This window comes from Bacillus thuringiensis (assembly GCF_001182785.1).
Classification (GTDB): domain Bacteria; phylum Bacillota; class Bacilli; order Bacillales; family Bacillaceae_G; genus Bacillus_A; species Bacillus_A thuringiensis_S.
Map to the genome: position 1 here is coordinate 3393193 of NZ_CP012099.1, position 57671 is coordinate 3450863.

Genomic DNA, 57671 nt, shown 5'->3' on the forward strand with positions numbered 1-57671 from the left:
GTATTACTTGTCGTCGTTTCCGTAATAGGCGGTTCTGTTTCACTTACAGCAAATGTAGCTGTAACGTCTACAAAATTAACAATCGTTCCACCTTCTGGTATGCTTGTAACCACTTCCTGATATGTGACAAGTACAAAATCATCGACAGGTATATCTGGAACTGTAAAACCAATGAAAGGATCTAATCCTGGTGCTGGTACCCCGTTTATGCTCACACTTCCTGGTACAAATGCTACACCCGCGGAAGTAGTATCGATAAATTGAACATTCGTCGCTGGCACTGTTCCGAAATTAAAAATCAATACATCATACGTTAATATTTCCCCTACCGTCGCTACTTCTTTATCTACTAGTTTCAATGGAAAAATAAACGCTATATTAATTGTCGTAACGACTAAATTTGTTAATATCGTTTCCGTAATCGGTGGTTCCTGCGGATTTGGTTGTGAAGTAAATGTAACATCTGCATCATTTAATATGACTTCATTATCTGGAATTTCTGTAATCGTCACTTGGAATGTGACCTCAATACTTCCACCAGCGATTAATAATGGAGTAACTGTAAATCCTATTTCTGGATTTAAACCAAGTTGCTGCACTCCACCTATCGTTACACTATTGTCAACAAACATCGTTCCTTCTGGTATGACATCTTGGAAGAACACATCTGTAACAGAGATAATTCCTACGTTTGAAATGAGCACAGTATACGTTAATACATCCCCAACGGCCCCAGTTGCAACATCAACTGTTTTTGTTGCAGTTACTTCACCAGGAGGAGGTAACGGTATTGTAACTACCGTTGTATTACTTGAATTCGTTGTTGTTACAGGTGGCTGTAAAGGATTTAATAAGAAAGTGGCTGTAGCAGATGCTGTATTTAATACTGCTCCACGTGTAGACGGTGCAACTACCGTAACTTGGAACGTTACTGTCAATGATGTTCCAGCTGCAATATTAGGAAGCGGGAAACCAACATTTGGGTCAAATCCAGGTTGTGGCGTTCCATTTATCGTTACACTATTTGCTACAAAAGTTGTTTCTAAAGCAATTGGATCAAGGAAAGAGACATTCGTTGCTGTTACTGTACCGTTATTTCGAATGACAACAGAATACGTGTAAGTTTCTCCAAGTGCTGCTTGTTGTACAGATGAAGATTTTTGTATATTTAACTGTGCTGTGTTTACTTGCGTCACTACAAAATTACTATTTGTAACAGTCGTTATTGGAGGGTTTGCTGGATTTATAAGAAAACTTGCAGTAACGTTCGATTGGTTTCTTATATTTCCACCGCTCGGAACACTCGTCACTGTAACTTGAAACGTAATCGTAGCCGTTTGCCCGACCGGAATATTTGGTACCGGGAAACCTAGCATAGGATCCGCGCCTTGCTGTACGACTCCATTTATCGTCACACTATTTGCTACAAACGCAGTACCAGATGGAATTGGATCTTGAAAAACAATATTCGTTGCAGGAACAGTTCCTGTATTTTGAATAAGAATCGTATACGTTAACGTATCTCCTACACCGGCTTGTGGTGTATTTACACTTTTTATTACATTAATTGATCCTACATTCACTCGTGTCACAACGGTATTACTAATTGTTACAATTGTAATTGGTGGCTGCAACGGGCTTACTTGAAAATCGGCAGTTACATTTGCATTATTCGGAAGCGCCCTATTTGGTGGTACACTCGTGATTGTCACTTGGAAAGTAACTGTTACCATCCCTCCTACTGGAATATTAGCAAGTGGAAATCCAGTTGTTGGGTTTAAACCTGGTTGAGGTGTCCCGTTTATTGTTACACTATTCGCTACAAAAGTGGTTCCGACTGGAATCGGATCAAGGAATGATACATTTGTTGCTGCTACTGTTCCACTATTTTGTATACGAACTGTATACGTTAACGTATCTCCTACACCGGCTTCAGTAGCACTTACACTTTTCATTACATTTAACCCTGAAGAATTCACGACCGTCATAACAGTATTACTTGGTACTGTTACAGTAATCGGTGGCTCTGTTGGATTTACAAGGAAATCTCCAGTTACATTCGCATTATTTACGACATTATTTCCTTGGGGAATTTCATCAATTAATACTTCAAACGTAACAATAACACTTGCGCCAGTAGGCAAATCATTTAATGGGAATCCTAGTCCTGGATCTGCCCCCTCTTGTAAAACTCCATTAACCAATACACTATTTTCAATAAATAATGTCCCTTGCGGAATTGAATCTTGGAAAAACACATTTGTAGCTGGTACACTACCTGCATTTATAACTTCGATTGTATATACTAAAACATCCCCTACTGTTGCAACATCCGTATTCACTGCTTTCACAACTTCAAAGTTTCCTGATTGTATTGTCGTATTCACAACATTACTCGGTACATTGATTGTTACTGGTGGTTCATTCGGATTCACTTGAAAGCTTGCTGTTACATTTGCTTGATTTAAAATATCTTCATTTTCTGGATTCTGTACAATTACTACGTCAAATGTGACTACAACCGTTTGAGCCGCAGGAATATTCGGAAGAGAGAATCCTGTATTCGGATTTAGTCCACTTTGCTGTACTCCATTAATTGTTACAGAATTTGCAACAAATGAAACCGCAGAAGAAATAGGGTCTTGGAAAAATACATTTGTTAACGGAACGTTCCCTGTATTTTGGACGGCAATTGTGTACGTTAAAGTATCCCCTACCGCCGCTTGCGTTGTATTTACTTCTTTTATTAAATTTAAACCGCCTGTATTAACTTGTGTCACAACTGTATTCGTTTGTCTATTAATTGTTATCGGTGGCTGATTCGGAATAACGACGAAATTAGCAGATACATTTCCGCGATTTGCAATCGTACCTCCCGATGGTGTAGATGTTACTCGTACTTGAAATGTAACAGTCCTACTTCCGCCAGGAGATATATTAGCTACTGTAAACCCAGTCGCTGGATTTACCCCAGGTTGTGAAACCCCGTCCACAGTCACACTATTTGCGATAAATGTCGTTCCAATTGGGATTGGATCTTGAAAAATAACGTTCGTTGCAAGTACATTTCCTGTATTTTGAATTGTTACCGTGTACGTAAGAACGTCGTTAACCGTTGCAAAAGCTTTATCCACTGTTTTTCTCGTTGTTATATCAGCTATATTAATTGTCGTAACTACAGTATTACTTGTCGCTTGCCCTGAAACTGGTTGTTGACCAGGCACTGGAGTAAAGTTAAATGTTACACTCGCACGGTTTGGAATTGGATTGACAAGAGGGTTCGATGTTACTCGAACTTGAAAGCGCACTACAGTCGTTTGCGATGCATTAATACTCCCAAGATTAATACTACTTGCCGGATTCGCTCCTGGACGTGCTACTCCATTCACTGTAACGCTATTTGGAACAAATGTTGTTCCAGCAGGTATACTATCAACAAAAATAACATTGTTTGCAGTAACGTTCCCATTATTTGTGACATTAACTGTGTACGTTAATACATCATTAAGCGTTGCCGTCTGTAAATCTACAGATTTTTGCATACTTATAGTTGCTTGATTCACTGTCGTTTGCACTGTGTTTGAAGAAGAAGTACTTGTAATAGGAGGACTACCAACGAAAGGACGGAATTGATATGACACCATTGCACGATTTAAAATAGGATTGGGATTCGGGAATGATGTTATTCGAACTTGAAATGTAACAATTCTTTGCGTGTTATTTGGGATTATACCTAAATTAATTCCATTAGCAGGGTTTGCATTCGGTTGTGTTACTCCACCTACTGTTACACTACCTGCTATAAACGTCGTTCCGTTCGGAATACTATCACGTAATACAACGTTTTCTGCACTTCCTGTCCCTGTATTTGGGACCGTAATCGTATAAGTGAGAGTATCCCCTACCCCTGCGACTGTTCTATTAACCGATTTAACAGGATTAATAATTGGACCTGTTGCATCAATTTGAACACCAAAACCAGCTGCAGCGTATCCATCTCCATTTGTAACAAATCGAACTGTTGCTGACGTTTGATTATTTACTAATGATGCAGAGGCATTTACATTCGTAATATCCCATCCTTGTCTTCGGACAGCTAAAGCTATCCCTAACGGCTGATTCAAATCTCCAAATGTCCCGGTTGTATCTAACTCTCCAATGTCATTACAAATTTGAGACTGGAAGAAATTATTCGCAGGGTTTCTCGGTCCGAATAATGCCACTGTAGCATTTGCATTCGGTCCAAAGCGAAGTTGATCTCCAACAATGTTAGAATCGCCTTCTTGAGCAGTTACGAGCACTCTTCCTGTAACAGCTCCTGTTGCCGGCGTAGCAAATCCTGAAATAGTAGCATCAACTGGTGGTGATGAAGCATCAATAATTTCTTGGCCTGCATATACTGACAAATTTCGAAGTGGTAAACTTGCATTTTGATACACAACCTCAAGCGTCCATCCAGCTGAACGACTGATTGTCGGGTCAGCTGAAGTTCTTGCAGCTGGCACGGCACCTGTTGTATATGTGCCTGCTCCACCTGCACTAACAAGATTCGTTACATTGGCAGAGCGAGCATAATAAAACTGGTTTCCTACTGAACCTTGCTGCGCGGTAGCAGGATCTGGCGTAACAGAAAACGTCCCTGCTGGCGTTGTAAATGTAATGTTATCATTTAAAAATGGTAAAACATCTTCCGTATCAGTCCGGAAAGTACCAGCCCAAACTAATTCTGCATATAACACACTGCTTCCCGCTGGAAGATTTAAAATTGCACTTGAAGAATTCAATTGCCATTCATCTGTTGTCCCTGCTGGGAATCCTGGTACTTGCAACGCTGTATTTACTGTCGTAAACACAGCAAGTGTACCAAAAATATTACCTGGTGCAGGTGATGTAGGGCTAAGCCCCAGCGTATTCCCAGTGAACGTGACGGCACCAGGTACTGTTGTCGTAAAACGATTTATAAAAGGCACACAATCATCTCATTTCATTTATAGTAAAAAGTGCTCTATACTATAAAATGTAGACAACCTATGGGATGTACGTTGTCCAACAAAATTCCGCACATATGAGAGGAGTTTATAAAACTATGCGCTACATTATTATAACAGGAACTTCACAAGGTTTAGGTGAGGCAATCGCTGCGCAATTGTTAGAAGAAAGTACAACTGTCATCTCTATTTCTAGAAGAGAAAATAAAGAGCTTACTAAACTTGCAGAACAATATAACAGCAATTGCATTTTTCATTCCCTCGATCTTCAAGATGTACATAACTTAGAAACTAACTTTAAAGAAATTATTTCATCTATTAAAAAAGACAATGTATCCTCTATTCATTTAATTAATAATGCAGGTACAGTTGCACCTATGAAGCCGATTGAAAAAGCTGAAAGCGAACAATTCATTACGAACGTTCACATTAATTTACTTGCACCTATGATTCTTATATCTACATTTATGAAACATACGAAAGACTGGAAAGTAGATAAACGCGTTATTAACATTTCATCTGGTGCAGGAAAAAATCCTTACTTTGGCTGGGGCGCTTATTGTACAACGAAAGCTGGTGTAAATATGTTTACACAGTGCGTAGCAACTGAAGAAGTAGAAAAAGAATATCCAGTAAAAATCGTCGCTTTTGCACCTGGTGTTGTTGATACAAATATGCAATCACAAATTCGTGAAACAAATAAAGAAGACTTCATAAATTTGGATCGCTTCATTGCATTAAAAGAAGAAGGAAAACTATTATCACCTGAATATGTTGCGAAAGCAATTCGTAACTTACTAGAAACTGAGAATTTTCCGCAAGGTGAAGTAATTCGAATTGATGAATAACAAAAAGGCACGCTTTAATAGCGTGCCTTTTCATTTTATTTCTCTAAAAACATAAGTACAGACTCCATCAACTTCTCATAACCAATCTCTTGATAAATTTTATTTGATGTTGGATTTGCCAAGTCAGTATATAATGTCGTTGTTTTGTAACCTTCGCCTAACATACGTTGACTAAGTGCAGCGACACAACTAGATGCGTACCCTTTTGTCCGTTCTTCTTTCGGCGTATATACGAAATTAACTGTTATATTATTTGTAGTTGGTCTCGTTTTTGCAGCTACAGAAACAAGTTTCCCGTCTACTTCTAGACCAAAAAGACGACGATTAGTAATTAATGTATGAGCGGTTTGTTTCGCTTCTTCTTTCGTAGTAGGAAGCTTCACATCTTCGCAAAATTGATATATCCACTGTTCTATTAATGGTAGCTCCTCACTACTTACTTCTCGAAAGATTCCATCTCCGTTCCACTTTTTCTTTACTTGTTTTAATTCATATACACCTTGCTCCATTGCAACAGTAGTTTTTTTCTGCTCTAACGTCGCAATCTCTTCCGCTAATTTCTGTACAATTTTCTTATTACCGATCAATCCAGGAATATCTGGATATACTTTCGTTAACTCTTTTGCAAGTTCCTCAATAGCTACTCCCGAAATTTCAGAAGTTGCAACAATGATTTGTTTCTTCTCTTCTGTTTGCAGAAATACAACCGCAATGTCTTCTCCTTGTTTCGCTATCCCCATAAATATCGGTTCTTGAACCATTTGTAATACACCTAATATGAGATTATTTTCCTGCTCATTCTTTTCTAGAAATGGTGTAACATCTTCTTTAAAATGAAAAATCTCTTCATATACATGTAATTGAATCATCGACAATCTCTTCTCTCTATTTATATTTTAATTAAGTATTGGCGATTAATTCATTAAATCCCTCTTTTACGATTCAATAATATTCAAAGCTAATGTATTCAAGGCATTTTCAGCTTGTAAAATTCTCTGTTTTTCCTTTTCAAATACATCTTCTTCTTTTCGAAAGGACTCTTTTCGATTTTTAATCATACGCTTCATTTCTTTTTTACTCGGTCCACCGTATACATTTCTTTTTTGAATAAAAGCTTCTGGCGATATAATTTCTTTCCACTCTTTTTCTAATAAATTTATTTTAAAATGTTCTTGCAAATACATATTTACATCTTTGAAGTGTAATTCATGTAGTTCTTTTTTCTGCTCCAATGACATATTTGCAATAGCACTTGCTGCATGATGAGCATGCCGAAATGGAATTTCATAATTTTTCGTTAAAACATCAGCGAAATCCGTTATCGTTATTGCATGTTTATAGGAACGACTTTTTAACGTTTCTTCTTCTACTTTCATCGTTAGGATCACTGCATTCATCATACAAAAAAAACGAATCGCCTTTTCAATCCCTTTATATAAATATGGCTGCAAGTCATCTTCCGTATCGACAATATCACCAAATGGTGTATTATGAATCATTTGAAATACTGTAAATGCTTCTCCTAAAGCACTACTCGTAATTGCACGAGCGTGTTCAATTGAAACCGGATTTCGTTTTTGCGGCATAATACTACTAATTTGTACATATGGCTTTGCAACAGTAATACCGTCATATTCTTTCGTTGCTAACAACAAAAAGTCATGAATCCATCTACTCGTATTCGTCATCATTACCATAAGTAGCGAGCTAACTTCTAATAAATAATCCGCTCCGGCAACAGCATCATATGAGTTCTCAATTACATTTGTAAATCCAAGTAGATGAGCAACTCGTTCTCGTTTAATCGGGAAACTTGTTGTAGAGAGTGCAGCCGCCCCCATTGGAGACTGATTTAAAAGCTGGTACGTTTTTTTCATTCGTTCTAAATCTCTTTGCATCGTATCATAAATTGCTAAAGTATAATGACCAAATGTTGTTGGCTGTGCCGGTTGTGTATGTGTATAAGCTGGCATGATCGTTTCCTTATGATCATCAGCAAGTTGCAGTACACTTTCTTGCAATAGCAAATAATGTTCCATTAATCGTAATATATACCGCCTTAAGCTCATGCGATACATCGTTACACCCATATCATTTCTACTTCTACCAATATGCATATTACTTACAAAATCGCATTTCGCTTCTTGAGAAATTAAATGTTCGATTAAAAAAAAGAGGTCTTCATGCTGCTCTGTATATACCAATTTATCTTTTGGTATTCGCTCTACTTTTCTAAGTGCGTTTAATATAACTTTAGCTTCTTCTATTTTCATTAAACTTTCTTCAGTCAGCATCGTAATATGTGCTTTATGCACTTGAAACATATCTTTCAATAAGTAATTTCGTTGAAAATCAAATACATGTTGTAATACACAATCCACATATGTTTTTCCAGGGAAATCAGCGCCTTCACTCTTTATAAACTCTTCCTTACTCTGTTTCATCACCTTTTCCCCTCTCACCTAAGTATTACTACCCATCATACCCATTGATAGAAAAAAAGTGCTTGTACATAAAGTGAAACTTTAATCAGTGGGGTTTTCTTCATCCCCCACTGATTATTAGTTGAACCAATCGGGCTTTTAAGGGCAGTTGATCCCCCACCTAACTTCTTTGCTTTCGCTGAATTTTGAGGTGGGGGTCTTACTGCCCATTAAAGCAGGATAAAAATAAACTCGGTGCTCTCTGCACCGAGTTTATTTAATAAAAGTCGCATCATACTTATCACTTTGCAACACTTGGAAATGTAAGTTTGCTAAATGTTTCCGTATTTCTGCACTATCGTCTTCATTTAAATTGTTCGCCAAAAACACAATTTCTGTACAGTTTCCACGTTTATCCATAGCGTAAACCGCTTTTGTAACCGTCCATGGTGTGTAACCATTCTTTTGTCCAGCATGTCTAAATGTTTTACGGTATTTCTTGGCACTCATGTCTGTTTCAACGATATTTGCCCACACTTTTTCTTCAGCTTCTGTCAAACCACCTTTATGGTTTGCCTTTTGAAGTAATACCATATAATCATTTGCCGAAGCTGCTGGTAATCTATCTGACCAAATTTTGTCGTAACGTTCCTCTAAATAAAGCGGAATTTCCTTCTGTAATAATGGTCCCTTCTTCTTTAAGCGTTCATGAATAATCATCGCATATTCACGATATTGCTCTTGAGACATTTCTTTTAACTTTTTCTCTATTTTATATTTTGGAACATGTAATTCTTTATGCAAATATCCCGGGATATACAAAGATGAAACGATTGGAAATAGTGGTTGATGTGCAGGAAGTGATAAACTTTGTAAGTTTCGATTAATGTTATCTAATCCTAACAATTCCATTAAGTATTCAGCATTTGCATTCGAACTAAACTTAACCATTCCTTTTGCCACTTCTTCTAAAGAAACCGCTCCTTCAGTTATCTTGCCCGTCTTCTCCAAATACTTTTGCCATCTATCTTGTGCACCACCATCTGTATTTGGCACATAATAGCGATTCACATCATTAATCGACACGAAACTAGACGAATCAATTTTCCCTTCAGTAACTTGTTTCGTATATTCAAGCGCCACAATTAATTTCATCGTACTAGCAACTGGCAATACAACATTTGGGTTTACAGAATAAACAACTTTATCATTTCTCTTTACTAGAAGCGCACTATTTTTTTCATCTTTATGTTCTTCAATAAAAGATGCAATATACTGTGCATCATCATTATTTGAACTCCACACTTTTTTCACTAAAAAGTTACCCGATATTAGCAAAACAAAAATACCCACAATTACTGCGCATACTATAGTTTTTTTCAAGTAAAATTCCTCTCCTATTGTGTAACTCTTCTCTATTTATCATTTAAAAACAAAATAATGGAGATGGTCATTTAAATAACCATCTCCATTATTTTAACTTGTATGCTCCTATTATGTCTACGTCATAAATTTCACAAAATCCTCAAGAAACTTTTTATAATGCAACGACCAACCAATTCGCACCCAATTTTTTAATGCTTTTGCATCAGGTTGAGGCCGAAAATCAGCAATACTCTCTCCTTTTGCAATTCCAGCTGTATCTACATCGACACGACGATATACATAGTCTAAAAGGGATGGATTTGCCGCAACCATCATTGTAACGACGTCATGTACTGGACTTCCTTTTATTTTCGGATTTAACTTTCTATAAGCTTTATAATAATACGTAAATATCGGCTCGATTAACTTATTAAAACTCGTTTTAGAGTGTTTCGTAATATATTTTACCATTTCCGGCGTAATAATTGCTTCCGATGTAACGTTAAGTGGCACTAATGTCACATTTTTGGCATTTTGCATGACTAATTGTGACGCAATGGGATCACCATGAAAATTCGCCTCTGCGACTGGTGTTACATTGCCAGGCATCAAGAAAGCACCGCCCATTATATAATATTCTTTCACATACTTCATCATCGGCTTTTCTAAAATAAATGCTGTCGCTAGTGTTGTTGATCTACCAGCATCGACTATTATTAATTCTCCTTTATATTTTTCAAGAAGATCAAAAAATGCACAAAAAGGTTTTATATTTGGCGAAAAAGTTTTTGGAGGTTTAATTGGTCCTAAACCGTCTGCCCCATGAATTTCTGGATAATACGTTGTAACATCTCCGGATAAAGGAATTTTCGCACCATTAATAACAGGTATATCTTCCCGTCCTGCCATTTGCAATAAATATGCGGCATTACTTGTCGCCTTTTCTTGTGTTACATTTCCATATCCCGTTACTACCCCAACAATATCAATATCAGGATGCAACAATCCATACATAATCGCTAAAGAGTCATCAATTCCTGGGTCTCCTAAAAATAACACTTTTTTCATCGACCTCAACTCCATCTCCTCAGTTGTTATTAACTTATGAATAAACGTGGATATACAGAATAAAAAAGAACAAATTCATACGAAAAAACGCAGTCTTATAAGGACTACGTTCTTCAGCTAACCTATACTGTTTTTTTTACAGCACTCATACTTCCAATAACATAAGCGATAAACGCAAAACAAATTGGGAAGACAACTGTATGTATACCGAACGGATTTGGATAGAAAAGATGAATACACATATATGAACCTACTCCAACGAAAATGGAAGCAAGCGCTCCTGTAGCATTTCCTTTTCTCCAATATAACCCTAATACGATTGGCCAAATGAATGCTGCTTCTAATCCACCGAAAGAAAATAAATTTAGCCATATTAAAAAATCTGGTGGTTTAATCGCCGCTGCATAAACGAGTAGCCCTACAATACCAGTAATCCACAAACTTCCTTTTTTTATCGTACTGTCTGCTGCATCTTTATTTATGTAATTTACGTATATATCTTTAATAATTGACGAGCTTACAAGTAATAATAAAGAGTTTACTGTAGACATAATCGCCGCCATTGGTGCAGCTAAGAAAACTCCAGCTAACCAAGGTGGCAACACTTCCATCGCGAGTAGCGGCATTACTTTATCTGGTACCGTTATACCTGGAAGTACTACTCTTGCAAATACACCTGTTAAATGCATACCGATCATAATTGTACCAACGACAACTGTTCCAATTATTAAAGCTTGGTGCATAGCTTTTGAATTTTTATAAGACATGGCACGCACGCTAATTTGCGGTAAACCTACAACACCAATTCCAATTAAAATCCAAAATGATGTAACATATGATTTCGTTAAACTGCCATCTGCGCCGAATGGTGTAATTAAATTCGGATTAATTTGAACAAGTTCCTGCATAATCTTTTCAATTCCACCACCAGCAATGACAGTAGCAATTAAAATGATTGTCGTTCCAACTAACATAATGATTCCTAATAATGTATCTGATAGCGCGACTGCACGAAAACCACCAATTAATACGTACACAAGTACAGAAAAAGTAAATAAAAATAGTGCTGTTGTATACGATAGACCCGTTAGTGACTCGATTAATCGTCCGCCGCCGACCCACTGGGCTACTGTCGCCGAAAATAAAAAGATAATAATACATAACGCAGAGAGTATAACAACTGCTTTATTATTGTATCTCCCTTTTAAATAATCGATAAGAGTAATTGCTTCCATCTTCCTAGCGATAATTGCAAACTTTTTACCGATAACCGTTAAAACGATATACCCTGTTACAACTTGAATCGCAGATAACAGTACCCATCCAAGCCCCATATTGTAAGCAATACCGGGACCACCAATAAAGCTACTTGCACTACCGTACGTAGCAATCATTGTCATCGCTAATAATAAACCGCCTAGCTCACGCCCACCAAGAAAATATTCTTGTAAAAATTTATTATGAGCAGTTGCTTGCACGCGTCTTGAAGCATATACACCAATTAAAAATACAACGATAAACGAAATTATCATTGGAATGATTACATACCAATTCATCTATTATTCCTCACTTTTTTCTTCCTCATCGAGTGAAATATCTTGAAATACAAAACGAACAACTAAACTAAGTAAAATAACCATAACGATAAATCCAACGATACAGCTATAAAAAAACCATGCGGGAAAACCTAATACATATGTATATTCACTCGGATTTTTACTACCAAGCCCATAAGCGAATCCGTACCATATTATAAAATTAATAATAGCAAGTCCAAGACCAATTAACGCTTCTCTATGAGCTATTCGAAACCGTGGATCATCATGATAATCTTTCATTTTTCCCCCTCCTCTCACGATGTATTATTGTACCATTGTTCTTCTAGTTTTTCCTACTAGAAAGCAAAAACAAGCAGGATTTTTTATAATTATATAGAAGCTTCTCTTACATTACATATTTTTTACAATTGTAACACAAATGAAATTTGAATTTTCAGTATTTCTTAATTATGATTTTAATTAGAGGCTTTCCATCTAGTTTCCACATCCTTGATTTCGGAATAAGCGCCGTCTCGTACTGCGTTTACATTATATTTTCAAGGGGGTTATACAATGAGTCAACTAGCTGTAAATCTTCATGAAAAGGTAGAAAAGTTTCTTCAAGGTACAAAAAAGTTATATGTGAATGGATCTTTCATTGAAAGCGCTTCCGGTAAAACATTTAAAACACCTAATCCAGCAACTGGTGAAACACTTGCCGTCGTTTCTGAAGCTGGTCGCGAAGATATTCATAAAGCTGTAGTCGCAGCTCGCATGGCTTTTGACGAAGGTCCTTGGTCTCGTATGAGCACTGCTGAGCGAAGCCGTCTCATGTACAAGTTAGCTGATTTAATGGAAGAACATAAAGAAGAGCTTGCACAGCTCGAAACATTAGATAACGGAAAGCCAATCCGTGAAACAATGGCAGCAGACATACCACTTGCAATTGAGCATATGCGCTATTACGCTGGCTGGGCTACGAAAATCGTTGGTCAAACAATTCCTGTTTCCGGTGATTACTTTAACTATACACGCCATGAAGCTGTTGGTGTCGTTGGTCAAATTATCCCTTGGAACTTCCCGCTTCTTATGGCAATGTGGAAAATGGGAGCAGCGCTTGCTACAGGATGTACAATCGTTTTAAAACCTGCAGAACAAACTCCACTATCTGCTCTATACTTAGCTGAATTAATTGAAGAAGCTGGATTCCCAAAAGGTGTTATTAATATCGTACCTGGATTCGGTGAATCAGCTGGACAAGCTCTCGTTAATCATCCACTCGTTGATAAGATTGCATTTACCGGTTCTACTCCTGTCGGTAAACAAATTATGCGACAAGCATCCGAATCATTAAAACGCGTTACACTTGAGTTAGGCGGTAAATCACCAAATATCATCTTGCCAGATGCTGATTTATCTCGCGCGATTCCTGGTGCACTTTCTGGTGTTATGTTTAACCAAGGACAAGTATGCTCTGCTGGATCACGCTTATTTGTTCCGAAGAAAATGTATGATAATGTCATGGCTGATCTCGTCCTCTATTCTAAAAAACTAAATCAAGGTGTCGGTCTTAACCCTGAAACAACAATTGGTCCTCTCGTTTCTGAAGAACAACAAAAACGTGTAATGGGCTACATTGAAAAAGGGATTGAAGAAGGCGCTGAAGTACTTTGCGGAGGAAGTAATCCATTCGATCAAGGCTACTTCGTTTCTCCTACAGTATTCGCTGACGTAAATGATGAAATGACGATCGCAAAAGAAGAGATTTTCGGTCCAGTTATTTCTGCAATACCGTTTAACGATATTGATGAAGTAATTGAACGTGCAAATAAATCACAATTCGGCTTAGCGGCTGGTGTGTGGACAGAAAATGTTAAAACAGCACACTATGTTGCAAGTAAAGTACGTGCAGGTACAGTATGGGTAAACTGTTATAACGTCTTTGATGCAGCATCTCCATTTGGAGGATTTAAACAATCTGGTCTTGGCCGTGAAATGGGATCTTACGCATTAAATAACTATACAGAAGTAAAGAGCGTTTGGCTTAACTTAAATTAATGAAAAGAACCTGACCTACCTGGTCAGGTTCTTTTCATTATGTATTCCTTTAAACTTGCAGTCCTCCGCTCACATTTAATACTTCACCTGTAATATAAGATGCGTATTCTGATGCTAAAAAGGCTGCCGCGTTCGCAATATCTTCTGGCGTTCCAATTCTACCAACTGGAATAGCACCAACCATCTTTTCTTTCACTTTATCTGGTATCGTTTTTGTCATATCTGTATCCATAAACCCCGGACAAATCGCATTACAAGTAATACCGAAGCTTCCAACTTCTTTCGCTGCTGTTTTCGTTAAACCGACAACTCCTGCCTTTGTAGCCGCATAATTTGCTTGACCTATGTTTCCTTCTCTACTAATTGAAGATATATTAATAATGCGTCCATACCCTTGTTGTCTCATGTAAAGAAGCGCTGGTTGCATACAATAAAAAACTCCAGTTAAGTTCACTTGTAATACTTGTTCCCAAGCAGACTTCTCCATTTTATGTAACATTGCGTCTCTTGTAATTCCAGCATTATTCACCAAAATATGTAATGTACCAAATTTTTGAACCGCATATTCAATTAACGACTTTGCTTCATTTTGATTACTCACATCACATCGATATGAGCACACTTCATATCCTTCATCTGATAACTCACGTGTCGTTTTTTGTAGATTCTCTTCATTTACATCGCTAATTAATACTTTCGCCCCTAGTTTTGCATAAACCCTTGCAATCTCTTTTCCAATTCCCTGTGCAGCTCCTGTTACAACAGCTGTTTTCCCATTTAAAAACTCCATCCCTATCCCTCATTTCTATTACTTATACTGTATATTTCGGCTCCTTGCTTTCCAATTCCTCTTTGTATAAAAAAGTCTATTTGTGTCAAACTAACTTTGCAACGTCGCATAAAGTGAAACTTTAATCAGTGGGAAGTTTGTTCATCCCCACTGATTATTAGTTGAACCAATCGGGCATTTACGGGCAGTTAATCTCCCACCTAGCTTCTTTGTTCCATCTGAATTTTGAGGTGGGAATTTTACTACCCGTTATGCAGGATAAAGTGTAAGGAGATTGTGTCGAATGAACAAAAAGAATTTCAAACAAAGCAAAGCAACTGATGGCATTGACGTTGAGTTCTCTCGCGAACTCGCTGACCACAATGACTTAGAAGCAAACGCACGTGCAAATGCCGCTGATGCACGTCAAAAACGCCAATCAACCGAAAAATAAGGTACATCACAACCTTATTCTTTTCAAAAGGGACCTACTACCCAACAAAATAAACCGAGAGACATCTCTCGGTTTATTTTCTATATTTTTTTGCATAATGAGCCAAAGTAAGCAACGGATATATATGAGCATAACTATGATAACGAATATAAAATCCACCTGGTAAACCTGTTCCAGTAGGATATTTTTCATTTGCATAAGGGTTGGAGAGCAAATATGAAATACCTTTTCGAATGACTGGTGTTTCTTTATCATAGTAAGAAATGAGGGCATCTAAAGCCCATGCTGTTTGGGATGGTGTACTAAATGGCAAAGTAACGAATCTTTTTTCCACACTACTTTGGCAAGATTCTCCCCAGCCACCATCTTCATGCTGTATATGTTCAAGCCATAAAACTGCTCGTTTCAATGATGAATCGCTAGATGGTATTCCTAGTGACCGTAAACCAGTCAACACTGCCCACGTACCATATATATAACAAATTCCCCATTTCCCATACCATGATCCATTTTCCTCTTGTACATTCATTAACCAATTTATCGCACTTTGTTTTTGTTTCTCGGGCAATTCATTTTGCGTATATGTCCCGAAAAACTCTAACACTCTTCCTGTAATATCTGGTGTAGAAGGATCTGTAATCATATCACTTGCATTTTCGATTGGTAAATTTGCTAATATACGGCTCGTTACTCCTTTTTCAAAAGCCCCCCAACCACCATCATTATTTTGCAATCCTTTAACCCAATTAACCGCTCGCTTCCAAGCATTATCTACATTTTCGTTCCCTCTACTTCGCGCCAATGCTCTTAACACAGCAGTTGTATCATCAATATCTGGAATCGTCGTATTCACATCCGAAAACCCCCAACCACCTGGGGATATATCCGGTGCATGTACACTCCAATCTACTTTCTTCGTTTGCTGTTTTCTTAGTAAATACGCTGATGCATTTTGAATCACTTTACTTGCTTTCGGAACTTGAGCTTCTTGCAAAGCATAACTGAGTAAAGCTGTATCCCATACCGTTGACGGAGAGTTTTGCAAATGGCCCCCTCTCTCCATCTTCCATATATAAGATGTGATTCCCGTTATAGCCTTCTGAATAATTGGTGATTGAATAGAATGTCCTAATGCAAGTAAAGCATAAATCATATAAAACGAGGCAGTTGCGTAACTATATAATGTTCCATTTTCATCAATACGCTCTTTCATAAAACGTTCTACTTCCTCATATCCTTTATGATGCAAAGAAAGTGGATACGTTATAATTTTCTTCACGTCACTTAATAGTGTTTGAAAAACCGGAGATCGGTCCTCCCGAAACCATTCTCCGCCCCCGCCTGCAATGTGATTTAAATTTGGCAATAACTTTTTCCCTACTCGAAATCTTTTATTTAAACACAACATCATCGGAATTAAATGAATACGTGCTGAGCTACTCAATTCAAATATACTGAGAGGGGAATCATTCTGCAGAAACATAATTGGTGTTGGCAAATGAAAGAGAGAAGGATATTCATATTCTCCATGAATCGCTAATAAAAACTTCGTCATAAAATGAGCACGCGCTACCCCCCCACGCTCATTTATAAACATTTCCGCTCGCTTCATATTCGCATCTTCTTTTGTATATTTTTCCGATGCAAGTAAGGCAGCATAAGATTGGATTGTAGCAGATAAATTACCACCCACTTCATCTTCATACAATTTCCATGTTCCTTCATTTGTTTGAAGTGATGCTAATCTTTTTACAAACGGTTCTATCTCTTTATCTCTACCTAATAATTTTAATAAAAAAATCATATGACAATCTGTTAGTGGCGCTCCTTCAAAACAAAACCGCCACGTACCATCTTGCCGTTGCATCGTTTGAAGTACAGTTGTTCTTCTCGCTATTTCTTCATGCACTTTTTCATATAATAACAAGTTACTCACCCACCCTTTCGAAATCCGTATAACGATATTCAAAAAGGTAGCTGAATATGTATAAAAACAAAGAAAAGCAGAACATATAACATGTTCTGCTCATAAACAATATCCTACTCCGACAATAATCCCTAATAAAGCACCAACTACTACTTCATACGGTGTATGCCCAACAAGTTCATTTAACTTCTTATATTCTGTTTCTCTACCGTGAAAAAAGTCATTCAATATTTTTGCTTGTTTACTTACTGCAAGCCTTACTCCTGAAGCATCATACATAACAATAATGGCAAAAATAGCAGCAACCGCAAACATCGAGCTTTCCACACCTTCCACTACTCCAACTCCTGTAGCAAGCGCTGTAACAGTTGAAGCATGAGAACTTGGCATCCCACCTGAAGCAAAAAACTTTGCAAAATCAAATTCACCCATTTTAACTAATTTAAAGACTACTTTCGTTAATTGTGCTAAAAACCATGAAATTACAGCTGCCATAAGCGGATCATTATGTAAAATTGTTTCCATGTTCTCAGCTCCTTACTGACTATAATGGAAATTCTATATAATATAAGTATAAAGAAAAATGCGTAGAAAATACTACGCATTATGATACTTTTGCTGATTTATTTTTTATAAATTTCGGTTGTTTCTGCACTAAAAACTTTGTCTTCGCTACCGAGAATACAAATAAAGCAACCCATATACAGAAAAATGCAATCATATGTGTAGATGTGAAATGTTCACCAAATACAAATACACCTAAAATTAAGCTAATTGTTGGCGCAATATATTGTAAAAATCCCACCATATAAAGCGGAATAAGTTGTGCTCCTTTTGCAAAATAAAATAGTGGTAATGCCGTTACAATACCTGCTCCTATTAAAAGTAACGTTGATAACATTGAAATAGATCCAAATGAGCCGAAACCATGTGCTCCTGTCATAACAAGATAAATGATCGCAAACGGCGTCACTAACATCGTTTCCATCGTAAGTCCAATTGTAGCATCATAATTTAACAGTTTTTTCGTTAATCCGTACAATCCAAATGAAAAGGCAAGTGAAAGAGAAACCCACGGAATAGATCCGAAACGTACTGTTAAAATGACAACCCCTACTCCTGCTAAACCAACTGCAACATATTGCCAAAAGTTTAACTTTTCCTTTAAAACGACTGTACCAAGTAAAATACTAATAAGCGGATTAATATAATAGCCAAGACTCGCTTCAATAACATGATTATGATTAACGGCCCATATGTAAACAAACCAGTTTCCGCTAATCAAGACTGAAGCTATTGTTAATGACATTAATAATTTAGGTCGTTTAAAAAGATTCACAAATTCCCCAATAAACTGGCGAAACCTCTTCGTAACACCTAATACAAGTAACATAAAAACAAATGCCCAAACGATGCGGTGTGCTAATATTTCATCTGCTGGAACTTCCTCAACCCATTTCCAATAGATCGGTAGGATTCCCCACATCGTATAAGCACCAGCCGCATATAGTATCCCTTTTTTTTGCTCTGCTGATTGACTCCCCATCTTCCTTTTTCTCCTCTTCTCATTTTTTTCTCCATTATACGGTCTCACATGCTCACTTTACCAATAATCAATCTGCATTTCTTTCGACATTTCTCATACAACGAATAATAAACATACCGTTATTACAATAAGTAACGGTATGCCGAAAACAAATTTCTTTTTATGAGTTTTATGATGAAACATATACATACCGATCCAAGCTCCAACTGCTCCCCCAGCTGCCGCTGATAAAAACAACGTACTTTCTGGCGTTCTCCACTGTTTCTTCTTTGCTTTTCGTTTATCAAGCCCCATAAGGCTAAAAGCTATAACGTTAATAATAAGAAAATAAATCCATTTCATCGCTTTCTCTCCTCATGAAAAATTCGCTTAATGGTAACACGAAAAAACGACGGAAACAACTGAAGAACTCTTTTTATCAAACTAGTTTCATTCCTTTTTCTTAATTAGTTACTTTCATATTTACATAACCAACTAAAATCGCAGTTAAAGCATTTAAATAGAAAAATGTTATGAGCAGAATCTTATATTTCATTACATTCACCCACTACCATATTATCAAAAAAACTGCTCTCAATCACTTTCTCATCAAAATGAAGAACTACAATTAGCCCTACATATAAAGAAACAAAATTTAGAAACCATTCCCCATTATCATCTTTCTTAGCTAAGCATTTAAATATCTCTTGAAATTGCATACGATCGTCTGCAGCAACAATCGGACGCACACCAAAATATTTCAATACGAGATTCAGCTTCAACTGCACGGATAATGATAAAATATATTTTAATAGCTTCGTATACTCTGTACTATCTTTTTGACTATACAACTTCACAAGCTTTGGATGTAAATTCGAAATCGATAATTCCTCGTCAGTCACTCTAGTTACTTCTAGCGTTTCAATCATCTTTTTCATATCCATCACATTCACCCCTTCTGAAAAAATTCTAAAGCCAAAGAGTACTTAATTCAAAATGTGCAATAATTGTGCGTTTCTCGTCTCTCGTTCTTCCTCACTGACTAAATCATACTTTTTTAGAAGGTGAAAAATATCATTTAATAATTTCTGCGAATGATTACCTTGTAAAAAACTCTTTAACTCTTTAAAGATCCCTTCAGGTAAAGAATTCTTTTGACTTTCGAGCTTATTCATCACATCTTCAATAGAATGATCAATGTTACACGCCATACTAAACTTCCCCCTCTATCCTCTATAAATAATATCCTCAGCTAACGATGTAAACACTTCTCCAACAAGAGAATCTTCATCATATACAGATGAACCGCTATTTTCTTCACGTTTTGCAAAAGGTATCTTGGCAATTACTTCTGTTTGCAATTGTTCTGCAAGCATTTCGCCGCCGCCTTTTCCGAACAGATAATTTTTCGATCCATCTTGTTCTTCATAATAAGCCATATTTTCTACAATACCTAAAATCTCATGCTTCGTATGTTTTGCCATTACACCGACTCTTGAAGCAACGAATGAAGCTACATTGTGCGGAGTTGTAACAATTATTTCTTTCGCTTGCGGAATCATCGCTGCAACATCAATCGCAACATCTCCTGTACCTGGTGGTAAATCAAGTAATAAATAATCTAATTCTCCCCAGTGCGTATTCGCAAGGAAATTTTGAATCCATTTATTTAGCATCGGTCCGCGCCACATAACTGGGTTATTTCCTTCTGTAAAAAATCCCATCGACATGATTTTAACACCGTGACTAATGACTGGAATTGCCGTTTGATCAATCATCGTTGGTTTCTTATTCGTTTCCATCATAGCTGGAATACTAAAACCATATATATCTGCATCTAATATCCCCACTTTTTTGCCCATACGAGCTAGTGCAGTTGCAAGATTAATTGTCACCGTTGATTTTCCAACTCCGCCTTTTCCGCTCGTTACAGTAATAAACCGTACTCCCGAATCAAGGCGAAGCATGCTCGGCATACCAGTTTCTGTTCTAGTATTTTTCTTTAAATTCTCTGTTAAAGCTGCACGTTCTTCTTGCGTCATAGAACCAAATGTTATATCCACTTTAGAGGCACCAATTGCGTGAAGTGATTCTTCAATATCTTGTTGAATTTTTGCTTTTAACGGACAACCTTGGATTGTTAGTACTACTTCAAGTTTAACCTCTGTTCCGTTCATTTGTACATTTCTAACCATATTTAATTCTACAACACTTTTGTGTAACTCTGGATCCTCTACATGTTTTAATGCATTTATTATTTGTTCTTGAGTAAGCATAGAACTCATCCCTTCTCTTATTCTAATTTATATACAACATCTTCTTGGCGCTTCATCTGGTGAAAAAGCTTATTACCCTCCGCTAACGGGCGGGATTAATGCGGCTATATCTCCAGCTTTTATCATCTCTTCATTCGTTACAAACTCTTCATTAATTGCAACCATTACTGTATCCAAGGATTGCAAATGATAACTATCTTTCAACCATTCTTTTAATTGCCCAACAGTCATTTCTTGTTTTTCTGAAATTATTAATTGATCCAATCCAACTTCCTCACGCAAATTTGCAAACAATAAAATTGTAATCATTTTCTCATTCTTCCTTCTTTGGTTTTCCTTCTGGATATGGTGTATTTTCAAGTTGATCTCCAATCCACATCGTTCCATCTTCCCAAAATTCTTTTTTCCAAATTGGAACAATTCGTTTTATACGTTCAATCGCGTACTCATTCGCTTCATAAGCTACTTTACGATGCGGTGATGAAACTGCAATGACTACCGCAATATCCTTTATTTCTAGCCGCCCTACACGGTGCGTAATTGCTACTTTTGCATCCGGCCATCTTTCACTAATCTCTTCACCAATTCTCATAAGTTGTTTTACTGCCATCGGTTTATATGCTTCATACTCTAAATGTAGCGTTCGTTTTCCTTTTGTTAATTCTCTCACTGTACCAATAAATGTTGTAATCGCACCTGCTTCCCTTCTTGCGACTTTATTCGTTACTTCTTCAACTAAAATCGGATTATCTACAATCTCAAATAGCACTTGTCCCATTAAAACCACCTCTCACTTTATGAAATGTCCAAGGCCATTCACTACCTTCGTTATCTTCTAATAAAAGAACATCAATAAACATATCTTTTTTATATCCTCTTGTCCCGCCCGGCAATACGATAAACGCGTTTGATTCTGCCAATGAAGAAACTGAGCTAGATTTATCAAACCCTGATGGATAAGCGATTAATTTCCCCTCATCATATTGCAATTTTGCTCGTACAAATCTTGTAAATGGATTCGGTTTTAGAAAATCTTCTCCTAATAACGCTTTTTCTCTTTTTAAATGTACTTTTTCACTAAACATATACGTCCGAATACACGGTCTTACGAATAATTCAAATCCTACGTAACAAGCTGATGGATTTCCTGATAAACCAAATAATAACTTGCCATTTAATTGTGCTACAGTCGTAACACTTCCTGGTCGCATTGCAACTTTATTAAAGAGAACAGATGCACCTAACTTTTCGTAAATAGCTGGTAAATAATCATAATCTCCTACTGATACACCGCCCGTTGTAATTAACATATCTACTTGCCCAAGCGTTTCTTTGACAACTGTAAAACACGTATTAAAATCATCACTAAACTTTCCAAAATATTTTACTCTTCCGCCCGCTCTTCGAATTTGAGACAATATCATATACGTATTACTGTTTCGAATTTTCCCTGGCTGTAATGAATCATCGACATCAAGCAATTCACTCCCAGTCGCTAACAGTCCAATTACAGGCTTTCTCGCAACTGGCACTTCACTATAACCGAATGTAGCAAGAAGAGCTGAAATACCTGGATTAATGTACGATCCTTTCTTTGCAAGAACCGTTCCTTTACGAGCATCTTCACCTTGAAAAGAAATATTGTCGTCCTTTTTGAATGATCGCTTCACTTCCATATAATTGTTGCCATTCTTCTCATATTGACGAGTCAGCTCTAACATAACAACCGCATCACACCCATTCGGAATTTGTGCTCCCGTCATAATTCGAACTGCTTGAAACGGACCTACTTTCTCATGGAATAGCGATCCTGCACCAATTTCACCCACTACTTCAAATACAATTGGCGTTTCATAACTTGCTAAATTAGTATCTTCTGCTCGAATAGCAAATCCGTCATACGGCGAACGATTAAATGACGGTACATCATGGTCAGCTACTAAATCCTCCGCTAATATACGTCCATAAGCTAATTCAATTGGTAATAGCTCCTTTAAGCCTTTATCAGCAAATCCCATCACTTTACGAACAGCTTCTTCAACCGTAATTGGCACTCTTCTTTCCATTGTTGACACCCTCTCTATTAACCGAATACGCGATAATATAGTTGTTTCGCTTTCGAAATATCATTTGTACCATGAATAAAAACACGACCATCTCGAAAAACAACCACGCGGTAATCATCGAATTGGCAAGATAGTAAATACGGATTCCGATCTACTTTCCCCAGTTTTTGTAATACTTTTTCTATATCATCAAAATTGTATTTCCTATTGTCTACTGTTCTAATTTGAACTGTATTTCTTCCGCATAAAACAGCTGCTTTCTTTTGATTTTCGTATGATAAATAAGGATAAGTTCGATTCAAACCGCATGAGAGACAAGTGTCTGTTTTTATTTCCCCTAATTTTATAAAATGATTTTGATTACTCCATATATCAAACATGAAAAATATTTTTCTAATTGCTGAGAAATCTTCCACTAAAATTTTGAGTGCTTCTGCCACTTGATATGCTGCGACGATTTGAACAGTCGGGCTAATAATTCCAGCGGTATCACATGTCACACCTATAACAGGAATATTTTTCAGCATACAATGTAAACACGGTGTCTCTTGCGGAATAATTGTATAACTCATACCATACGATCCAACGCAAGAACCATATACCCAAGGAATATTATGTTTTTGTGATAAATCATTTATTACAAATCGAATATCAAAATTATCTGTTGCATCAATGATTACATCTACATTTTTTAATAGACCTTCCATATTTTCTGAAGTTGCATCCATTATGAAAGCATGTATTTGTACTTCCGAATTAATTTGTTCTAACCGATTTTTTGCAGCAATTGCTTTCGGCATTTTCTCTCTTGCATCTTGTTCAGAGTACAATTGTTGCCTTTGTAAATTACTCCATTCAACGTAGTCACGATCAATAATCGTCAACTTGCCAACACCTGCACGTACGAAACTTTCGGCACTTGCACTTCCTAATGCGCCTGCCCCTACAATTAACACATGTTTATTTCGAATTTTTTCTTGTCCTTTACTCCCAATTGGTTTGAACAATTGTTGTCGTGAATACCGATCAGCCATTACATACCCTTCCTCTCAAGAACTCTATTTCATATTAGAATGTTGTTTCTGATAACAAGCAAAGTAAGCAAAACCAACAAACCCAGCTCCTCCAATTACATTTCCGATAAAAACAGGAACAAAATTTTTAGCCAAATCCATCCACGTTAGATGACCAGCAAAAATAACAGCGGAAATGACAAACATATTTGCTACTACTTGCTGAAATCCAATCACTACAAATGCCATAATTGGAATCCAAATTCCGATGATTTTTCCGACAAAATCACTCGTCCCGTAAGCGAGCCAAAGAGCAAGACAAACGAGCCAATTACAACCAATTGCTAAAATTAAAGTTCTCCCAAATGATTCATGTAACTTCCCTTCCGCTATCGCTACCGTTTTATTTAAATACTCTCCCTCTGTTAATCCGCCAAGATGCCCAAAGCAATACGCAACGAAAATTGCCCCAATAAAATTCATGAGAGTAATCCAAACCCAGTTATTCAGTACACTTATCAATGTAATTTTCTTTGCATAAAGCGCCATAGACAGTGACATCATATTTCCCGTAATTAATTCTCCTCCTGCTAATACTACGAGCATGAGTCCAACAGGAAATACTGCTCCTCCTAAAACATTCACTAGACTTCCCCAGCGCTCAGGTAAATTCCCTAAAACTCGAATGTTAAGTAAAAAACCTATCGCAATAAACGCTCCTCCTAAAAAACCGAGAATAAGCATCGCTGGCAATGTCTGTCTTACTTTTTGAACACCGGCCTCAATGACAAGCTCAGCAATTTGTTCCGGCTTATGAAATGCCATTACCCATTCCTCCATTTTCTCCAAATAAAAAAGCAGCTTCAAAAAACCTCCTCAAAATAAAGGTTTTTGAATGCTGCTTAATTTCTCTGCACATCTTTTACAGAGATATCAATCATCACTTTTACTATAAAATAGAAAATCCACAACTCTTGTAAATTTTCCATTTTTCACTATGAAGCTAGCTTTATATATTAACCACCGATATGTGACATTTCAATTTTAGGTATTGTTTTCTTATTTGTATGATTTAAGCGTTCATCTGAATAACGATCTTCCCTATTATTCCATATATCGCGTACTACATCTGTAATGTCCTCATCTGTATGTTCAGAACGAAGCAATTCTCTTAAATCATTTCCTTTAGAAGCAAATAAGCAAGTATATAATTTTCCTTCTGCAGAAATACGAGCTCTCGTACATGATGAGCAAAAAGAATCTGTTACTGATGAAATAATACCTATTTCCTCATCGCTTCCTATATAACGATACCTAGTAGCCACTTCACCAGAATAATTTGCTTCTATCCGTTCTAACGGCATAACTTGATGAATCGTATCTACTATTTCTTGTTTGGAAATAACTTCACCTAACTCCCAGCCATTATAATTCCCAACATCCATATACTCAATAAACCGAAGAATATGCTTATTTTCTTTAAAGTATTGCGCCATCTGCAAAATATCTTGTTCATTTTCCCCTTTTTGAACGACCATATTTATTTTAATTTTCATACCAACTTCAGCAGCAGCCTGTATTCCTTCCAGAACCCTTTGCACTTTGCTCCTATTACCATTTAAATAGAAAAACCGATCTTCTTCCAAGGAATCTAAGCTAACTGTTACACGTGATAGTCCCGCCTTATATAAATCAGGAGCAAACTTTTTAAGTAACGATCCATTTGTTGTTAAACCGATATCCTCCACACCATCTATTTTATTAAGGCGCTCAATAAGCTGCGGAAGACCTCTTCGAAGTAACGGTTCTCCGCCCGTAATTCGTAACTTTCTTACACCTAAAGAAACAAAAATACGTGTTATCCTTTCAATCTCATCAAAAGATAAAATTTTATCATTAGACAAAAACGAGTAATCAGGACCAAATATTTCTTCTGGCATACAATACCGACAACGAAAATTACAGCGATCAGTAACTGAAATACGTAAATCCTTTAACGGGCGTTGCAACTTGTCTAATGTAACTGATTTCATCTTCATTGCCTCACTTTTATTTTATATTTAAAACACGTTCTGGATGCGTATATACATTTAAGGAGTGATTACGAATAAATCCTATTGTCGTAATACCTAAATCTTCCGCTAGTTGCAAAGCTAACTCAGTTGGAGCTGATTTTGATAGTATAATTTCACAACCGATTTTTGCAACTTTCAATAATATTTCCGAAGAAATACGACCACTAAAAACAATGATTTTATCTTTTATAGAAATATCGTTTCTTAAACAATAACCGTAAATTTTGTCTAGTGCATTATGCCTACCAATATCCATTCGGCTTAAAATAATACCATTCACATCACATAAAGCTGCATTATGAACCCCGCCAGTATGATGAAACGTATCCGCAGATTGCTGCATTTCTTTCATTAACCGAAAACAATCCTCTGCCGCAACCTGTACATGGACACCCTGCATTTTTTTTGCACTTAGTGCATCATTGGCAAAAACAAACCCTTGCCTACTCATACCACAACAAGACGTAATATATCGTTTATTTTGCATTTGCTCATAATACGGATTTACTTTTGTCGTTGTTACATGTACAAATCCTTCTTTCTCCTGCACCCATATGCTATCAATATCTTCATACTTCCGAATGATTCCTTCAGACGCTAAGAATCCTATTACCATATCTTCTATATATTCTGGAGTACTAACCATTGTAACAAACTCCTGTCCGTTCATTTTAATGGTGACAGGAAACTCTGTTACAATGCTGTCCTCTATATGCTTAAACGCCCCTTGTTCATAACGAAAGATTTCTCTTTCTACCTGTATCGGTTTCACGATCAGTATCCTTCTCTCACGTTATATTTTTATCAAAAACAAATACCGAAACTGCAATATCTTCCTCTACTTTCATATCTGAAAATAAATTTACTAATTTCGCACCTACAAGTTCTTCCAAATGTTCACGGGAATTCGCAGCATACACTTCTTGAATCATTTTCGTTCTAGCCATATGAACCATTTCCGCACCGTCCATCGTACTTGAAATAAATTTTTCAGTAGGTGTTAAGTTTCCATAAAGAGTCGCTATAGCCATATTTTCTGCAAAAACAGTATGAATTCGTTCTGGTCCTTTTCCGAAAAGTTCTTTTCGAAGTTTTCGTATCATATCATTAAATTCATGTACTTTTTTTGACATACAATCATACCTCCCAAAAGCCTCATTTTACTTTATTATATATTTTACCAAAATGAGCTTTCCGCCCAAACTATTTCGTACAAATATTTAGGCGGAAAGGTTCACTTCATGAAGTTTATTCGTCTTTTAACCCTTTCCCCATACCTTTTAAGAAATGAAGTCCAAACCCGATAGCACGGTTAATATCTGGGTCTTTCAATACTTTCATAAGATCGAATACCCCTACTTTTTTATTACTTTCTAGATGTTCATTACCTTCTTCTAGCCCGACTAATAAACTACCTATAAGCTTTTTCGTAAGTTCTGGGTCAAGTTCAGTTAACGCACCTGCAGCACCCATCATATTATTAATTAAATTTGTAACAGGCTCACGAGTTACTTGACCTAGAACAATCTTTGCAATTGGTTCTTTCGCTTTCAGCATAGAATTTGCAGCTTCTAGCATTCCAATGTCATTTAATTCCCCTACTATATTAAACATCTGATTTAGAGCTTCTTCATTATTTGTTAAAAGCTCCTTTAAATCATCTAATTTTTGCTGTTTTATTTCTTCCTCAGTTAATTCTTGTTTTTGAATCATTTTTATAGGTGCAGCCATAGTTTTCTCCTCCTACTTATCCGTTAAATGCACATACCCTGTACGTGCCCACTTACGATGTACCTCAATTCCAGCTTGAGGGTGACGTTTTTTATTGCGTGGGTTCGCTTTTGGCATCGGATTTTCGCCATCAACTTCTAACACTTCCATACGCACTTTCGTTTGTTTATACGCAGGTGTATTCGTACGTACATCCACAGCAGGACCTGTTAAGAAATTAATTGCCGTTTCGTTATCTGTAGAGTTCATCGGTAAATATAACTCATTCGCTTTTACACGATCTGTAACGAGTGCACGTAATTTTAATGCTCCAAAAGGAGAGACAAGACGAACTAACGAACCTGTTTTTACGCCACGTTCTTTTGCAAGGTCTGGAGAGATTTCAACGAAAACACCAGGTACTTTCGTTTGAATACCTGTTGATTTATTTGTCATATTCCCTTCATGGAAATGCTCAAGCATACGACCGTTGTTAATGTGAAGGTCGAACTCAGCTGGAAATTCAGCTGGACGTACCCAGTCAGCAATCGCAAAACGAGCTTTTTTATCTGGGAAGTTAAATCCATCTTGGAACAGAAGTGGTGTATTCGTTCCATCAAAACTTCCCCAATGGAAACTGTTCCATCCTTCAAGCACTTCATAGTTTGCTTGCGAGAACAATGGTGATAAACTTGCCATTTCAGCAAAGATTTCACTTGGGTGGCTATAATTCCAGTTTGCCCCTAGTTTATTCGCAACCTCCTGGACGATCCACCAGTCTGGTTTCGCATCTCCTAGCGTAGGAAGAACTTGATATAATCTTTGGACACGGCGCTCTGTATTTGTGAAAGTACCTTCTTTCTCAAGAGATGGCGCTGCTGGTAATACAACATCTGCATATTGAGCAGTTTTAGAAAGGAAAACATCTTGCACAACGAAGAAATCAAGACTCGACAACACTTCATGTACATGATTTGCATTAGAATCTACAAGAGCCATATCTTCTCCGACAAGATACATTGCTTTCATTTTTCCTTCGTCAATTGCGTGAAGCATTTCAATATTATTAAGACCTGGTTCACTATCAATTTTCACTCCGTAAGCAGTTTCAAATTTCGCACGTTCCATTTCGTTAGTAACGTGCTGATATCCTGGAAGCCATCCTGGTAAAGTACCCATATCACAAGCACCTTGTACGTTATTGTGACCTCGAAGTGGGTATGCACCTGCTCCTGGACGACGATAGTTCCCTGTTGCAAGAAGTAAGTTTGAAATTGCAGCGGAAGTATCAGAACCACCTGTATTTTGCGTTACCCCCATACCCCAAAGGATACATGTACCATCTGCATCACGAATCATTTCAGCCATTTGAATAAGTGTTTCTTTTGAAATACCTGTTACTTCTTCTGCATATGCAAGTGTATATTCTTCTAGACTTTCTTTGAAATCTTCAAAGAAGTTTACATTCTCATTAATAAATTCCTGATCATGCCAACCTCGATCAATCATATATTTTGTAACAGCCATTAACCAAACTTGATCTGTTCCTTGTTTTGGACTAATAAAGACATCTGATCGCTCTGCCATTTCTGTTTTACGAAGATCAGCTACAATTAACTTTTGTCCGTGTAATTTATGTGCACGTTTAATACGTGTAGCTAAAACAGGATGACCTTCTGTCGGATTACATCCTACAATAATAACAAGACCAGATTGCGCAATATCTTTAATCGTTCCTGCATCACCGCCCATACCAATTGTACGGAACAAACCATCCGTTGCTGGTGATTGGCAATAACGTGAGCAGTTATCAATATTATTCGTTCCAAATACTTGTCGAGCTAATTTTTGAATTACATAATTATCTTCATTTGTAATTTTAGATGAAGAAATAAATCCGATAGAACCTTTACCGTACTCTTCTTTAATAGTACCTAATTTATTTGCAACTACATTCAGTGCTTCTTCCCATGTAGATTCAACAAACGTTCCATTTTTACGAATTAAAGGTTTTGTAATTCGTTCTTTAGAATTTACGAAATCCCAACCAAATTTCCCTTTTACACAAGTGGAAATTGCGTTAACTGGTGCATCTGAAGATGGCTGTACTTTAAGGATTTTACGCCCCTTCGTCCACACTTCAAACGAACAACCTACACCACAAAATGTACATACTGTTTTCGTTTTCTTCGTACGAGTATCACGCATGGCCGCTTCCACTTCTGATACCGCAAAAATACCGCTATATCCAGGCTCAACTTCTTTAATTAAATCTACCATCGGTTCAAGAATATCTGGTTTTAATCCCGTCATAAATCCAGCTTCACCGAGCATCGTTTTCTCCATTAAAGCGTTACAAGGGCAAATCGTTACACATTGACCACAGCTAACGCATGAAGAATCATTAATATTTACTCCTTCATCCCAAATAACTCGTGGGCGTTCCGCTTCCCAGTCTATCGATAACGTTTCATTTACTTGTAAGTTTTGACACACCTCAACGCATTGACCGCATGCAATACATTGATTAGGGTCATAGCGATAAAACGGATGCGTCATATCAACTTCACTTACATCTACTTTCGGTTCATAAGGATATTTTTGATGTTCAATTTCCATTAATTCTGCTGTATTATGCAGTTTACAGTTCCCATTGTTGTTGTCACATACTGTACAGTATAATAAATGATTTTCTAGTAACCGATCCATCGCCTCTGTTTGTGCTTCTTTTGCGCGAACAGAAGCACGCTCAACGTTCATACCTTCCGTTGCTATCGTCGAACAAGAACGCATTAACTTTCCGTCAACTTCTACAATACAAGTGTCACATGTTTGAATAGGATCTACTTCCGGCACGTAACAAATTTGCGGATGTTCAATCCCGTTCTCATTAATAACACCCAATATCGTTGAACCAGGCTCCGCTGTATACTTTTTTCCGTCAATTGTAATATGAACCATGTTGTCATTCATGGTCTTTCCCCCTTTTTGAGAATAAAAAAACTCCACCACGAAAATATACGCACCACATTTTGGGCACGCTATCATCATGGTGGAGTAGTTTATTAGCACATCTTGCTAAAATACCAATCCATTTATTCATAAATAAAACGATAGATTCATAACAGGTCATATCACGATTCCATCTTTAACACTATAATTATAGCGTTAAATGTACAAATATACAATATAAATTTTAAACTGCGCATATGTCTGTATGTAACTATCCATAATAACCCATATAAAGTTCAACGAGGAATAAGGTGAATATATGGGATCTTTTCGAAAATGGATAAGGGGCGAAAAATCTTTCTCTACACATGAGCAATCTGAAACTGTATTAAATAAAGAAATTTCTTCCTCCATGCCGCTTAATCTTAAACACTTATCCAAATTATTTAGTGGTATTCCAGAATTAATTATACGCACTTTCCCGTTAAAAAACGGAAAAGAAGCTGCTCTTATATATATGGAAGGACTTGTAGATAAAACTGTTATTAATGTAGACATTCTTCGTCCTCTCTTATTTAAAGAATGGAATGAAGACGATTTTTGGGAATCTTCTGTTTCTATAGGGAATATTAAAAAAGTTCAGAAGTGGATAGACATTGAGCAATCTCTCTTACATGGCAAAAGTATTTTATTTATAAACGGGCAATTATCAGCTTTAGAACTAGATACGCAAGCGGCGCCAAAAAGGAGTATTGAAGAACCTACAACAGAGACTTCCATAAAAAGCTCACACGAAGGATTTAATGAAGTGGCAAGTGATAGTATCGCACTTATTCGTCGATATATTCCAAATCGCGAATTAAAAGTGAAGGAATTCACTGTTGGCGAACGAGCAACCTCTAAAGTTTTTTTACTTTATCTTGCAGATGTTGCAGACGAAGATGTTGTACAAGATATGGCATGCCGCATTGAATCAATCAAAGTAGATGCTATTCTTACTACCGGTGAATTAGAAGGATTTGTTGAAGATAATTCCTATACTCTCTTCCCACAATTGTCTATCACTGAACGTCCTGACACAACGGCACATCATATTTTGAATGGGCGAATTGCTGTTGTTGTAGATCGCTCACCAGGCGTATTAATAGGACCTATGACCTTTTCATCCTTCTTTCAGACGATAGATGATTACAGCTTCAGACCTATGATTCCATCTTTTATACGACTCCTTCGTTTCACTGGGCTATTTATTGCAATATTTGCTCCAGCTCTTTATATCGCTATGATTTCCTTCCATTATGAAGTGATTCCGCTCAAATTATTGTTAACAATTGGAGAATCTCGAGCTAAAATTCCTTTCCCCCCTATACTAGAAGCATTGTTAATGGAATTAGTACTTGAAATGCTCCGCGAAGCTGCAGTTCGGCTTCCTGGTCCCGTTGGACAAACGATTGGCGTCGTAGGAGGGATTGTCATTGGACAAGCTGCAGTTCAAGCAGGAATCGTAAGTAATGTTATGGTTATCGTCGTATCTATTACCGCAGTCGCTTCTTTTATCATCCCTAACATGGAAATGTCAGCAGGAATTCGGCTTCTTCGCTTTCCAATGATGATAATCGCTTCTTTATTTGGGGTCATTGGAATTATGGTTGGGATGGCGGTTATCATCATCCATATTCTTTCTATGGAATCACTTGGTGTTCCTTATGGTAGTCCTTTTTCCCCACTATTCTCTTCCGATATAAAAGATATTCTTATACGATTACCTTGGAAAATAATGAAAAAACGACCAATGTCTCTTAACCTAAAACAAGAAAATCGACAAAGAGATGACGAAGAAACGGAGGAAAACAAGTGACAAATCGTGCAAAGAGGGAGATTACTTTATTTCAATACATTCTCACTATTAGTGGTGTTCAAGTCGGTTTTGGTTTACTTACACTTCCGCGTGAAGTTGCACAAGGAGCGAATACTGATGGATGGATGTCGATTATTATCGGATGCGTCATAACTACTTTAGTCAGTCTATGTATTATAAAAATCATGGAAAAACATCCCGGAGATACTTTACTTGATGTCCTGACACGTTACCTTGGAAAATGGCTAGGAAACGGAATGATGCTCCTTTGGATTTTATATGCTGCACTTGCCGCTATTTCTTTAATATTTTCCCTCTTATACATCGTTCACATTTGGATTTTACCTAGATCTCCTATGTTTTTAATTATGATTTTGCTATCTATCCCAATGATTATGTTGGCGTGCAAAGGCATAATCATTATAAGTCGATATGCCGTATTCACTCTTTTTTTTACAATTTGGATGCCATTATTATTATTTATCCCACTTAAAGATGGTCATTGGATATACCTTCTTCCCCTTCTCAAAGAAGGGTGGTTACCCGTTTTAAATACAGTCAAATCAACTATCATTGCGTTTCTTGGATTTGAGTTTGCATTTGTCCTTTATCCTTATCTTAGTAACAAGTCATCCGCTAAAAAAGGTAGTGTTTTTGCGAATTTAATTACACTATTTATTTATCTTCAAGTTACGTTCGTTTCTTTTGTTTATTTTAGCCCAGATGGTATAACGAAGTTTTTATGGCCTACTCTTTCTCTCATTACACCATTTCATTTTTCATTCTTAGAGCGATTTGAAATTATATTTTTATCATTTTATCTCTTTATTATTTTTGATTCTTGTATTCCTTATATTTTTACCGTTTCAGATGGAATCAATCAATTACTCAATAAAAAAGGTAGTTCCTTACCTATTTGGCTTTTTTTATTCGGGTGTATTTTCACCCTACTTTTTTATATCCCTTCTTCTTATCAAATAAATGCTTTACGCGAATTTTGGGGAACTGCCAGTTATTTTATCGTTTTTCTGTTCCCAGTCGTATTCCTCTCATACATTACATTTTATCAGTATTGGAAAAGGAGAAACACTTAAATGAAACGATTTATTCATTTCACTATATTTTGTTTCCTCACAATCTTTTTGACTGGCTGTGGGGATCGACTCGATCTCGAAAAACAATCCATTTCATTAGTTTACGGTTTTGATAAAGATAATAAAAACAAGCTGAAAGTGTACCAAATAATACCTACTTTTAACAAGGATGTCGAGAAAAAGTACGAGACCCATGAAACAAAAGTACATACACCTAGAGAGGCAAAGGCGATGTTTAATAGTTCGAGTAGCGGTTTAGTATCTACGGAAAAATTACAAATCGTCTTATTTAGCAATACGTTCTTGAAACAAGAAGGAGCTATGCCATATCTTGATGTTTGGTATCGAGATCCGAAAAACACTGGTAATATGCGTATTGTAGCAGTACAAGGACCTGTTTCTTCTATAATTTATAATAACTTTAAAGATAAACCAGATCTCCCTGAACATTTAACTGAATTAATTAATACAAACAAATTATACAATCGAACAGTTTATACAACATTCCATGAATTTCATAGACAAACTTTTAATAAAGGGATTACACCAACAATTTCAGAAATAAAAAAAGAAAAGAAAGAAATTACTGTTACTGGATCTGTACTTTTAACTTCCCGTGGAATTTATAAAATGTCATTAAATCGAGATGAAAGTGCCCTTCTTCTTATGTTGCAAAAGAAATCTAATACACCAGTTTCACTTACAATGAAAATCCCTTCTGATTCAGTTGAAAGTAACAATCATCTAAAAGATACAAAAGGCAATGATTTTGTAACAATAAACGTTCTTAGTGTGAATCGCGATATTGGTACAGGTTATATCGATAACCACTTCACATTTAATATTAAAATGAATTTAAAAGTTGCCATATCTGAGGTTACATTCAATATAGATATAGACAAAGATAACAAGAAATTAACAACACTTATAACAAAACAACTAAACAAAGATTTAAACGAATTAATCCACAAAATTCAAAAGCAGCAAGTTGATCCATTCGGATTTGGCGATTATGCAAGAGCTTTTCAATATAAAGAATGGAAAAAGGTTGAAGATGATTGGCCTAGCGCTTTTTCAAAAGCTAGTGTGAAAGTAACACCTACTATCAAAATTTTAGAAAGTGGAATTATTAAATAGTAAAAACACGCTACTTGTTCTTATATGAATAAGTAGCGTGTTTTCATTTCCATTACAAGTATTATTTCAATGGACTATACTCTATTTCCATTTCTAACATTACTATGTTTTTTAGCATATACAAAATATATGAAAACACCTATTATAATCCATGCCACAAAACTAATTAAAGTAAGCTTAGAAAGGTTCAAAGCCAAATATATACAACTTACTATTGAAACGATAGGTAAAAAAGGTACTAGAGGGGCACGGAATGGCCTCTTCATATTAGGATGTGTCTTTCTTAATACAATGACAGCTATAGATACAAACACAAATGCTGTTATCGTTCCCATATTCACTAAATTAGCTAATAAATTCAAATCCACTAATCCCGCTAATAAAGCTGCTAGTATACCTGTAACCCACGTATTAAAAAATGGAGTTTGTAAACGTTTATGGACACTTGAAAGTCTTTTTGGTAACAATCCATCTCGACTCATCGAGTAAGATACACGAACAAATGCAAACATAGCTACTAACAGAACTGTTGTTAGCCCTGCTATCGCTCCCACCGATAACAACCCAGCAATTCTATCTTCTCCTACAGTGCGCAACGCATATGCAACCGGATCAGCAACATTTAATTCCGTAAACGGAACCATTCCAGTTAGCACGAATGAAACACCTACATATAGAACGGTACAAATGAGCAAGGAAACAAGTAGCCCAATTGGCACGTTACGTTGTGGACGCTTCACTTCCTCTGCGGCTGTTGCAACTGCATCAAATCCTAAAAAAGCAAAAAATACAGTAGCAGCGCCCCCTACCACGCCGTGAAAACCAAACGGTAGAAATGGTTGCCAATTCTCTGGTCTTACATATTGTGTCCCTACAACAATAAATCCTACAATAACAGCCAGTTTAATAATAACCATTATATTATTAATTCGTGCACTTTCTTTTGCGCCACGGCTTAATAAAAATGTAACAACTAAAATAATAAGAACTGCTGGTAAATCAATGATTCCACCCTTCCCCATTCCTGGTGCCGAAGCAAAAACCGTAGGAATGTGAATATTAAAACCTAGTAGCAGTGACTGAAAATATGCTGACCAGCCCGCTGCAACCGCAGAAGTCGCTAATAAATACTCCAGCATAACACACCAGCCAACTATAAATGCAAAAATCTCACCTAGTGTCATATATGTATATGAATATACACTTCCCGAAACTGGAACTGTAGATGCAAATTCAGCATAACAGAAAGCTACACATGCACATATAATTGCTGCTAATACAAAAGATAATACAATCGCCGGACCAGCATGTTTCGCTGCTACAATACCAGTTAATACGAAAATACCTGTACCAATAATTGCTCCAATACCTAACAGAGTTAGATCAATCGCTCCTAAAGTTTGATTCAATACTTTTTTCTTTTCTTCATCCATTGCTTTCTTTATGAAAAGACTCATTCTTTGAAACCTCTTTTTCAAGTTTATCTCTTACTTGTTACATTCTTTATTACTGTTCTATTTTAAAAATAAAAATATACATAATTCACTTCCCCTATAGACTTAGTAACCCACCCCATCAAAAAACAGAAAAATCAATCTCTTTATATCGTATTGAATTTTCAAAATATTAACCGTACCAAAAAGCCATTAAGAATGCTGATTGAATTTATCATACAATTAATTATATTGTCAATAATAAATCATTAAAAAATAATTGGTTGATTATTTATCAAATGTTATTTTTATACATAATTATTTTCTCAAAAACATTGTTGTTTTCCACCTTAATATTCATATTCATTTTATTACATTGATTTTCATACATTTTTCATTACATACAATGTAATAAAAATCATAATAACCTCAAATAAACTATTATTCAAAAATAATAATTCATTTGAGGTTATTTCACCATTTTAATACTAACAAAAAAGTGCAGATTTTCATCTGCACTTTTTTTATTCTTCCACTTCAGCTTCTGCACTACTATTTTCAAGATGCTCCTTCTGAGCTTCCTCTTGCAACTCTGCTGAAATCATCCCATAATAAAGTTCCGGATATAACCCAAATATTTGATATACACTTCCTAAAAACGGCATCAGAATCCCTCTTTTCTAAAGTTGTATTGCCACTTTTAAGGATTCCCTTTTCATTCATTATACATTCGTTTTTGGCGTTTCTTCTTCATCTTGAATACTTAATAAATTTTGCCATTTTTTATACGGAGCGCTATTTGGATCTACATATCCTTTCGCATGCGAGCGATCCCACAATTGTTTAATAAACATTTCTTTCTCTTTCTTTGCAACCATATCAGCACCTGTACCGTAATAGTTCTGGAAATACAACTCGATTTCATCAAGGAATAGTCTTAATAATTCATCTGATGTTTCTTCTAACGTCGGATCATACTTCGCTTCACGGTCATACATTAAAATCATATCTAAAAGATTGTGGACATGTTCTTTTCTAAGCCATCTTACATCTTGGGCTCCTAATACGAACGGATGTGTATATAAATGTCCACCTTGTATCATCGCCTTTTCTTGCTCTTCTTCAAATCGTGACAAGATGTTTTCATAAATAAACGGATTATGAAGCAATGCTCTGTGTAATTTATAACTTTCACTTGAAATATTTTTCCCCATCGACTGAATTAAAAAGCTACGCCCCACACCGTTATATTGATACACAAATTGTCCATCAACAGCAACTAAACTAATCCAGCGATACATATATGCGTATAGTAATGCACGATTACATTTATCATAATCTAATTTTGTTTGAGTCGCATTCAAGTCTGGCATAAAGGCTGGTAAGTGCCAATACTTATCTAAATGCGGCGTTAAACTAGATTTTTTACTATTTAATTTGTTTACACGGCGATAATACGATTGGAAATAGTCACCTTTATCATTCATAAATCCGTTTGAAATATGTCCTGATGATAATTTAGGAAAATCTTGCAGCGATAAGCCATAATGTGCTCGATAACAGATCACTTCAAATGGCGAAAAGGCTTCATGTACTGTATCTTTTTCTTTAAACATTTCTTGAATCAATTCCTCTTGTAGCTCTTTCTTTAAAGAAGGATGTATACCCCAATATTGTAATTCCCTATGATGAGAAACTTTTGGAATGAACGGACTTGCTAAATGGAACAGGTCTTCAATTTTTTCACGAACGTATTCATCGCGATCACGTTTCTTGTAATCTGCTTCTTTTCGCAACGCTTCAATGATATTCAGTTCTAATTTATCACGATAGCGTACTTGCAGTTCGTCATAACAATAGCTCAGTATATGTTCGCGGTAGAAATCCTCTACCTTTTTCGACTGAATCTCTTCTGTTTTCGCATCACGACAATATTCTCCGTACAAACTCATATAAATTTCCGCTGATATATCTTTCGGTAGTACACCTAAATTTAAATGTTGCTGCATATCTTGCCATATCTTTTCTTGCAACTGTTCCTCTGCTAATACATATACATTCGTCGGGTTTGTTTTTCCTTCAAATTCCTTACTGCGCTTTTGGATTTCAAATAATAAATTTTCACGTGTTTCATGTAAATTATCAAAAAACCTTTCCCAATATTGAATCATTTTATTAACTGCTTGATATAGCGATTGATATACAAGTTCTAATAGCATTTCTTTTCGATATTCATTTAATTTGTGTACATATTGCGTTACGATGTCTTCAAATTCTCTTTTGAATAAACGTTGCTGATTATTAATCATTTTTCCGAACCAGCCTTGTTGTTGAGCAATTTCTACTCGGCGTACAGCCGTTACCGTGCCATCGATATTACCTACATTAAATTTTTTATCGTAGTTTTGAATTACATTACGCTTTTGTTCATTATTTTCATGTAGTCGATTCATTTTTTCTACTAACTGCTTTCGAATTTCATATAACATAAAACGTGCTGCTACTGGGTGAACTGGATCTGTTTTCTTTAAAAACCATGTATTTAATTGATAGGACTGCCCTTCAGAACCACTTGGTGAAAAGCGATCTGATTCAATCATGTCATATAAAAGTGTCGTTACATGTTCATGTACACGGCTCGGAATCGCATACGCATATAAACGAACCGCATGATCCACTCTTGCCACTTCACCTTTCATTTGTTCCATCATTTTCAGTTTCGCAGCTGAAATTTTACACTCATGTTGCAGACGATTTAATTCCTCATCTTTTTGCACCGTGCGTTGTACATAACTTTCTACAGCTTCTAAAAACAGTTTTGATTTTGCAACTCCGAGCTTACCACCTTCTGCTCCTTCACGTGTTTCATTGTACATTTGTCTATAGAAAATATGAGCTTGCTCTGGACGGGTAGCAAGATGTTCCAAGTCCTCTAAATAACTTTTACCTCTCTCCGGCTTTTCACGCTGCATACCACGTTTTACATCTTGGTCATATCTTTGCTTCTTCTCTTGAAACAGTTGATCTAAATGAAGCCACGATTCATCTAAACCTTGCACAGCCCATTTTAAAGCACAATATTTTAACACATGCTCATACGGATAAATGAGTTTTGCCGTTCCTGCCCCGCAATATCGTCCTTTTCCGCTTGATTCTGCTAATTGCTGAATTTGATTGTCTTCTTGTGCAAAATGACTTGTGGACATTGGGCTAAATAACTGTAAATAAATTGTATTTGCCATCTGTTCCATATAGTCCGATAAATTGTGTAAATGGTGTCCATGTAGGTTTTCATAATCGTATAAGAAACAATAATTGTACGGTAAATGATGTTGTTTAATTGTATGATTCGTTCTTCCGTCTTCATCTACTTGATCAGGGCGATACTCTAATTCAATTGTTACACCGCCACGTTTTGATAATTCTCCAGTAGAACCGAGCGTAATAGCATGTAATTCTTTTAACGATGCATAGCCGTTTGCTTGCACCGTTTCAAACTCTTTCGCACTAACCGTTCTCGTCTTAACTAACACATCCGGCATTAAAAACGCACCGCGTATTAAAATGTTGTGATGCTGCAGTTTTTTTCGAAGCATTTCACGTAAATATAATGCAATTTGCAGAAACATCCCTGAACCTGTTCCGCCCGCTAGTGACGTTACTATAATGACACGTACTCCATATTCCGTTTGATCGCTTGTAACTGGAAAAATCTTCTCAATTTCTTGCCAAAAGGATGTCAATTTATCTTCTTTCATCGCAGCACGTAACGCTAAACGTGAAATGACGCGTAACTGTCCTGCTCCTTCTGTTAATGGTTTATCAAGTATAGTCGGGTCCATCGGAAACCACTCTGGAATCGTTGGATCACCCGCAATATACTCTCTTGGCGTTTTACTCGAACTCGTTTGCGTCTTAAACTTTCGAATATGATCAAATTTACTCAATGTATTCACATCTGTATCAAATACGTGCATTGCTACCTTTTTCCGGCGCTCTTCAGGCAGTTTTTCATATATTTGATGCGTCACAGTACTACCGATTCCACCTAAACCAATTAATATTGTTGGAACTTGTAATGTCATGTGAACCACCTTCCTATTCTTGCTTGTTTGAAAAAAGGGAAAGAGAATCAATACTCCATCCCCTTCTTATCCCTATCTACTATTCACATTCGTACTTGTAAATCTCCTTACCATATCCTCTATCAATTAGTAAAAGTTCATTTGGATATAGTGTCTTATGTTCCATTCCTACTTCATCCTCTGTTATAAACATCCCATCAATAATCATTCCAACTACTTGTGATTCTTTCGCTACAAAGACAGATTTCGAACCTTTCTTCGCTATAAACGTAACGGATTGCACCGTTTTTCTTTCTGCTCTAAATGGGATACCAAAATAATGGTTCCACCATTTATTTCGAAGTAATTCTGGTTCAGATTGATATAGCCAATCTTTCGCTACCTCTTGATCCCATTCATAATACAGTAGTGCCTTCCGGTGAAATCTCGGCCGAACAATCCATCCTAAAACAATGATTCCTACTACTAGCAGTAATAACGTGATAGGAATGACAAACTTAAAAATGAGCGCATATTTTTCATAAAACGGAGCATCTTGAATATGGAATGTTATGTTTTTCTTTACTTCTTGTAACTTTGAATCCCGCATTACGATGGTAGCTTCTACGGTGCCGGTATCTGTAAAATTAAATATGTCGGAGTAATAGGGACGAGGATAAACATAGATTTGGTTTCCATGTTGCTTTATTTCATAATTGATTGATTGTTCAGATGTGACACCAGTAGATTTTAATAGTTTTTTTACAGCTTCTTCTGTCATCGGCTTACCATCTAACTGTGGCTGCAAAACAAATGGTTTACTATTCTCTAAATTTGTCACTTTTTCTTCATAATCTTTTGTAACAGTTTGAAGTGATAATTTTGGTTTCTCAGCTGTTTCAATTTTAAATTCTTTCGTCTGTCTATAAAACCCTTTTATATTCATATGAACTTTCCCGCGTACTAACCCTTTATCAAGCTTAGTTTCGTAATAAAACACATGCCTTTTATCGTCCCACTTCATCGGATATTGTTTTCCGTCTATTTCTACTTCTGCCTGAAAGTAAGAAGACTGAACTGGCAACTCCGTAGGCTTTGCTTCAATAACAGCAGTAACACCTTCGTACATTTTCTCTACATTTTTTTGACTACTATCATCTTTGTCATAAGTAGAAACCGTATAATTAAGCGCCGGTTCAACTAGTACTTGTAGTCCTTCTTTCTCAATGTCCTGGTCCACTTCTATCGTATAAGTTCCTGGTTTAATAACTTCCTGATTTTCCGTACTTATATGAACTATATTTCCGAACAATTTTGCTTCTCCTGGTGCATGTATGGAAAAAGAAGATTGTAATTGTAATGGTTTAGAAATTTGTGTGACCTGATAATCGGGCAGAGAAGGCGATTGTCGTACAAGCGTCATACGTTTTAACGGAAACGGTGTTGTAATCTCTACTTTTTTCCCCACTACTTTCGTTTTGACAATCGATTCAACAGAGGAGAATGGATCACGATTTGCAACTAATGCTGCCACTTGATTTACACTTTTTACAATGCCATCTTCTCCGCTTGACGGCATCGTAACACCATTTATCTCTTTCTTCCATATTTCTTTGAACGTGTTTAATTGTTCTTTTTCTTGTTGTCCTAAATCTTCTTCCATCGTAATTAAGACTGGGTGTAACGATATCTTTTTTGCATCCATTTCTTTCTTAAACTGGGCTAATTTCTGCAAAATTTGTTCTTTTCCGCCAACCTTATCTTTCTCTAAATCATTAAATGCCCCGTCAGTTAATACAATAAGCCAAAATTCACGTTTTCCATCTATATCTGCTTCCTTTTTTATAGATTGCATCGCCGTTTCTACCGCGCTAAATGGAGTATTTAAATACGTTTTCCACGCTCCAATTCCCTCAATTTCTGTTTGCCTTTTATCCTTCGTTAACAAAATGTTTAATGGATCATTCGGCTTACTCATTGGAACGTAAGAAAATTTATCTTTTTCATCTAATAATGCAACTAAACTTTGCAAAGCATAATTGGCATATTTCCAGCGATCGTTATTTCTCATGCTGCCCGAATCGTCATATACAAGTGAAACGACCCTTTCCTTTGCCTCCTCTCCTTTTGCAAAAGCTGATAAAGGTAAACATATAAATAGAAACAACATGAACGTGGCACAAATTCGAATTTTCATGATGAGGCTTCGCCACCTTTGTAGACAAATTCCTATGTTTAAATTTATGAGAGGAAACAAGATATATGACTTGTATTTTAGGACAACTAACCCACCATAAATTTATTATGTAAACAGATTATACACTTGGTAATATTCCTTCTAGCATTCTCTATCCAATTATATAAGTAAAAAAAGCCTGTTTAAGATCCACGCTTAAAACAGACTTTTCCTACTTTTCATTTTAAAAACACATAACAAAAAGTTTGATTTTTGACTTAACACATCACTTCTATTGTAAATCCACCAGGTACTTCAACGTAAAACGTATACGCATGGGCATGCTTAGGAGGCTCGATCAAAAATCCATCTTCCTGCAATCTTTGATTTATCTTATCTACTTGTTCTTCATTTTCTTGTGGAAATCCTACATGAAATGTTTTTGGATACTGAACTTCTTTTCCTTTCATTAAAGTTAGTATAAATCCATCATTGTCACGCATAACTGCAAAGGCATTCCCCCTTGTTCCACTACAAATTAAACCAAAATACCTCTCTAAAAACTCTCTAGATGCTGTTACATCTGTAACTGTTAAATTAAGATGTTTAATTCCCAATCCCCCACCTCATTTCTTAATTTTCTAACATTTTATCATACAAATAAAAAACACGCTTTTCACAGCGTGTTTCATTGCTTTACATACACTTCAACAATCGGATTCTCTTTATTATCCGCATGCAAGCGTATATTCGCTTCACTTGTATTATAAATACTAGCTAATAACATTATCGTTAACACATTAGGTATCTTCGCATCACTTCCGTATTTTCTCTCAAGCCCTTCCTTATATTCAAAATCTAAATCCCCCTGCACATATGTATACACTTCAAAACCATCTTCTAAATTGCAAACTACTGTATCAATAATATCTGCCCCTACTTGCTTCTTCATTTCCTCTCGCAACGCTTCAATAAATTCTTCCCACGGTACTTCGTATGTCTGAAACTGATCTGTAGATTTCATGCCTTTTCCTCCTTATATATCCTCTTCTTATATTTCCCCTTTCCTATAACAATTATGATAGATAGGACATTCGTACAAGCCGCACTTGTCCCCCTTACATATCGTATTACTGTAATGCGGAAGGAGGAAAGAACATGCATAGACAAAAATGTTATGATACATGCCGACGTTATTTCGGAAAAGTTGTTCGGATTGAAGACCATGATGGCCGTATACATTTAGGTAAAATAATCGATTTGACACAAAACTCTGTATGGATTGAACCGATGCAACAGCGCTCATCTTTTGATTCAGGATTCGGATACTATGATGCTTATGCAAACGGTGGTTGTGACCTTTGTGGCGGCCTTAGCAGATGTGATAGTTGCGGATTTGGATGCGGTGGTGGATTCAGCAGTTGCGGATGTGGTGGCCGTGGTTGCGGTAGTTGTGGTGGCGGCGGCTGGGGTGGCGGCGGTTGTGGCTGGGGTGTTGAACTCGGATTTGGTTTCATCTTCGGAATTACATTAGCTGCATTATTTTTCATTTAACATAGTAAAGAGTTGGCTACCTTTAGCCAACTCTTTTTCTTTATTTTTCACATATAAAAATACGATGCCCTAAAATGTGTTGGTACATAAGCCTTACATTTTCATGCTGTACCCACGCCTCATATAACTCATTCGGAATATGTGAGGATACATTCCATTCTGGCTCTTCTACATAGCCAGAGATCGTTTCTGCAATCGTGCCACCGCCAGCAATTGTAATTCTTTTAAAATTTGCTTTCTGAAATAATTGTACCCACTCATTCTCAGTTAATAGTTCTTTCATGCCATATAATTGGGCGATTTTTTCTTCCTCACTCTTATCAATGTGCCTATCAATAATCATTTCAATGACAACAAGCTTACCGTCCTGCTGTAATACACGGTAACACTCCGAGATAACCCTTTCTTTCTCTGTAAAAGCGATGATTGATTCTCCAAGTACGAACTCAAATGAGTTATTCAAACAAGGTAATTGCTCTACACTTCCTTCAATTAATTGTATATCTAACCCTTCAAACAACCATCTATCTTTTGCCTTTTGAATCATAATTTCATTCTTTTCAACAGTTGTTACTTTATAACCAAATTCCCTTGTCATATATGCAGCTGTTTTTCCCGTACCGCAACCTATTTCAAGGACATTCGCTCCATATTTAAAAGGCAGTTGTGCTAACAATTGTTTTGTTAACGTAAAACCACCAGGATGAGCACTTCCTATTCCGTAATAAGCTAGGAAATCGATGTATGTGTTTCGCTTCATAGGACTCTCCTTCAAGTTTTCTATAATACATATATTCATCCTCAAAAAAATAGTGCACAGAAAAAAAAGCATTTTCAAGTGCAATGTTTCAACTTGAAAACGCTTTTTTCTTTTACTATTTCTCTTCTACATACGCCCATTTGAAACTATATTCCGGACTAATATTATGTTTTACAATTCCCTTTACATTTGGTTTCATAACATACGATCTACCACTTTGATATAAAGGTACGAGCGCTACATCTTCTTCAAGTAACAGTTTTTCTGCTTTCCCTAGCTCTGTCCAACGTTTTTTTGCATCAGCCATCCATTCCGTCTTACTTTTATTAATAATGTCATCATATTTTGAATTTGAATAGCTCATCTGATTCTGTGAATTTTTCGTTTCAAACATATCAAGATATGTCATTGGATCCGCATAATCTGGATTCCAGCCGCCATATGAGAAATCATAATCTTGGTCTGATTCTAATTTTAGTTTTTGCTTAAATGGCTGAAGTTTAATATTTACTGTTACACCCTTTAAATTCTTTTCAATTTGATCTTTTACATACTCCCCAACCTTTTTCGCATTACCAGTATCATAATTTAATAGCTCTATTGTCACTTGATCTTTTCCAAGTTCTTTTTTCGCAGCTTCCCAGGCTGCTGCTGCCTTTTTAGAGTCTTGTTTTAAACCATTTTTAAACGTTTCTGCGAAATCTTTACCGTCTGGTCCAGCTGCTAAACCTTTTGGTACTAAATAATCCACTGGTTTTGAACCATCATTTAAAATGACATTCGTTAAAGCTTTCTTATCGATTGATAATGCAATTGCTTCACGTAATTTTTTACTCTTTAACGGTGTATCTTGCCCACCACGTTTTTGATTTAGACGCAAGTAAAAAGTACTTGTTTCTGAATATGCACCAAACTCTTCTTTATTATTTCTATACTTATCAACAAATTCACCTGATAAAAGTGTAAAATCAATCGCACCTGTATCATATAAATTTACTCTTGTAGCTGGTTCTTTTACTACACTATAGTTGATTTCTTCTAGTTTTACAGTCTTTTTATCCCAATACTGATCATTTTTCTTTAATTTCCAACCTTGTTCATGCTTCCAATCAGTAAGTACAAACGGTCCATTATAAACTGTCGTATCAGACTCTAAACCGTATTTATCTCCTTTTTCTTTTACGAACTTTTCATTTAATGGATAGTATGACGCGAATGCCATTAAATTTAAGAAATATGGTACTGGTCTCTCTAGTTCAACTTCCAGTGTATAATCATCTACCGCTTTTACACCTAATGTAGAAACTTCTGCTTTCTCTTGATTTATTGCCTCTGCATTTTTAAGATAGTAAGCAATAAACGCATATTCTGCAGCTGTTTTTGGATCTACTAGACGTTGCCATGCAAATACGAAATCTTTCGCTGTTACAGGATCACCGTTTGACCATTTTGCATCTTTTCGTAATTTGAATGTATATTTTTTGCCATCCTCGCTTTTCGTACTAGATTCTGCCGCCGCTGGAATTGGCTTGTTATCTTTATCTAGACGATATAACCCTTCCATCGTGTTTCCTAAAATTTGAGAACCTAACGTATCTGTATTTTTAGAAGTATCCATCGTCGGAATTTCATTCGTTTCTGTACGATTCATTACTTGCTGTGCCGCATATTTAATATCGGATTTTTTCTCTTCCCCGCCACTATTAGACGTCGTAGTCGTTTTCTTCTCCCCACCAGAAGATCCAGAACATGCTGTTAACGCCACACTCATTGCTAAAACTGGTGCTACAACCGCCGTGAACTTTTTCATCTTTTTCTTCATTCTTGTACCCTCCCCAATTATATGTACGAAATTAACTTTGAGAGACTTTCTTTTAAAATATATTATTAGAAAATTCTTACTAATTATTATTCTACTAATTTTTCTTGATTTGTAAAGTTTTTTATGAATATTCTAAATAATTAATTTATTATTTTTATAATACCTATCTATTACTACTATACGAATTCTCCCACATCTACTATATGTAAGTACCACTTTTCTTATTCGTCTCTACTTATTTAAATTTAATTAAATAGTAAAAGAGCGTTTTAAAAATAAATAATCTACTTTTAAAACGCTTTTTTTATTATTTTCCTTCCGTTACATAAGCCCACTTAAAGCTATATTCTGGACTAATATTGTGTTTCACAATTCCTTTAACATTCGGTTTCATTACATACGCTCTTCCTGTTTGATATAAAGGGACTAGCCCAGCATCTTCTTCAAGGAATAGTTTTTCAGCTTTTCCTAACGTTTCCCAACGCTTCTTCGCATCACCCATTAATTCATTACCTGCTTTTTCTACCATATCATCATATTTTGCATTTGAGTAACTCATTTGGTTATACGGGCTCTTCGACTCGAACATATCGATAAACGTCATTGGATCCGCGTAGTCTGGACTCCAACCTGCATAAGAGATTTCATAATCTTGTGCAGTCTCTAATTTTAATTTTTGTTTAAACGGCTGAATCTTTGTATTAATCGTTACACCTTTTAAGTTTTTCTCAATTTGATCTTTAACATAATCAGCAATCTTTTTCGCAGTTCCATCATCATAACTTAGTAATTCAATTGTCACTTGATCTTTTCCAAGTTCTTTTTTCGCTGCTTCCCAAGCTGCTGCACCTTTTTTCGGATCATATTTCAAACCATTTTTAAATGTATCTTGGTAATCTTTACCGTCTGGTCCTGTCGCAAGTCCTTTTGGCACCAATTGATCCGTTGCTTTTGATCCATTATTTAAAATTACATTTGCCAATCCTTTTTTATCAACTGATAACGCAATTGCTTCACGAAGCTTTTTGCTCTTTAACGGTGTATCTTGTCCGTTACGCTTTTGATTTAAACGTAAGAAGAATGTACTTGCTTCTGAATACTCACCGTACTCATCTTTGTTCGATTTATATTTATCTACAAATTCTCCTGATAGTAATGTAAAGTCAATTGATCCTGTATCATATAAGTTTACTTTCGTCGCAACTTCTTTTACTACACTATAATTAATTTCTTCTAATTTCACAGTCTTGTTATCCCAATATTTATCATTTTTCTTTAGCTGCCATCCTTGTTCATGTTTCCATGAAGCCATAACAAATGGACCGTTATACACTGTCGTGTCAGCTTCTAAACCGTATTTATCTCCTTTTTCTTTTACGAATTTTTCATTTAGCGGATAGTATGACGGGAATGCTAATAAGTTTAAGAAGTACGGTACTGGTTTCTCTAGTTCTACTTCTAGTGTATAATCGTCTACCGCTTTTGCTCCTAATTCTGTTACAGGTTTTTCACCTTTATTAATCGCCTCTGCATTTTTAATATAGTAGGCAATAAACGCATATTCTGCCGCTGTATTTTTATCAAGTAAGCGCTGCCATGCAAATACAAAATCTTTCGCTGTTACTGGATCACCATTCGACCATTTTGCGTCTTTACGCAGTTTAAATGTATATTTTTTGCCATCCTCGCTTTTCGTACTAGATTCTGCCGCAGCCGGGATTGGCTTATTATCTTTATCAAGACGATATAATCCTTCCATCGTGTTTCCTAAAATTTGTGCCCCTAACGTATCAGTAGACTTAGAAGTATCCATTGTCGGAATTTCTTGATTCTCTGTACGATTTAACACTTGCTTCGCTGCATATTTAATATCAGACTTTTTATCTTCCCCACCACTAGACGTCGTAGTCGTTTTCTTCTCCCCACCTGATCCAGAACATGCTGTTAACGCCATACTCATTGCTAATACCGGCGCTACAACCGCCGTGAACTTTTTCATCTTTTTCTTCATTTTTGTACCCTCCCCAATTATATGTACGAAACTAAATTTGAGTAATTTCCTAATAACTAGTTATCAGAAAATTCTTATTAATTAATATTCTACTATTTTTTCTAGTTTTGTAAAGTTATTTTTAAAATATTCTAAAAATTATTTTTTCATAATAGAAACCTTATATCCATTGTTTTTTTACATTTAATCTCATAATAAAAAGCATTCCAAAAGTAAAGAATCTACCTTTGGAATGCTCTATTATTTTATCCTTCTATTGTGGACAGTGAGATTCTCAATGCAAGAATAAGATAAGGAACTTCATATATCCACTTAAAGATAAAACCACTATTTAAAAATTATTTTCCATCTTTTTCAGTCATATATGCCCACTTGAAGCTATACTCTGGGCTAATGTTATGGTGAACGATGCCTTTTGCATTTGGTTTTTGAACATATGCATCACCACGTTGGTATAAAGGTACAAGTGCTACATCTTTCTCAAGAAGTAATTTTTCAGCTTTTCCTAGCTCTTCCCAACGTTTCTTCGCGTCACCCATTAATTCTCCACCAGCTTTTTTAATCATATCATCATACTTAGAATCAGCGAAGCTCATTTGGTTATGAGAATGATTAGACTGGAACATATCTAAGAATGTCATTGGGTCAGCGTAGTCAGGTCCCCAACCAGCAAATGATAAATCATAATCTTGCTCTGTTTCTAATTTTAGCTTTTGTTTGAATGGCTGAAGTTTAATATTAACTGTTACACCTTTTAAGTTTTTCTCGATTTGGTCTTTTACATATTCTCCAACTTTTTTCGCATTACCAGTATCATAGTTTAATAGCTCAATTGTAACTTGGTCTTTTCCAAGTTCTTTTTTCGCTTCATTCCATGCAGCTGCTGCTTTTTTCGCATCTGGCTTAATACCATTTTTAAATGTTTCTTGGAAATCTTTACCGTCTGGACCACTTGCTAATCCTTTTGGTACTAAGAAGTCCGCAGGTTTAGATCCATCATTTAAAATTACATTTGATAGATTTTTCTTATCGATTGAAAGTGCAATTGCTTCACGTAATTTTTGGCTCTTTAGCGGTGTATCTTGTCCGCCACGTTTTTGGTTCAGACGTAAGAAGTATGTGCTTACTTGTGAATATGTGCCAAACTCTTCTTTATTATTTCTATACTTATCAACGAATTCACCTGATAGAAGCGCAAAATCAATTGCATTTGTATCATATAAATTTACTCTTGTAGCTACTTCTTTTACTACACTATAGTTAATTTCATCTAGTTTTACAGTCTTTTTATCCCAATATTGGTCGTTTTTCTTTAATTTCCAACCTTGCTCATGCTTCCAATCAGTAAGAACGAACGGTCCGTTATATACTGTTGTATCAGACTCTAAACCGTATTTATCTCCTTTTTCCTTCACGAACTTCTCATTTAATGGATAGTACGATGGGAATGCTACTAAGTTTAAGAAATATGGTACTGCTTGTTCTAACTCAACTTCAAGCGTATAGTCATCTACCGCTTTTACTCCTAGCTCTGCTACAGGTTTTTCACCTTTATTCACCGCTTCTGCATTTTTAATTGGGAATGCGATAAATGCATACTCAGCAGCTGTTTTTGGATCTAATAGACGTTGCCATGCATATGCGAAATCTTTCGCTGTTACAGGATCACCATTTGACCATTTTGCATCTTTACGTAGTTTAAATGTATATTTTTTACCATCCTCACTCTTCGTGCTTGATTCTGCAGCAGCTGGGATTGGTTTGTTATCTTTATCTAATCGATATAAACCTTCCATTGTGTTCCCTAAAATTTGAGAACCTAATGTATCTGTATTTTTAGAAGTATCCATTGTTGGAATCTCATTTGTTTCAGTACGATTTAGTACTTGTTTTGCTGCTAATTTCCCTTCTGATTTGCTATCTCCACCAGAGCTAGAATTCGTGCTTGTCTTCTTATCTCCACCTGATGTAGAACATGCTGTTAATGCCATACTCATTGCTAAAACTGGTACTACAACCGCTGTTAGTTTTTTCATTTTTTTCTTTTTCACTTTCTGTACCCTCCCTAATTCTTAACGCTCTCATTTAAGAATTTTCTGATAATTCTGTTTTTCTTTATATATTTATCAGAAGATTCTTATTAACTATTATTCTACTAATTTTTTGAGTTTTGTAAAGTGTTATTATTGAAAATTTTTAAAAAATTATTTTTTTACAGTAATATTCATAAAAATTCCATAATCTTTCGAAACACTATATCTCATTGAATTCTATGTATTGATTTAATAGTCTTTATATCCCTCCGCTACAAAACACTTGTAAATTATTGTTAATAAATAATGTATATCATACCAAACCTCTTTTCTACAAAAATAAAAAAGCAGACATTTCGCCTGCTTCAATTCTCCTCAATTTGCTTTTCGCTTAATCCTAGATGTGTTCTAAGAGTATTACTCAAACTCTGTAGATCTTTTTTATTAGGATTATAATAATATACACGTTGTCCGTTTGGGCCATTAGGTAAATATAAATCATCACCAGCTAATTGTATTTTTTCAACTGAACCGTTTAAACCGTATTTATAAAAAGATAAAATATCATCCATTACTAAGTTTGTTTTAAAATCGCCGTCAACCGCCTCAACCATTTTTTCTAGTTTCGTAATCGAACCTACACTTTTTAATTTACTTAACATCGCTTCGATAACAAGCTGTTGGCGCTGACCTCTCATTGCATCACTATCAATATGACGCGTTCTTGCTAGTGCAAGTGCTTCTTCCCCATTTAATTTTTGTAATCCTTTTCTCAAATGGATCGCATCAGGTTCATCTTTACTATTTTGCTCCGTAAATTCAACTGGGACATCTACCTCAATACCATCTAACCCATCAACAATTTTAGTAAAGGAACCAAAATTAAATTTCACAAAATAATCAACAGGCACCTGTAACAATTTTTCTACCGCTTCCACTGAAGCTTGCGGTCCTCCATCTTTACCATTTTGAACGAAACCACTTCCATATGCATGGGTTATTTTATCTTTTTTCTTTTGAACTGGAACATATGTATATGTATCACGCGGTATGCTCGTTAATTTCACTGTTTTATCATCTTTATTAAAGGTGGCTAACAATAACGCATCTGTATGAAATGCACCATTATACTCCTTTTGTCGTTCTTGATTTTCATCAATTCCCATAATTAAAAGTGAAACATGATTTGCAATTGGCTTTACAGATTTCTCACGTAAATTGGATTTTTCACCTCGTGCTAAATTCAAATTAGATTTTTGTACGAGACTAGAAGTTTTCATATATACATAGGTTCCATAGCCAATTCCACCAAATAGTAATACCGCTAGTAGTAAACTTATTATCGTTTTCTTTTTATATTTTTGCTTATTTTTCTCTTCTCTTAAAGATGAATGATTCCTCATTTACTCTCCTCCTGTTTCTATTCATCCAATATGTTTTTCATTTTTTCATATTTAGCGCTATCCTTTTGAAACACACTTTCTTTCAATCCTTTATCTATTTGTATCCATTCAGTCGTAAGTGAATATTGAATCAAGCCTTCTTGAAAACTAAGAAATTTCAATATAATCCCTGTATTTTTCTCCACAACCATTTCGAATTTCCCTCTTAAATTTTCAGAGGTGCTAACAGGCATCTCTATGTTGATGACTCCTTCAATTTTGTAACAATCTAATCCAAGATATTTCGTTTCTTTATAATTCCAATCTTTATATCGAATTAACAAATCTGCGAATTCTGATTGAATACTATACTTAGCTAGTCCTACATATTCATCATCATATCGCCTTTTTTCACCTGATTTTTTCAATAACCTTTCCGTAGGATTTAATTTTAATAGTTCATTGTTTCTTTCTTTCGGGTTCCATTTTGTCTCTTTATAGGTATGCTTCTCATCATCAAACTCTTTTTTCTTGCCCTCGTTATATATAATTGTTCGTTTTTTCGCTAGTTTATCTTCTTTCGAAGAGATACCTCTTTGTTTTTCCGTATCAATCGCATACTTATATGTTGTAGCAACTCTTGATGAGCTAGAATATTCCTCAAATTGTCCTGAAATATTTTTAAAATAATCAATAGAATCTAGCATCTTTTGATGAATCTTTTCTTTATCTGGATAATGTACATTCGATTTTATTTCTTCTTCATTTTCATAATCAGAAAACGCTTTTTTCTTTACATATTCAAATACTCCACCGTTTTGCGCAAAACTTTGGATAGAAAACTCAGACATAGATACCACTGAAAGTATACAAACCGCTGCACTAATTATCATCATATGAATTTTGTAACTCTTCTTTTTTACCTGAAGATTATGTAGTGTGCCATTAATCTTTTCATTTAACTCTGGAGGTACTATAACATTTTCATCTTTTATTCTCTTTTTTAATTTCTCATCAAATAATTTTTCATTATCCACCCTTTACACCCCCTATTCCATCTTTAATCGTTTTTGTAGTTGTTCCCTTGCGCGTGACAATCTGGATTTCACTGTTCCTTTTGGTACTTCTAAAAGCTTTGCTATACTCTCTTGATTCATATCTTCATAATAATAAAGCACCGTAACAGCTCTTAATTCTTCATGTAACGATTGAATCGCATTACACAAATCTATATCTTCATACTGATCACACGCACTCATATTGTAATCATTCTCTTCTGTCACAATTACATTTTTATACGCTCTAATAATATTGTTACACTCATTTATTAGTATTCGAATTAACCAAGTTTGAAAAAATTCTTCTTTTTTTAATTTTTTTATATTTTCATAGGCCTTTAAAATTGTTGTCTGTATCGCATCCTCTATATTTGTCTCATCACGTAACATCGCCTTTGCTATTCGATACATCTTCACTTTTTCTGTATGTATAAGCGCTATAAAGGCTTCATGATCACCTTTTTTCGCTAAAGAAACATCGGTTTCTTCTTTTATAATCATTTTATATAAAGGGATTACTTTCACAATTGCTCCTCCTGTTTCATCCTCACTTCATCACTTCCAATTTAACTTTACATGTATTAGACGTATGAACCTAGAAAAAGGTTCATTTTTTTGAATATTTTTTTAATTTAAAAGATAAATATCCTTTATAAGTGTTATGTGATAAACATACTAGTTTAAATTTACAAATAAAAAAAGCCCACTTTCTAGTGGACTTTCTACTTTATAACGGTAAATCCCTCTTCCTAAATACTACAATCGCTACTAAGAAAATACAAAGCGCTCCAGCAGTTAACCCTATACTTACCGGCCATATATTATACGTTCCTTCAGCGATTTCTTTCGGGCGAAACAGCGTGAATAATGATAGACTTCTCATCCACTCTAACTTATCACTTAATTTACCTACCATATCCAATACGAAAAATAAGATAGTTAAACTCGCTGAATAACTTAGTGCTTTTCTTTCGTCATTACATATACAAGAAAAGAAAAATGAATACGCACTAACGACTAAAAATATGAGCCCTCCGACTACATTTATCTTCAAAAATAATTCTTTATTTAAGTTATTATCTTGTAAAAACCATTCTGCACCTACTAACCCAGCTACATACGTAACAGATACAATAATCAGAAGTCCTAATATGAGAACAGTAGCTTGTGTAATAGCAATTTGCACTCTAGATACAGGTGTTGCTAGCAAGTATGCCATTGCTCCTTTATCTACATGACGAGCAATTAAATGTGTCGCAACTGTTACGCAAAAAATTGTTAAAATGATAATAAACAATAGACTATAGTATTCACCAGCTAAAAAATCCATTACGTTTTGAATCGGACTTTCCATACCAACGATTTTTTTCACACTATCAGGCATGGCAGCTATTAATTCATTTAGCCCTTTCGCTGATACCATTGACGGGAATATCCAAATTAATAACCACAAATATAAAGCCGCACCAGACGCATAACTCAAAATACTTTTTTGTGTTTCTTTCAAACTAGCTAAAAACAATTGCTTATTCATGCGTTATCCCTTCTTTCTTATCGTAATAATGCATAAATAAATGTTCTAAATCCATCGCTCTCGTTTGAAGTGCCGTTACATTATAGTTTGAAAGTGTTTGTAAAACAGTTTGATAGTTTCCTTGTACAATGATAGATGCCTCTCTGCCTTTTACCGCTTCAAATTGCAAATTACACTTTGTAAGGGACTCAATCTCTTCTTGTGATGATACTGTTACATCTATCACCTGTCTTCTCATACTTTGTAAATCGTGAATATTTTCAACCGTTACGAGTCGACCATCTTTAATAATAGCTACTCTGTCACAAGTTCTCTCAATTTCAGTAAAAATATGTGATGACATCAGGATTGTTTTTCCTCTTTGCTTTTCCTCTAATATTAAATCTATAAACACTTGCTGCATAAGTGGATCAAGTCCAGATGTTGGTTCATCTAAAATTAACACCTCTGGATCGTGCATAAATGCAGCGACTATCCCTACTTTTTGCTTCATTCCTTTAGACATTTTGCGAATCGGTGTTTTCACATCAAATTGCAGACGCTCTATCAGTTCATCTCGTCTTTTCGTATCCTTTAATCCACGCATTCCTTGCATTAATTTTAAAAACTCTAATCCGTTCATTCCTTCAATAAAAGAAATTTCCCCCGGTAAATAACCAACTTCTCTTTGAATTTTCGCTGCTTCATTCCAACAATCTAATCCAAAAATTGTCGCTTTACCAGCTGTCGGTTTTATAAATCCCATTAAATTACGAATCGTCGTTGATTTCCCGGCACCATTCGGTCCTAAATAACCAAATACTTCTCCCTTTTTTACATCAAATGTAATATGAAACAAACCTTTTCCATTCGAAAACTGTTTTGTGACATCTTGAACTGAAATCATAATTCCACCTCGTTTTTTGAAATATTTAATATGTGATATTTCAAAATCATTGTACTCCTCATCTTTCATATTCGCAACAACTTTTTGAAATATTTATTAGTCCATATTTCAAAATTATTGTTTTCCATTATTTTTTCTTGTATATTTTAAGTGAGGTGATTGCATTGAACGGCTTTGAAAGAGTAAAAGAAAAGAAAAAGCGTGCCATTAAAGAAGCAGCATTCGTATTATTTTCAGAACGTGGATTTAATGAAGTGAAAATAGAACATATCGCAAAAGAAGCAAACGTTTCTCAAGTTACAATTTATAATCATTTCGGAAGTAAAGATGCTTTATTTAGGGAGCTTATACAAGAATTTATCATATCTGAATTTCAATATTATAAAGAGCTTGCAGAAGAAAAATTACCTTTTCATGATATGATGCAAAAAATGATTGTAAGAAAAATGAATACTGGCGGGTTATTTCAACCTGATATGTTATTACAAATGATGCAAAGGGACGAAGAACTCCGTAAGTTTATTTATAGTTATCAAAATGAAAAAATCCTGCCCTGGTATTTAGAAATATTAGAACGAGCTCAGCGCAAAAATGAAATTAATCCACACCTTACTAAAGAAATGATGTTACTTTACATTCAAATGTTTACAAAATTAGGTGATGAATTTGGAGCACAACTTCTTGAAGGAGATCGTGAAAAACATATACAAGATATCGTTACGATGTTCTTTTATGGTCTTTCTGTTCCACAAAAATAAAAAAGACACGAATTTCGTGTCTTTTTTATTTTATAGAAATGACTCTACCCTTTTCACTACTTTCAATCGCTAATTGAATCAGTTTAATAACATCTAAACCTTCTTGTGCTGTTACAGGCAGTTTCTCACCATTTAATATACTATCTCGTACACCTTTATAATAATTGTCATAACAACCGACTTCTGTTGGAATACGCTCTAAGCTTTCTTCTGTTTCTAAAGTAGCAAAATTCTCTTCATCGTCTACTCCATAACCGTTATCACCTGGCTTCATTCCATTTTTTAATTGCTCTTCCTGCGAATCCATACCGCACTTCACGATAGAACCTTTCTCTCCATGCACTATAAAATGCGGTCCAGCTTTTTTCACATAACTACTACTACGTAAAATGACACGTTTAACTCCGTAATGAAGTACTATGTGGAAATAATCATCCACCTCTGCACCTGGTCGTTGTTTTATTACATCTGCACTTATCGCATCTGGTTTCCCGAATATTGATAACGCTTGGTCAATTAAATGCGATCCTAAATCGTATAATATACCGGAACCTGGTAGATTTTTTTCTCTCCATCGATCACGCACATGTGGACGGAAACGATCAAAATTCGATTCATATGCGTATACATTCCCTACTCTGTTTTCTTCTAACAATTTCTTAATTGTTAAGAAATCATTATCAAAACGACGATTATGATATACGCTTAACATTACATTATGCTGCTCTGCTAATGAAATAAGCTCTTCTCCTTCTTCAATTGAAACAACAAATGGTTTTTCTACAACAACATGCTTACCGTTTAAAATTGCTTCTTTTACATATGGAAAATGAGTTGTATTAGGTGATGTAATAACAACTAAGTCAACATCAGCTCGCTTCACCAATTCATCAATTGTACTCACAACATTAGCGTTTGGTAATGTTTCTTTTACTACCTCTTCTTTTGAGGATAATACAGCACGAATATCATATTCTTCTATCGTTTGTAATAGTGGGATATGAAATGTCGTACTAGAAAAACCAAATCCTACAATCCCTACACCTATTTTTTTCA

49 protein-coding genes (2 of these 49 only partly in view) are annotated in these 57671 nt (G+C 35.7%); 8 read left to right on the forward strand and 41 right to left on the reverse strand.

Going from position 1 to position 57671, the window contains the following annotated elements:
• A protein-coding gene (locus AC241_RS17425; protein ID WP_050844398.1) for a DUF11 domain-containing protein crosses the window boundary here: on the reverse strand, positions 1 to 4970 show its 5' portion. Its footprint begins 2503 nt before the window's first position; the window shows 4970 of its 7473 coding nt (coding positions 1-4970); it begins with the start codon at positions 4968 to 4970; its stop codon lies beyond the left edge, outside the window.
• Positions 4971 to 5086: 116 nt separating this feature from the next.
• On the opposite strand from AC241_RS17425, the gene AC241_RS17430 reads away from it, so the two are divergent.
• Positions 5087 to 5836 (forward strand): (S)-benzoin forming benzil reductase, encoded by a 750-nt coding sequence (locus tag AC241_RS17430; protein WP_016080716.1) that lies wholly within the window; start codon positions 5087 to 5089, stop codon positions 5834 to 5836.
• 35 nt (positions 5837 to 5871) lie between these two features.
• Here AC241_RS17430 and AC241_RS17435 read toward each other — a convergent pair whose 3' ends face one another.
• From AC241_RS17435 to AC241_RS17460, 6 genes are all read right to left on the reverse strand, one after another.
• Positions 5872 to 6705, reverse strand: a complete 834-nt coding sequence (locus AC241_RS17435; RefSeq protein ID WP_050844399.1) for a GNAT family N-acetyltransferase — start codon at positions 6703 to 6705, stop codon at positions 5872 to 5874.
• Positions 6706 to 6771: 66 nt separating this feature from the next.
• Positions 6772 to 8280, reverse strand: a complete 1509-nt coding sequence (gene argH, locus AC241_RS17440) for an argininosuccinate lyase (RefSeq protein WP_050844400.1) — start codon at positions 8278 to 8280, stop codon at positions 6772 to 6774.
• A 252-nt stretch (positions 8281 to 8532) separates the two neighbouring features.
• Positions 8533 to 9642 (reverse strand): serine hydrolase, encoded by a 1110-nt coding sequence (locus AC241_RS17445; protein WP_000751366.1) that lies wholly within the window; start codon positions 9640 to 9642, stop codon positions 8533 to 8535.
• Positions 9643 to 9759: 117 nt separating this feature from the next.
• Positions 9760 to 10692, reverse strand: coding sequence for a nucleoside hydrolase (locus AC241_RS17450; protein ID WP_000756465.1), 933 nt, complete (start codon positions 10690 to 10692; stop codon positions 9760 to 9762).
• A gap of 122 nt (positions 10693 to 10814) precedes the next feature.
• Positions 10815 to 12248 carry a sodium/pantothenate symporter gene (panF, locus tag AC241_RS17455; protein ID WP_001104824.1) on the reverse strand — a complete coding sequence of 478 codons (1434 nt, stop codon included), beginning with the start codon at positions 12246 to 12248 and terminating at the stop codon, positions 10815 to 10817.
• Between the two features lie 3 nt (positions 12249 to 12251).
• Positions 12252 to 12530: a YhdT family protein gene (locus AC241_RS17460; protein ID WP_000656244.1), complete on the reverse strand. Its 279-nt coding sequence runs from the start codon at positions 12528 to 12530 to the stop codon at positions 12252 to 12254.
• 273 nt (positions 12531 to 12803) lie between these two features.
• Between AC241_RS17460 and dhaS the strand changes: the two genes are divergently transcribed.
• Entirely contained in the window at positions 12804 to 14288 is a 1485-nt protein-coding gene (gene dhaS, locus AC241_RS17465) for an aldehyde dehydrogenase DhaS (protein ID WP_000080279.1), read from the forward strand.
• A 49-nt stretch (positions 14289 to 14337) separates the two neighbouring features.
• Here dhaS and fabG read toward each other — a convergent pair whose 3' ends face one another.
• Positions 14338 to 15078 carry a 3-oxoacyl-ACP reductase FabG gene (gene fabG, locus AC241_RS17470; protein WP_000395038.1) on the reverse strand — a complete coding sequence of 247 codons (741 nt, stop codon included), beginning with the start codon at positions 15076 to 15078 and terminating at the stop codon, positions 14338 to 14340.
• Positions 15079 to 15361: 283 nt separating this feature from the next.
• Here fabG and AC241_RS17475 point away from each other — a divergent pair, with 283 nt between their 5' ends.
• A complete protein-coding gene (locus AC241_RS17475; RefSeq protein ID WP_001035815.1) occupies positions 15362 to 15511 on the forward strand; it encodes a YfhD family protein in 150 nt (49 codons plus the stop codon).
• Between the two features lie 73 nt (positions 15512 to 15584).
• Here AC241_RS17475 and AC241_RS17480 read toward each other — a convergent pair whose 3' ends face one another.
• The 17 genes from AC241_RS17480 to fdhF form a co-directional block, all read right to left on the reverse strand.
• Entirely contained in the window at positions 15585 to 17438 is a 1854-nt protein-coding gene (locus AC241_RS17480) for a terpene cyclase/mutase family protein (protein ID WP_050844401.1), read from the reverse strand.
• Positions 17439 to 17537: 99 nt separating this feature from the next.
• Complete coding sequence (locus AC241_RS17485; RefSeq protein WP_016080711.1) at positions 17538 to 17963, reverse strand: divergent PAP2 family protein; 426 nt, start codon at positions 17961 to 17963, stop codon at positions 17538 to 17540.
• Between the two features lie 79 nt (positions 17964 to 18042).
• Positions 18043 to 18984 carry an EamA family transporter RarD gene (gene rarD, locus AC241_RS17490; RefSeq protein WP_000535541.1) on the reverse strand — a complete coding sequence of 314 codons (942 nt, stop codon included), beginning with the start codon at positions 18982 to 18984 and terminating at the stop codon, positions 18043 to 18045.
• 93 nt (positions 18985 to 19077) lie between these two features.
• On the reverse strand, positions 19078 to 19326 hold the full coding sequence (locus tag AC241_RS17495; RefSeq protein ID WP_016080710.1) for a DUF1294 domain-containing protein: 249 nt from the start codon (positions 19324 to 19326) through the stop codon (positions 19078 to 19080).
• A 182-nt stretch (positions 19327 to 19508) separates the two neighbouring features.
• A complete protein-coding gene (locus tag AC241_RS17500) occupies positions 19509 to 19907 on the reverse strand; it encodes a hypothetical protein (RefSeq protein WP_050844402.1) in 399 nt (132 codons plus the stop codon).
• Between the two features lie 42 nt (positions 19908 to 19949).
• A complete protein-coding gene (locus AC241_RS17505; protein ID WP_000752378.1) occupies positions 19950 to 20174 on the reverse strand; it encodes a hypothetical protein in 225 nt (74 codons plus the stop codon).
• 15 nt (positions 20175 to 20189) lie between these two features.
• Entirely contained in the window at positions 20190 to 21239 is a 1050-nt protein-coding gene (locus AC241_RS17510) for a P-loop NTPase (protein ID WP_029443002.1), read from the reverse strand.
• Positions 21240 to 21311: 72 nt separating this feature from the next.
• Complete coding sequence (gene moaD / locus AC241_RS17515) at positions 21312 to 21548, reverse strand: molybdopterin converting factor subunit 1 (RefSeq protein WP_029443003.1); 237 nt, start codon at positions 21546 to 21548, stop codon at positions 21312 to 21314.
• A gap of 4 nt (positions 21549 to 21552) precedes the next feature.
• Positions 21553 to 22017 (reverse strand): molybdopterin synthase catalytic subunit MoaE, encoded by a 465-nt coding sequence (moaE, locus tag AC241_RS17520; protein ID WP_029443004.1) that lies wholly within the window; start codon positions 22015 to 22017, stop codon positions 21553 to 21555.
• Entirely contained in the window at positions 21998 to 23305 is a 1308-nt protein-coding gene (locus AC241_RS17525) for a molybdopterin molybdotransferase MoeA (protein ID WP_043936411.1), read from the reverse strand. Before AC241_RS17525 ends, moaE begins: the two co-directional genes overlap by 20 nt.
• Positions 23306 to 23322: 17 nt before the next feature.
• Entirely contained in the window at positions 23323 to 24339 is a 1017-nt protein-coding gene (locus AC241_RS17530) for a molybdopterin-synthase adenylyltransferase MoeB (protein ID WP_050844403.1), read from the reverse strand.
• Between the two features lie 24 nt (positions 24340 to 24363).
• Positions 24364 to 25143 (reverse strand): formate channel, encoded by a 780-nt coding sequence (locus AC241_RS17535; RefSeq protein WP_000863998.1) that lies wholly within the window; start codon positions 25141 to 25143, stop codon positions 24364 to 24366.
• A gap of 191 nt (positions 25144 to 25334) precedes the next feature.
• A complete protein-coding gene (moaA, locus tag AC241_RS17540; RefSeq protein WP_029443007.1) occupies positions 25335 to 26351 on the reverse strand; it encodes a GTP 3',8-cyclase MoaA in 1017 nt (338 codons plus the stop codon).
• A 16-nt stretch (positions 26352 to 26367) separates the two neighbouring features.
• The gene (gene fdhD / locus AC241_RS17545) at positions 26368 to 27165 is read right to left on the reverse strand and encodes a formate dehydrogenase accessory sulfurtransferase FdhD (RefSeq protein WP_029443008.1); all 798 of its coding nucleotides are present in this window, start codon (positions 27163 to 27165) and stop codon (positions 26368 to 26370) included.
• 16 nt (positions 27166 to 27181) lie between these two features.
• Positions 27182 to 27526, reverse strand: a complete 345-nt coding sequence (locus AC241_RS17550) for a Na-translocating system protein MpsC family protein (protein ID WP_000039582.1) — start codon at positions 27524 to 27526, stop codon at positions 27182 to 27184.
• Between the two features lie 115 nt (positions 27527 to 27641).
• Positions 27642 to 28124: a helical membrane plugin domain-containing protein gene (locus tag AC241_RS17555; RefSeq protein ID WP_000729897.1), complete on the reverse strand. Its 483-nt coding sequence runs from the start codon at positions 28122 to 28124 to the stop codon at positions 27642 to 27644.
• A 12-nt stretch (positions 28125 to 28136) separates the two neighbouring features.
• Entirely contained in the window at positions 28137 to 31076 is a 2940-nt protein-coding gene (gene fdhF / locus AC241_RS17560) for a formate dehydrogenase subunit alpha (protein WP_000999403.1), read from the reverse strand.
• Positions 31077 to 31374: 298 nt separating this feature from the next.
• Between fdhF and AC241_RS17570 the strand changes: the two genes are divergently transcribed.
• The 3 genes from AC241_RS17570 to AC241_RS17580 are packed head-to-tail and all read left to right on the forward strand — an operon-like array spanning position 31375 to position 35144.
• The gene (locus AC241_RS17570) at positions 31375 to 32913 is read left to right on the forward strand and encodes a spore germination protein (protein WP_050844404.1); all 1539 of its coding nucleotides are present in this window, start codon (positions 31375 to 31377) and stop codon (positions 32911 to 32913) included.
• The gene (locus AC241_RS17575; RefSeq protein ID WP_050844405.1) at positions 32910 to 34007 is read left to right on the forward strand and encodes an endospore germination permease; all 1098 of its coding nucleotides are present in this window, start codon (positions 32910 to 32912) and stop codon (positions 34005 to 34007) included. The genes AC241_RS17570 and AC241_RS17575 overlap by 4 nt, the downstream gene beginning before the upstream one ends.
• Positions 34008 to 35144 carry a Ger(x)C family spore germination protein gene (locus AC241_RS17580; RefSeq protein ID WP_029443011.1) on the forward strand — a complete coding sequence of 379 codons (1137 nt, stop codon included), beginning with the start codon at positions 34008 to 34010 and terminating at the stop codon, positions 35142 to 35144.
• 74 nt (positions 35145 to 35218) lie between these two features.
• Here the strand turns inward: AC241_RS17580 and AC241_RS17585 are convergent, their stop codons facing one another.
• The 6 genes from AC241_RS17585 to AC241_RS17610 form a co-directional block, all read right to left on the reverse strand.
• On the reverse strand, positions 35219 to 36601 hold the full coding sequence (locus tag AC241_RS17585; protein ID WP_016080695.1) for an APC family permease: 1383 nt from the start codon (positions 36599 to 36601) through the stop codon (positions 35219 to 35221).
• Positions 36602 to 37101: 500 nt separating this feature from the next.
• Positions 37102 to 37242: a hypothetical protein gene (locus AC241_RS17590; RefSeq protein ID WP_001116193.1), complete on the reverse strand. Its 141-nt coding sequence runs from the start codon at positions 37240 to 37242 to the stop codon at positions 37102 to 37104.
• 57 nt (positions 37243 to 37299) lie between these two features.
• Entirely contained in the window at positions 37300 to 40662 is a 3363-nt protein-coding gene (locus AC241_RS17595) for a tubulin-like doman-containing protein (RefSeq protein WP_016080694.1), read from the reverse strand.
• A gap of 79 nt (positions 40663 to 40741) precedes the next feature.
• Positions 40742 to 42838, reverse strand: coding sequence for a vWA domain-containing protein (locus AC241_RS17600; protein ID WP_043936416.1), 2097 nt, complete (start codon positions 42836 to 42838; stop codon positions 40742 to 40744).
• 257 nt (positions 42839 to 43095) lie between these two features.
• Positions 43096 to 43434 carry a VOC family protein gene (locus tag AC241_RS17605; protein ID WP_029443013.1) on the reverse strand — a complete coding sequence of 113 codons (339 nt, stop codon included), beginning with the start codon at positions 43432 to 43434 and terminating at the stop codon, positions 43096 to 43098.
• 71 nt (positions 43435 to 43505) lie between these two features.
• Positions 43506 to 43841 carry a hypothetical protein gene (locus AC241_RS17610; RefSeq protein ID WP_000842905.1) on the reverse strand — a complete coding sequence of 112 codons (336 nt, stop codon included), beginning with the start codon at positions 43839 to 43841 and terminating at the stop codon, positions 43506 to 43508.
• Between the two features lie 134 nt (positions 43842 to 43975).
• Between AC241_RS17610 and AC241_RS17615 the strand changes: the two genes are divergently transcribed.
• A complete protein-coding gene (locus tag AC241_RS17615) occupies positions 43976 to 44371 on the forward strand; it encodes a hypothetical protein (protein WP_029443014.1) in 396 nt (131 codons plus the stop codon).
• A 40-nt stretch (positions 44372 to 44411) separates the two neighbouring features.
• Here AC241_RS17615 and AC241_RS17620 read toward each other — a convergent pair whose 3' ends face one another.
• The 9 genes from AC241_RS17620 to AC241_RS17660 all read right to left on the reverse strand — a co-directional run bounded on the left by AC241_RS17620 (position 44412) and on the right by AC241_RS17660 (position 55857).
• A complete protein-coding gene (locus tag AC241_RS17620; protein ID WP_050844406.1) occupies positions 44412 to 45131 on the reverse strand; it encodes a class I SAM-dependent methyltransferase in 720 nt (239 codons plus the stop codon).
• A 115-nt stretch (positions 45132 to 45246) separates the two neighbouring features.
• The gene (locus tag AC241_RS17625) at positions 45247 to 46953 is read right to left on the reverse strand and encodes a peptide ABC transporter substrate-binding protein (RefSeq protein ID WP_016080689.1); all 1707 of its coding nucleotides are present in this window, start codon (positions 46951 to 46953) and stop codon (positions 45247 to 45249) included.
• A 307-nt stretch (positions 46954 to 47260) separates the two neighbouring features.
• On the reverse strand, positions 47261 to 48964 hold the full coding sequence (locus AC241_RS17630; RefSeq protein WP_016080688.1) for a peptide ABC transporter substrate-binding protein: 1704 nt from the start codon (positions 48962 to 48964) through the stop codon (positions 47261 to 47263).
• A 338-nt stretch (positions 48965 to 49302) separates the two neighbouring features.
• A complete protein-coding gene (locus AC241_RS17635) occupies positions 49303 to 51015 on the reverse strand; it encodes a peptide ABC transporter substrate-binding protein (RefSeq protein ID WP_050844407.1) in 1713 nt (570 codons plus the stop codon).
• 347 nt (positions 51016 to 51362) lie between these two features.
• The gene (locus tag AC241_RS17640; RefSeq protein ID WP_043936419.1) at positions 51363 to 52400 is read right to left on the reverse strand and encodes an LCP family protein; all 1038 of its coding nucleotides are present in this window, start codon (positions 52398 to 52400) and stop codon (positions 51363 to 51365) included.
• A gap of 17 nt (positions 52401 to 52417) precedes the next feature.
• The gene (locus AC241_RS17645) at positions 52418 to 53416 is read right to left on the reverse strand and encodes a hypothetical protein (protein WP_043936420.1); all 999 of its coding nucleotides are present in this window, start codon (positions 53414 to 53416) and stop codon (positions 52418 to 52420) included.
• Between the two features lie 12 nt (positions 53417 to 53428).
• Positions 53429 to 53962, reverse strand: a complete 534-nt coding sequence (locus AC241_RS17650) for an RNA polymerase sigma factor (RefSeq protein WP_043936421.1) — start codon at positions 53960 to 53962, stop codon at positions 53429 to 53431.
• A 202-nt stretch (positions 53963 to 54164) separates the two neighbouring features.
• A complete protein-coding gene (locus tag AC241_RS17655) occupies positions 54165 to 54971 on the reverse strand; it encodes an ABC transporter permease subunit (RefSeq protein ID WP_016080684.1) in 807 nt (268 codons plus the stop codon).
• Positions 54964 to 55857 (reverse strand): ABC transporter ATP-binding protein, encoded by an 894-nt coding sequence (locus AC241_RS17660; RefSeq protein ID WP_029443026.1) that lies wholly within the window; start codon positions 55855 to 55857, stop codon positions 54964 to 54966. Before AC241_RS17660 ends, AC241_RS17655 begins: the two co-directional genes overlap by 8 nt.
• Before the next feature lie 155 nt (positions 55858 to 56012).
• On the opposite strand from AC241_RS17660, the gene AC241_RS17665 reads away from it, so the two are divergent.
• Entirely contained in the window at positions 56013 to 56615 is a 603-nt protein-coding gene (locus AC241_RS17665) for a TetR/AcrR family transcriptional regulator (RefSeq protein ID WP_116777626.1), read from the forward strand.
• 25 nt (positions 56616 to 56640) lie between these two features.
• Here AC241_RS17665 and AC241_RS17670 read toward each other — a convergent pair whose 3' ends face one another.
• A protein-coding gene (locus AC241_RS17670) for an oxidoreductase (protein WP_016080680.1) crosses the window boundary here: on the reverse strand, positions 56641 to 57671 show its 3' portion. It continues 1 nt past the right edge of the window; only the last 1031 of its 1032 coding nucleotides appear in the window; only part of the start codon is in view: it crosses the right edge, with 2 bases visible at positions 57670 to 57671; its stop codon occupies positions 56641 to 56643.

Bases quoted from the DNA above. Each gene is read 5' to 3' on its own strand.
- AC241_RS17430 (WP_016080716.1), top strand. From the start codon at position 5,087: ATGCGCTACATTATTATAACAGGAACTTCACAAGGTTTAGGTGAGGCA.
- AC241_RS17435 (WP_050844399.1), bottom strand. From the start codon at position 6,705: ATGATTCAATTACATGTATATGAAGAGATTTTTCATTTTAAAGAAGAT.
- argH (WP_050844400.1), bottom strand. From the start codon at position 8,280: ATGAAACAGAGTAAGGAAGAGTTTATAAAGAGTGAAGGCGCTGATTTC.
- AC241_RS17450 (WP_000756465.1), bottom strand. From the start codon at position 10,692: ATGAAAAAAGTGTTATTTTTAGGAGACCCAGGAATTGATGACTCTTTA.
- panF (WP_001104824.1), bottom strand. From the start codon at position 12,248: ATGAATTGGTATGTAATCATTCCAATGATAATTTCGTTTATCGTTGTA.
- AC241_RS17460 (WP_000656244.1), bottom strand. From the start codon at position 12,530: ATGAAAGATTATCATGATGATCCACGGTTTCGAATAGCTCATAGAGAA.
- dhaS (WP_000080279.1), top strand. From the start codon at position 12,804: ATGAGTCAACTAGCTGTAAATCTTCATGAAAAGGTAGAAAAGTTTCTT.
- fabG (WP_000395038.1), bottom strand. From the start codon at position 15,078: ATGGAGTTTTTAAATGGGAAAACAGCTGTTGTAACAGGAGCTGCACAG.
- AC241_RS17475 (WP_001035815.1), top strand. From the start codon at position 15,362: ATGAACAAAAAGAATTTCAAACAAAGCAAAGCAACTGATGGCATTGAC.
- AC241_RS17485 (WP_016080711.1), bottom strand. From the start codon at position 17,963: ATGGAAACAATTTTACATAATGATCCGCTTATGGCAGCTGTAATTTCA.
- rarD (WP_000535541.1), bottom strand. From the start codon at position 18,984: ATGGGGAGTCAATCAGCAGAGCAAAAAAAAGGGATACTATATGCGGCT.
- AC241_RS17495 (WP_016080710.1), bottom strand. From the start codon at position 19,326: ATGAAATGGATTTATTTTCTTATTATTAACGTTATAGCTTTTAGCCTT.
- AC241_RS17500 (WP_050844402.1), bottom strand. From the start codon at position 19,907: ATGGATATGAAAAAGATGATTGAAACGCTAGAAGTAACTAGAGTGACT.
- AC241_RS17505 (WP_000752378.1), bottom strand. From the start codon at position 20,174: ATGGCGTGTAACATTGATCATTCTATTGAAGATGTGATGAATAAGCTC.
- AC241_RS17510 (WP_029443002.1), bottom strand. From the start codon at position 21,239: ATGCTTACTCAAGAACAAATAATAAATGCATTAAAACATGTAGAGGAT.
- moaD (WP_029443003.1), bottom strand. From the start codon at position 21,548: ATGATTACAATTTTATTGTTTGCAAATTTGCGTGAGGAAGTTGGATTG.
- moaE (WP_029443004.1), bottom strand. From the start codon at position 22,017: ATGGGACAAGTGCTATTTGAGATTGTAGATAATCCGATTTTAGTTGAA.
- AC241_RS17525 (WP_043936411.1), bottom strand. From the start codon at position 23,305: ATGGAAAGAAGAGTGCCAATTACGGTTGAAGAAGCTGTTCGTAAAGTG.
- AC241_RS17530 (WP_050844403.1), bottom strand. From the start codon at position 24,339: ATGGCTGATCGGTATTCACGACAACAATTGTTCAAACCAATTGGGAGT.
- AC241_RS17535 (WP_000863998.1), bottom strand. From the start codon at position 25,143: ATGGCATTTCATAAGCCGGAACAAATTGCTGAGCTTGTCATTGAGGCC.
- moaA (WP_029443007.1), bottom strand. From the start codon at position 26,351: ATGAAATCAGTTACATTAGACAAGTTGCAACGCCCGTTAAAGGATTTA.
- AC241_RS17550 (WP_000039582.1), bottom strand. From the start codon at position 27,526: ATGTCAAAAAAAGTACATGAATTTAATGATATGATACGAAAACTTCGA.
- AC241_RS17555 (WP_000729897.1), bottom strand. From the start codon at position 28,124: ATGGCTGCACCTATAAAAATGATTCAAAAACAAGAATTAACTGAGGAA.
- fdhF (WP_000999403.1), bottom strand. From the start codon at position 31,076: ATGAATGACAACATGGTTCATATTACAATTGACGGAAAAAAGTATACA.
- AC241_RS17570 (WP_050844404.1), top strand. From the start codon at position 31,375: ATGGGATCTTTTCGAAAATGGATAAGGGGCGAAAAATCTTTCTCTACA.
- AC241_RS17580 (WP_029443011.1), top strand. From the start codon at position 34,008: ATGAAACGATTTATTCATTTCACTATATTTTGTTTCCTCACAATCTTT.
- AC241_RS17585 (WP_016080695.1), bottom strand. From the start codon at position 36,601: ATGAGTCTTTTCATAAAGAAAGCAATGGATGAAGAAAAGAAAAAAGTA.
- AC241_RS17590 (WP_001116193.1), bottom strand. From the start codon at position 37,242: ATGCCGTTTTTAGGAAGTGTATATCAAATATTTGGGTTATATCCGGAA.
- AC241_RS17595 (WP_016080694.1), bottom strand. From the start codon at position 40,662: ATGACATTACAAGTTCCAACAATATTAATTGGTTTAGGTGGAATCGGT.
- AC241_RS17600 (WP_043936416.1), bottom strand. From the start codon at position 42,838: ATGAAAATTCGAATTTGTGCCACGTTCATGTTGTTTCTATTTATATGT.
- AC241_RS17610 (WP_000842905.1), bottom strand. From the start codon at position 43,841: ATGAAATCTACAGATCAGTTTCAGACATACGAAGTACCGTGGGAAGAA.
- AC241_RS17615 (WP_029443014.1), top strand. From the start codon at position 43,976: ATGCATAGACAAAAATGTTATGATACATGCCGACGTTATTTCGGAAAA.
- AC241_RS17620 (WP_050844406.1), bottom strand. From the start codon at position 45,131: ATGAAGCGAAACACATACATCGATTTCCTAGCTTATTACGGAATAGGA.
- AC241_RS17625 (WP_016080689.1), bottom strand. From the start codon at position 46,953: ATGAAGAAAAAGATGAAAAAGTTCACGGCGGTTGTAGCACCAGTTTTA.
- AC241_RS17630 (WP_016080688.1), bottom strand. From the start codon at position 48,964: ATGAAGAAAAAGATGAAAAAGTTCACGGCGGTTGTAGCGCCGGTATTA.
- AC241_RS17640 (WP_043936419.1), bottom strand. From the start codon at position 52,400: ATGAGGAATCATTCATCTTTAAGAGAAGAGAAAAATAAGCAAAAATAT.
- AC241_RS17655 (WP_016080684.1), bottom strand. From the start codon at position 54,971: ATGAATAAGCAATTGTTTTTAGCTAGTTTGAAAGAAACACAAAAAAGT.
- AC241_RS17660 (WP_029443026.1), bottom strand. From the start codon at position 55,857: ATGATTTCAGTTCAAGATGTCACAAAACAGTTTTCGAATGGAAAAGGT.